47 protein-coding genes, 1 tRNA gene and 2 pseudogenes (1 of these 50 running past the window's edge) are annotated in these 57,671 nt (G+C 58.8%); 22 read left to right on the top strand and 28 right to left on the bottom strand.

Annotation, left to right across the window (positions count from 1 at the left end; genetic code table 11):
* Positions 1-76, bottom strand: the beginning of a protein-coding gene (gene rlmKL / locus ACYZT1_RS16335) for a bifunctional 23S rRNA (guanine(2069)-N(7))-methyltransferase RlmK/23S rRNA (guanine(2445)-N(2))-methyltransferase RlmL (RefSeq protein ID WP_462015731.1). Its footprint begins 2,195 nt before the window's first position; only the first 76 of its 2,271 coding nucleotides appear in the window; its start codon is at positions 74-76; the stop codon falls past the left edge of the window.
* A 527-nt stretch (positions 77-603) separates the two neighbouring features.
* Here rlmKL and rmf point away from each other — a divergent pair.
* Positions 604-819 (top strand): ribosome modulation factor, encoded by a 216-nt coding sequence (rmf, locus tag ACYZT1_RS16340; RefSeq protein WP_003223300.1) that lies wholly within the window; start codon positions 604-606, stop codon positions 817-819.
* A gap of 300 nt (positions 820-1,119) precedes the next feature.
* On the opposite strand, the gene ACYZT1_RS16345 is transcribed toward rmf, so the two are convergent.
* Complete coding sequence (locus ACYZT1_RS16345; RefSeq protein WP_462015732.1) at positions 1,120-2,139, bottom strand: quinone-dependent dihydroorotate dehydrogenase; 1,020 nt, start codon at positions 2,137-2,139, stop codon at positions 1,120-1,122.
* A gap of 229 nt (positions 2,140-2,368) precedes the next feature.
* Here ACYZT1_RS16345 and ACYZT1_RS16350 point away from each other — a divergent pair, with 229 nt between their 5' ends.
* From ACYZT1_RS16350 to cobA, 7 genes and pseudogenes are all read left to right on the top strand, one after another.
* A complete protein-coding gene (locus tag ACYZT1_RS16350) occupies positions 2,369-3,580 on the top strand; it encodes a CmpA/NrtA family ABC transporter substrate-binding protein (protein ID WP_462015733.1) in 1,212 nt (403 codons plus the stop codon).
* Positions 3,581-3,595: 15 nt separating this feature from the next.
* The gene (locus ACYZT1_RS16355) at positions 3,596-4,171 is read left to right on the top strand and encodes an ANTAR domain-containing response regulator (RefSeq protein ID WP_462015734.1); all 576 of its coding nucleotides are present in this window, start codon (positions 3,596-3,598) and stop codon (positions 4,169-4,171) included.
* A gap of 252 nt (positions 4,172-4,423) precedes the next feature.
* Positions 4,424-5,635 carry a nitrate/nitrite transporter gene (locus ACYZT1_RS16360; protein ID WP_462015735.1) on the top strand — a complete coding sequence of 404 codons (1,212 nt, stop codon included), beginning with the start codon at positions 4,424-4,426 and terminating at the stop codon, positions 5,633-5,635.
* Between the two features lie 7 nt (positions 5,636-5,642).
* The gene (locus ACYZT1_RS16365) at positions 5,643-7,313 is read left to right on the top strand and encodes a protein kinase domain-containing protein (RefSeq protein WP_462015736.1); all 1,671 of its coding nucleotides are present in this window, start codon (positions 5,643-5,645) and stop codon (positions 7,311-7,313) included.
* Positions 7,314-7,616: 303 nt separating this feature from the next.
* Positions 7,617-8,825: pseudogene (locus ACYZT1_RS16370) on the top strand (NAD(P)/FAD-dependent oxidoreductase); the annotation flags it as partial.
* 62 nt (positions 8,826-8,887) lie between these two features.
* Positions 8,888-11,605 carry a nitrate reductase gene (locus ACYZT1_RS16375; RefSeq protein ID WP_462015737.1) on the top strand — a complete coding sequence of 906 codons (2,718 nt, stop codon included), beginning with the start codon at positions 8,888-8,890 and terminating at the stop codon, positions 11,603-11,605.
* Between the two features lie 10 nt (positions 11,606-11,615).
* Positions 11,616-12,380 carry a uroporphyrinogen-III C-methyltransferase gene (cobA, locus tag ACYZT1_RS16380; RefSeq protein ID WP_462015738.1) on the top strand — a complete coding sequence of 255 codons (765 nt, stop codon included), beginning with the start codon at positions 11,616-11,618 and terminating at the stop codon, positions 12,378-12,380.
* Positions 12,381-12,466: 86 nt separating this feature from the next.
* Here the strand turns inward: cobA and ACYZT1_RS16385 are convergent, their stop codons facing one another.
* The 8 genes from ACYZT1_RS16385 to ppsA all read right to left on the bottom strand — a co-directional run bounded on the left by ACYZT1_RS16385 (position 12,467) and on the right by ppsA (position 20,581).
* The gene (locus ACYZT1_RS16385; RefSeq protein ID WP_462015739.1) at positions 12,467-13,501 is read right to left on the bottom strand and encodes an OmpA family protein; all 1,035 of its coding nucleotides are present in this window, start codon (positions 13,499-13,501) and stop codon (positions 12,467-12,469) included.
* 107 nt (positions 13,502-13,608) lie between these two features.
* Complete coding sequence (gene sigX, locus ACYZT1_RS16390; protein WP_462015740.1) at positions 13,609-14,199, bottom strand: RNA polymerase sigma factor SigX; 591 nt, start codon at positions 14,197-14,199, stop codon at positions 13,609-13,611.
* 85 nt (positions 14,200-14,284) lie between these two features.
* Entirely contained in the window at positions 14,285-15,109 is an 825-nt protein-coding gene (locus tag ACYZT1_RS16395; protein WP_462015741.1) for a mechanosensitive ion channel family protein, read from the bottom strand.
* Between the two features lie 2 nt (positions 15,110-15,111).
* Positions 15,112-15,360, bottom strand: coding sequence for a hypothetical protein (locus ACYZT1_RS16400; protein ID WP_007944521.1), 249 nt, complete (start codon positions 15,358-15,360; stop codon positions 15,112-15,114).
* Positions 15,361-15,423: 63 nt separating this feature from the next.
* Positions 15,424-16,419, bottom strand: a complete 996-nt coding sequence (locus ACYZT1_RS16405; RefSeq protein ID WP_462015742.1) for a zinc transporter ZntB — start codon at positions 16,417-16,419, stop codon at positions 15,424-15,426.
* Positions 16,420-16,444: 25 nt separating this feature from the next.
* The gene (rraA, locus tag ACYZT1_RS16410; protein WP_028621379.1) at positions 16,445-16,936 is read right to left on the bottom strand and encodes a ribonuclease E activity regulator RraA; all 492 of its coding nucleotides are present in this window, start codon (positions 16,934-16,936) and stop codon (positions 16,445-16,447) included.
* Between the two features lie 114 nt (positions 16,937-17,050).
* Complete coding sequence (locus ACYZT1_RS16415) at positions 17,051-18,046, bottom strand: alpha/beta fold hydrolase (protein WP_462015743.1); 996 nt, start codon at positions 18,044-18,046, stop codon at positions 17,051-17,053.
* A 159-nt stretch (positions 18,047-18,205) separates the two neighbouring features.
* Positions 18,206-20,581 carry a phosphoenolpyruvate synthase gene (ppsA, locus tag ACYZT1_RS16420; RefSeq protein WP_462015744.1) on the bottom strand — a complete coding sequence of 792 codons (2,376 nt, stop codon included), beginning with the start codon at positions 20,579-20,581 and terminating at the stop codon, positions 18,206-18,208.
* 174 nt (positions 20,582-20,755) lie between these two features.
* On the opposite strand from ppsA, the gene ppsR reads away from it, so the two are divergent.
* On the top strand, positions 20,756-21,574 hold the full coding sequence (ppsR, locus tag ACYZT1_RS16425) for a posphoenolpyruvate synthetase regulatory kinase/phosphorylase PpsR (RefSeq protein ID WP_462015745.1): 819 nt from the start codon (positions 20,756-20,758) through the stop codon (positions 21,572-21,574).
* Positions 21,575-21,697: 123 nt separating this feature from the next.
* Here the strand turns inward: ppsR and prpD are convergent, their stop codons facing one another.
* The 6 genes from prpD to ACYZT1_RS16455 all read right to left on the bottom strand — a co-directional run bounded on the left by prpD (position 21,698) and on the right by ACYZT1_RS16455 (position 30,267).
* Positions 21,698-23,182 carry a 2-methylcitrate dehydratase gene (gene prpD / locus ACYZT1_RS16430; protein ID WP_462015746.1) on the bottom strand — a complete coding sequence of 495 codons (1,485 nt, stop codon included), beginning with the start codon at positions 23,180-23,182 and terminating at the stop codon, positions 21,698-21,700.
* A gap of 109 nt (positions 23,183-23,291) precedes the next feature.
* Entirely contained in the window at positions 23,292-24,494 is a 1,203-nt protein-coding gene (prpF, locus tag ACYZT1_RS16435) for a 2-methylaconitate cis-trans isomerase PrpF (protein WP_462015747.1), read from the bottom strand.
* 70 nt (positions 24,495-24,564) lie between these two features.
* Positions 24,565-27,162 (bottom strand): Fe/S-dependent 2-methylisocitrate dehydratase AcnD, encoded by a 2,598-nt coding sequence (gene acnD / locus ACYZT1_RS16440; protein WP_462015748.1) that lies wholly within the window; start codon positions 27,160-27,162, stop codon positions 24,565-24,567.
* Positions 27,163-27,346: 184 nt separating this feature from the next.
* Positions 27,347-28,474, bottom strand: a complete 1,128-nt coding sequence (gene prpC, locus ACYZT1_RS16445) for a bifunctional 2-methylcitrate synthase/citrate synthase (protein ID WP_462015749.1) — start codon at positions 28,472-28,474, stop codon at positions 27,347-27,349.
* A gap of 177 nt (positions 28,475-28,651) precedes the next feature.
* A complete protein-coding gene (gene prpB, locus ACYZT1_RS16450) occupies positions 28,652-29,548 on the bottom strand; it encodes a methylisocitrate lyase (RefSeq protein WP_462015750.1) in 897 nt (298 codons plus the stop codon).
* The gene (locus tag ACYZT1_RS16455) at positions 29,545-30,267 is read right to left on the bottom strand and encodes a GntR family transcriptional regulator (protein WP_462015751.1); all 723 of its coding nucleotides are present in this window, start codon (positions 30,265-30,267) and stop codon (positions 29,545-29,547) included. Before ACYZT1_RS16455 ends, prpB begins: the two co-directional genes overlap by 4 nt.
* A 768-nt stretch (positions 30,268-31,035) precedes the next feature.
* Between ACYZT1_RS16455 and ACYZT1_RS16460 the strand changes: the two are divergent.
* From ACYZT1_RS16460 to pabB, 5 genes and pseudogenes are all read left to right on the top strand, one after another.
* Positions 31,036-31,419, top strand: a pseudogene (locus ACYZT1_RS16460) (transposase); the annotation flags it as partial.
* Positions 31,420-31,713: 294 nt separating this feature from the next.
* Positions 31,714-32,250 (top strand): retropepsin-like aspartic peptidase RloA, encoded by a 537-nt coding sequence (gene rloA / locus ACYZT1_RS16465; RefSeq protein WP_462015752.1) that lies wholly within the window; start codon positions 31,714-31,716, stop codon positions 32,248-32,250.
* A 5-nt stretch (positions 32,251-32,255) separates the two neighbouring features.
* Positions 32,256-33,791: an osmotic stress tolerance membrane protein RloB gene (gene rloB / locus ACYZT1_RS16470; protein ID WP_462015753.1), complete on the top strand. Its 1,536-nt coding sequence runs from the start codon at positions 32,256-32,258 to the stop codon at positions 33,789-33,791.
* Positions 33,791-34,777 (top strand): alpha-L-glutamate ligase-like protein, encoded by a 987-nt coding sequence (locus ACYZT1_RS16475; protein WP_462015754.1) that lies wholly within the window; start codon positions 33,791-33,793, stop codon positions 34,775-34,777. The genes rloB and ACYZT1_RS16475 overlap by 1 nt, the downstream gene beginning before the upstream one ends.
* A gap of 203 nt (positions 34,778-34,980) precedes the next feature.
* Positions 34,981-36,318 carry an aminodeoxychorismate synthase component I gene (gene pabB, locus ACYZT1_RS16480; RefSeq protein WP_462015755.1) on the top strand — a complete coding sequence of 446 codons (1,338 nt, stop codon included), beginning with the start codon at positions 34,981-34,983 and terminating at the stop codon, positions 36,316-36,318.
* Positions 36,319-36,401: 83 nt separating this feature from the next.
* On the opposite strand, the gene thrH is transcribed toward pabB, so the two are convergent.
* Positions 36,402-37,019, bottom strand: a complete 618-nt coding sequence (gene thrH / locus ACYZT1_RS16485) for a bifunctional phosphoserine phosphatase/homoserine phosphotransferase ThrH (RefSeq protein ID WP_462015756.1) — start codon at positions 37,017-37,019, stop codon at positions 36,402-36,404.
* Between the two features lie 173 nt (positions 37,020-37,192).
* Between thrH and ACYZT1_RS16490 the strand changes: the two genes are divergently transcribed.
* On the top strand, positions 37,193-37,933 hold the full coding sequence (locus tag ACYZT1_RS16490) for a phosphoadenylyl-sulfate reductase (RefSeq protein ID WP_028624235.1): 741 nt from the start codon (positions 37,193-37,195) through the stop codon (positions 37,931-37,933).
* A gap of 88 nt (positions 37,934-38,021) precedes the next feature.
* On the opposite strand, the gene ACYZT1_RS16495 is transcribed toward ACYZT1_RS16490, so the two are convergent.
* Positions 38,022-38,945, bottom strand: coding sequence for a LysR family transcriptional regulator (locus ACYZT1_RS16495; RefSeq protein WP_462015757.1), 924 nt, complete (start codon positions 38,943-38,945; stop codon positions 38,022-38,024).
* 125 nt (positions 38,946-39,070) lie between these two features.
* On the opposite strand from ACYZT1_RS16495, the gene ACYZT1_RS16500 reads away from it, so the two are divergent.
* Positions 39,071-39,817 (top strand): 3-oxoacyl-ACP reductase family protein, encoded by a 747-nt coding sequence (locus ACYZT1_RS16500; RefSeq protein WP_462015758.1) that lies wholly within the window; start codon positions 39,071-39,073, stop codon positions 39,815-39,817.
* A 72-nt stretch (positions 39,818-39,889) separates the two neighbouring features.
* Here ACYZT1_RS16500 and ACYZT1_RS16505 read toward each other — a convergent pair whose 3' ends face one another.
* A complete protein-coding gene (locus ACYZT1_RS16505; protein WP_462015759.1) occupies positions 39,890-40,585 on the bottom strand; it encodes an HAD-IA family hydrolase in 696 nt (231 codons plus the stop codon).
* Between the two features lie 320 nt (positions 40,586-40,905).
* On the opposite strand from ACYZT1_RS16505, the gene ACYZT1_RS16510 reads away from it, so the two are divergent.
* From ACYZT1_RS16510 to ACYZT1_RS16520, 3 genes are all read left to right on the top strand, one after another.
* Positions 40,906-45,717 carry an RHS repeat-associated core domain-containing protein gene (locus ACYZT1_RS16510; protein WP_462019266.1) on the top strand — a complete coding sequence of 1,604 codons (4,812 nt, stop codon included), beginning with the start codon at positions 40,906-40,908 and terminating at the stop codon, positions 45,715-45,717.
* Positions 45,714-46,124 (top strand): hypothetical protein, encoded by a 411-nt coding sequence (locus ACYZT1_RS16515; protein ID WP_462015760.1) that lies wholly within the window; start codon positions 45,714-45,716, stop codon positions 46,122-46,124. The genes ACYZT1_RS16510 and ACYZT1_RS16515 overlap by 4 nt, the downstream gene beginning before the upstream one ends.
* 582 nt (positions 46,125-46,706) lie before the next feature.
* Positions 46,707-47,045: a contact-dependent growth inhibition system immunity protein gene (locus ACYZT1_RS16520; RefSeq protein ID WP_462015761.1), complete on the top strand. Its 339-nt coding sequence runs from the start codon at positions 46,707-46,709 to the stop codon at positions 47,043-47,045.
* Between the two features lie 627 nt (positions 47,046-47,672).
* Here ACYZT1_RS16520 and ACYZT1_RS16525 read toward each other — a convergent pair.
* The 6 genes from ACYZT1_RS16525 to ACYZT1_RS16550 all read right to left on the bottom strand — a co-directional run bounded on the left by ACYZT1_RS16525 (position 47,673) and on the right by ACYZT1_RS16550 (position 50,038).
* On the bottom strand, positions 47,673-47,891 hold the full coding sequence (locus ACYZT1_RS16525) for a hypothetical protein (RefSeq protein WP_462015762.1): 219 nt from the start codon (positions 47,889-47,891) through the stop codon (positions 47,673-47,675).
* Between the two features lie 90 nt (positions 47,892-47,981).
* Positions 47,982-48,170, bottom strand: coding sequence for a hypothetical protein (locus ACYZT1_RS16530; RefSeq protein ID WP_462015763.1), 189 nt, complete (start codon positions 48,168-48,170; stop codon positions 47,982-47,984).
* A gap of 125 nt (positions 48,171-48,295) precedes the next feature.
* A complete protein-coding gene (locus ACYZT1_RS16535) occupies positions 48,296-48,730 on the bottom strand; it encodes a glycine zipper domain-containing protein (RefSeq protein ID WP_462015764.1) in 435 nt (144 codons plus the stop codon).
* Between the two features lie 125 nt (positions 48,731-48,855).
* Entirely contained in the window at positions 48,856-49,227 is a 372-nt protein-coding gene (locus ACYZT1_RS16540) for a bacteriocin (protein ID WP_462015765.1), read from the bottom strand.
* 290 nt (positions 49,228-49,517) lie between these two features.
* On the bottom strand, positions 49,518-49,706 hold the full coding sequence (locus ACYZT1_RS16545) for a hypothetical protein (RefSeq protein WP_462015766.1): 189 nt from the start codon (positions 49,704-49,706) through the stop codon (positions 49,518-49,520).
* A 242-nt stretch (positions 49,707-49,948) separates the two neighbouring features.
* Positions 49,949-50,038 (bottom strand) — tRNA-Ser (locus ACYZT1_RS16550).
* 308 nt (positions 50,039-50,346) lie between these two features.
* Between ACYZT1_RS16550 and ACYZT1_RS16555 the strand changes: the two genes are divergently transcribed.
* The 3 genes from ACYZT1_RS16555 to ACYZT1_RS16565 all read left to right on the top strand — a co-directional run bounded on the left by ACYZT1_RS16555 (position 50,347) and on the right by ACYZT1_RS16565 (position 53,076).
* Positions 50,347-51,036 carry a crotonase/enoyl-CoA hydratase family protein gene (locus ACYZT1_RS16555; protein ID WP_462015767.1) on the top strand — a complete coding sequence of 230 codons (690 nt, stop codon included), beginning with the start codon at positions 50,347-50,349 and terminating at the stop codon, positions 51,034-51,036.
* Between the two features lie 213 nt (positions 51,037-51,249).
* Complete coding sequence (locus ACYZT1_RS16560) at positions 51,250-51,972, top strand: lysophospholipid acyltransferase family protein (protein ID WP_462015768.1); 723 nt, start codon at positions 51,250-51,252, stop codon at positions 51,970-51,972.
* A 132-nt stretch (positions 51,973-52,104) separates the two neighbouring features.
* Positions 52,105-53,076: a magnesium and cobalt transport protein CorA gene (locus ACYZT1_RS16565; RefSeq protein WP_462015769.1), complete on the top strand. Its 972-nt coding sequence runs from the start codon at positions 52,105-52,107 to the stop codon at positions 53,074-53,076.
* 89 nt (positions 53,077-53,165) lie between these two features.
* On the opposite strand, the gene ACYZT1_RS16570 is transcribed toward ACYZT1_RS16565, so the two are convergent.
* The 3 genes from ACYZT1_RS16570 to ACYZT1_RS16580 form a co-directional block, all read right to left on the bottom strand.
* Complete coding sequence (locus ACYZT1_RS16570) at positions 53,166-53,897, bottom strand: amidotransferase (protein ID WP_462015770.1); 732 nt, start codon at positions 53,895-53,897, stop codon at positions 53,166-53,168.
* A 93-nt stretch (positions 53,898-53,990) separates the two neighbouring features.
* Entirely contained in the window at positions 53,991-56,135 is a 2,145-nt protein-coding gene (locus ACYZT1_RS16575; RefSeq protein WP_462015771.1) for a 3-hydroxyacyl-CoA dehydrogenase NAD-binding domain-containing protein, read from the bottom strand.
* A gap of 23 nt (positions 56,136-56,158) precedes the next feature.
* A complete protein-coding gene (locus ACYZT1_RS16580; RefSeq protein ID WP_462015772.1) occupies positions 56,159-57,364 on the bottom strand; it encodes an acetyl-CoA C-acetyltransferase in 1,206 nt (401 codons plus the stop codon).
* Positions 57,365-57,671 lie beyond the last annotated feature (307 nt).

Here is a 57,671-nt window from a genome sequence, read left to right on the forward strand (position 1 = left end):
GCCCGACGGCTTCCTCGATGAGCAGGCCTTCGAGGCCTTTGGGGCAAGTGAGGAAGAGTTCGAAACGGTCGGACATGGTGATTCCAGAGCCTTTGGCTAAGTGGACCGGCAACGCATTGCCGGCCCGGTTTTCAATCAGGCGCTTTTCTTGAAGAGCGCCCGCGTGGCACGAAGGTGTGCCGTCCCACCCGTGCTGCTCGAATTCATGAGCTTAGATGCACAGGCAGATAAAGAGGTTGTAGCAACAAACTGTAATAAGCCGACCCTTCGTCGAATAATGCCCGGTACAACAAGAGCGATTCTCGTTCAGGGTTCGGCCTGTCATTAAGCTTGGGGGCCGATCATACCGGGGTTTGGCCAATAATCCTGCACCGAACATCAAGTTACTTATGGCCATAGCACCTTAACGGTTACGTGCTTATGACAAAACGATCATTCCATCTATGTGACTCATTGGTTAGAAATCACCACAGGTTGACGCCGCAACGGCGTCGACACCTTGGCTCGCGACGCCGGCAGCGAGCCCCAACGGCAGAGATTTTCTGCCAGACCTCAGTCGAGGTCGACGCGATAAATACAGTCAACAAGTGAGGGCAACACCCTATGAGAAGACTTAAGCGTGATCCGTTGGAAAGAGCATTTTTGCGCGGATATCAATATGGCGTTGGTGGCAAATCCCGTGAGCTTTGCCCATTTACTCTACCGTCGGTACGTCAGGCCTGGATTAACGGCTGGCGAGAAGGACGCGGCGACAACTGGGACGGTATGACCGGCACTGCGGGAATCCACAGACTCAACGAACTTCACGCCGTCGGCTGACACAGGGCTTAACACTCCGACACGACAATCTGATTACGTAACGACTTACCACGCACGCCCCATCCGGGCGGCGGGCTCCGGCCCAAGGGCTCCTTTGAGGAGCCCTTTTTTATGCTTGCAGAATAGCTCTGTGGCGAGGGGGCTTGCCTGTGGTGAGGGGGCTTGCCCCCGTTGGGTCGCGAAGCAGCCCCAATGCAAAAAAAAACGGTGCGTCAGATAAATCACGGGCGCAGGATCTACGCCTGCTGCGCAGCCGAACGGGGGCAGGCCCCCTCGCCACAAAAGCTCGCTCTCACAGGATCAGCGCAGTGCTGCTATGGCATCGACAGATTCACGAATCAACGCCGGGCCTTTGTAGATGAAACCGGAATAGAGCTGCACCAGGCTCGCACCGGCCGCGATTTTTTCAGCGGCATGCCTGCCTTCGGTGATTCCGCCTACAGCAATGATCGGCAAGCGACCCGCCAGCTCCGACGCCAACACCTTAACGGTATGGGTGCTCTTCTCGCGCACCGGGGCGCCGGACAGACCGCCCGCCTCGTCACCGTGCTCCATGCCTTCAACGCCCACGCGGCTCAGGGTGGTGTTGGTGGCGATCACCGCGTCCATTCCGGTTTCGATCAGCGCTTGGGCGACCTGTGCGGTTTCCTCGTCGGTCATGTCCGGGGCAATCTTGATGGCCAGCGGTACATGTTTGCCGTAACGCAGCGCCAGTTCCGCGCGGCGGGTGGCAAGGTCGGCAAGCAACTGCTTGAGCGAATCGCCAAATTGCAGGCTGCGCAGGCCTGGGGTGTTCGGCGAGCTGACGTTGACCGTGACATAACTGGCGTGGACGTAGACCTTGTCCAGGCAGATCAGGTAATCATCGACCGCGCGCTCGACCGGTGTGTCGAAATTCTTGCCGATGTTGATGCCCAGCACGCCTTTGTATTTGGCCGCTGCCACCCGTGCCAGCAAATGATCGACGCCGAGATTGTTGAAGCCCATGCGGTTGATGATCGCCTCGGCTTCCGGCAGACGGAAAATCCGAGGTTTCGGATTACCCGGCTGCGGGCGCGGGGTGATGGTGCCGATTTCGACAAAACCAAAACCCAGCTGAGCGAAGCCGTCGATGGCCGCGCCGTTCTTGTCCAGACCGGCCGCCAGCCCTACCGGGTTGGGAAAATCCAGGCCCATGACGGTCACCGGCATTTTCGCCGGCGCCTTGCTCAGCAAGCCGTTAAGGCCCAACCGCCCGCCCGCGCCAATCAAGTCCAGGGACAGATCGTGGGAGGTTTCCGGGGAAAGTTTGAACAACAGCTGACGGGCCAGGGTGTACATGGGCGGTGTGGTCTCGAGCGCGGCGAAATGAGGCGGCGATTATAGCCGGGCATCGCAGTCGCGCGCGAGGCGCGCAGGCAAATCGTCGGTGCTGGCATATGCCTTGCACCAGTCACTGCATCAGTACTCATGCCAACGACGGCATGGGTGCCAGGACAGTGGCGTCGTCACCCGGCCTTGCTCATGCGAGGACCCGGGACGACGCTTTTTTATGCAAGGTGAAGATGCGATGAACGAACCATCAGCCGGTCCGTTGGCCTGGGTCAACGGCAGCGACGCCCCGGAAAAGACCGACATCAACCTCGGCTTCATGGCCCTCAGCGACTGCGCCTCGGTGGTCGTTGCCGCCACCCAGGGCTTCGCTCAGCCCTATGGGCTGACGTTGAACCTCAAGCGCCAGTCGTCCTGGGCCAACCTGCGCGACAAACTGGTCAATGGCGAACTCGACGCCGCGCACAGCCTGTACGGTTTGATCTACGCCGTGCATTTAGGCATCGGCGGCGTCGCGCCCACCGACATGGCGGTACTGATGGGCCTGAACCAGAATGGCCAGAGCATCAACTTGTCCCACGGCTTGCAAGCCCTGGGCGTGACCGGTCCTGAAGCACTCGACCGGCACGTGCACCAAACTCGCCCGAAACTCACTTTTGCCCAGACTTTCCCCACCGGGACCCACGCCATGTGGCTGTATTACTGGCTCGCGAGTCTGGGCATTCATCCGCTGCACGATGTCACCAGCGTGGTGGTGCCGCCTCCGCAAATGGTCGCGCACCTTCAGGCGGGGCGTATTGACGGCTTTTGCGTCGGCGAACCCTGGTCTGCCAGTGCGGTGAAACAGAACCTCGGCTTCACCATGGCGACCACGCAGACCCTCTGGCCCGATCACCCGGAAAAGGTCCTCGGGTGCACCCGCGCCTTTGTGGAGCAATATCCCAACACGGCGCGAGCGCTGGTGATGGCGATTCTGGAAGCCAGCCGTTTCATTGATCAGAACACCGAAAATCGACGCAGCACCGCGCAGCTGTTAAGTGCGGCCGAGTTTCTCGACGCGCCGCTCGACTGCATCGAACCGCGCCTGCTCGGCGATTATGACGACGGCCTCGGCAATCGCTGGCAGGACCCGCACGCACTGCGTTTCCACGGTGACGGCGAGGTCAATCTGCCGTATTTGTCCGATGGCATGTGGTTCATGACCCAGTTCCGGCGCTGGGGGTTGTTGCGCGACGATCCGGACTACCTCGCGGTGGCCCGACACGTGCAGCAACTGAACCTGTACCGGGAGGCCGCCGCCGCTGTCGGCGTGGCCGCCAACGCTCGCGACATGCGCAGCAGCCAGTTGATTGACGGCAAAGTCTGGGATGGTTCCGAACCCGTCGCCTACGCCCAGAGCTTCAAGCTGCACGCTTTGAGCGACAGCTCACCCCTTCTCGCCCGCCGCTGACAGGAGATTGCGAACATGCTGCGTATTCTGCTGATCAACGACACTGCGAAAAAAGTCGGCCGCCTGAAAGCGGCGTTGACGCTAGCCGGGTTCGAGGTGATCGACGAATCCGGCCTGACCATCGACTTGCCCGCGCGCGTCGAAACGGTGCGCCCCGACGTGATCCTGATCGATACCGAGTCACCAAGCCGTGATGTGATGGAGCAAGTGGTGCTGGTGTCGCGGGATCAGCCGCGCCCAATCGTGATGTTTACCGACGAACATGACCCCAATGTAATGCGCCAGGCGATCAAGTCCGGGGTCAGTGCCTACATCGTCGAAGGCATTCATGCACAACGTTTGCAGCCGATTCTCGACGTTGCCATGGCACGCTTTGAAAGCGACCAGGCCTTGCGCGCGCAATTGCACGCCCGCGACCAGCAACTGGCTGAGCGCAAGCGCATCGAGCTGGCCAAAGGCATGCTGATGAAGATGAAAGCGTGCAATGAAGAAGAGGCCTACACCCTGATGCGTCGCCAGGCGATGAGCCGCCAGCAGAAGCTGATTCAGGTGGCGGAACAGATCATTGCGATGAGTGAGTTGTTGGGTTGACCTCGCCACAACAATCTCTTTATCCCCATACAAACTATTGGCACAAATCTCGCTAAGTAATCACCACAGGTAACCAACGGCGGTTGCCCACCTACGACAAAGACGTCGCTCACCTCGTTTGCCTTTCGGCGAATCAGGTGGCGGCGTTTTTTTGTTTGGCCCCGCAACCCGGGGTCGGTGGTGCGGCCGTGCCGACGCCCCACTCGCTAGTTCATGACTCTTTTTCGAGACGACCAACCGCTGAGGTGCGCGATGAATTCAAGCTTCTGGAAATCCGGCCATACCCCAACCCTGTTCGCGGCCTTTCTCTATTTCGACCTGAGTTTCATGGTGTGGTACCTGCTGGGCCCGATGGCGGTGCAGATCGCCGCCGACTTGCAGTTGACCACTCAACAACGCGGCCTGATGGTGGCCACGCCGATTCTGGCCGGCGCCATACTGCGCTTCGTCATGGGCATGCTGGCCGATCGTCTGTCGCCGAAAACAGCCGGGCTGATAGGCCAGGTGATTGTCATCTGCGCCCTGTTTGTCGCCTGGATGCATGGCATTCACACTTACGAACAAGCGCTGTTGCTGGGCTTGTTCCTCGGCATGGCCGGCGCCTCGTTCGCCGTCGCCCTGCCGCTGGCCTCGCAATGGTATCCGCCGCAGCATCAGGGCAAAGCCATGGGGATTGCCGGCGCCGGCAATTCGGGCACGGTGCTCGCCGCGCTGATCGCTCCGGTACTGGCGGCCGCGTTTGGCTGGAGCAACGTGTTCGGCTTTGCGCTGATCCCGCTGATCGTGACCCTCATCGTGTTCGCCTGGCTGGCCAAAAACGCCCCCGAGCGACCGAAAGCCAAATCGGTGGCCGATTACTTCAAAGCCCTGGGCGACCGTGACAGCTGGTGGTTCATGTTCTTCTACAGCGTGACCTTCGGCGGTTTCATCGGCCTGGCCAGCGCCCTGCCTGGCTATTTCAACGACCAATACGGCCTGAGCCCGGTCACCGCCGGTTACTACACCGCCGCCTGCGTGTTTGGTGGCAGTCTGATGCGGCCGCTGGGTGGCGCGCTGGCCGATCGCTTCGGCGGCATTCGCACTCTATTGGCGATGTACACCGTGGCGGCGATCTGCATTGCCGCCGTCGGTTTCAATCTGCCCAGTTCCTACGCGGCGCTGGCACTTTTCGTCTGCACCATGCTTGGCCTGGGTGCAGGTAACGGCGCGGTGTTTCAACTGGTCCCGCAGCGTTTTCGTCGGGAGATCGGCGTGATGACCGGCTTGATCGGCATGGCCGGCGGCATTGGCGGGTTTGCACTGGCCGCGGGCATGGGCGCTATCAAGCAGAGCACCGGGAGCTATCAACTCGCCTTGTGGCTGTTCGCCAGCCTTGGCGTACTCGCCTGGTTCGGTCTGCATGGCGTGAAGCGTCGCTGGAGAACCACCTGGGGCTCGGCGGCCGTGACCGCGGCGCGGGTCTGAAGACTGAATGAGTTTGCAACTGAGTTTTGCCGAAGCCAGCGCCACCGGGCCGCGTGAGGAGAATCAGGACGCCTTGCGCCTGGTCACCCCCGCGCCGGCGCTGGCGGCAAGCAAAGGTTACCTGTTCGCCATCGCCGACGGCGTCAGCCAGTGCGCCGATGGCGGGCTGGCGGCGCGTTCGACATTGCAGGCACTGGCGCTGGATTATTACGCCACCCCGGAAACCTGGGGTGTCGCCCAGGCACTGGATCGCTTGCTGCTCGCGCAAAATCGCTGGTTGCAGGCCAACGGCAATGGGCAACCGCTGCTGACCACTGTCAGCGCTCTGGTAGTGCGCGGCAGGCGTTTTACCTTGGCGCACGTCGGTGATTGCAGGGTTTATCGCTGGCACGCCGGTCAGCTGCAACGTATCAGCGAAGATCATGTCTGGGACCAACCGGGCATGCAGCATGTGCTGAAACGCGCCCTGGGCCTCGATCAGCACCTGGTGCTGGATTTTCTCGACGGTGAATTGCGTGTCGATGAGAGTTTCGTACTGCTCAGCGATGGCATCTGGGCTGTCTTGGGCGACACTGCGATTGCAGCGATTTTGCGCGACCAACCGGACTTGTCCATGGCCGCGCAAACACTGGTCAGCGCGGCGCACCTGGCTGGCAGTCAGGACAATGCCAGCGCGCTGCTGGTGCGGGTCGATGCACTCGGTGAAACAAGCATCGGCGACGCGCTGATTCATCTCCGGCAATGGCCGCTGCCGCCAGCGCTGAAGCCCGGCCAGGTGTTCGAGGGCTGGAAAGTGCAAGGGATTCTTGCGCAGAGCCAGCAATCACTGCTGTACCGGGTATGCGACGCACAGCAGCAATCCTGGCTGTTGAAAACCTTGCCCGCGGCGCTACGCGACGATCACCTGGCCGGGCAGGCGCTGCTGTCGGAGGAATGGTTTCTCAAACGCGTGGCCGGGCGACATTTTCCCGAGGTGCATGCCGCCAGTCAGCGTCAGCATTTGTACTATGTGATGCGTGAATATTCCGGCTCCACCCTCGCGCAATTACACGCGCGCGCAGGACCATTACCACTGGCGCAATGGCAGGACCTGGCCGAGCGCCTGCTGCGGGCGGTGGGCATGCTGCACCGACGCCAGATTTTGCATCGCGACATCAAACCGGAAAATCTTCTGCTGGGTGACGATGGGGAACTGCGCCTGCTGGATTTCGGCCTCGCGTACTGCCCCGGCTTGTCCGAAGACCAGGCCTGCGCCCTGCCCGGAACCCCCAGCTACATCGCGCCAGAGGCATTTCGTGGTGACGCACCGACGCCGCAGCAAGACTTGTATGCGGTTGGCGTGACCCTGTATTTCCTGCTCACCGGGCATTATCCCTTCGGCGAAATCGAAGCCTTCCAGCGTCCGCGATTCGGCCTGCCGGTGAGTGCCAGCCGTTACCGGCCGGACCTGCCGGAGTGGTTGGCGCAAAGCCTTGAGCGTGCGGTTGCAGTGGAACCCGGTGCGCGATTCGAAACGGCGGAAGAATGGTTGCTGGTGCTGGAACAGGGCGAGCGACGCAGTTTGAGCGTGCGCCCGCGACCTTTGCTGGAGCGCGAGCCGTTGAAGGTGTGGCGAACCATGGCGCTGCTCTCGCTGGTGGTTAATCTGGTGCTGCTGGTGTTGATATTTCGTGGCTAAGGAAGCGCAGCTTCTGCCTCAAAACGGGCACTTCGCCTTAATTCAGTGCATTAAAACCGCATCTCAGCCAAGCAGTCCCCCATAGAACCGCGGGCTGCACACTTGGCACAACCACTGCATTACCTACCCCACCACACATAAAGCCCAGCCTTCAACGACGAAGGTGCGCTGCCCGAGAGAACGGGTCCAGGACAAAGGCGTCCTCGCTAGGCAACTAGCGGGACGCCTTTTTTTGTTTGCGCAAATTTGTTGAGCACAACCTGACGGCCTCTCGAGGCGGTCCCCGGCCCACCGGAGAACATGATGAAAAAATTGAAACTGGTGATGATCGGCAACGGCATGGCCGGGGTCCGCACCCTGGAAGAGCTGCTCAAGCTGAGCAACGAGCTGTACGACATCACTGTCTTCGGCGCTGAACCCCATGCCAACTACAACCGCATCCTGCTGTCACCCGTGCTGGCCGGTGAGCAAACGTTCGAAGACATCATGCTCAACGACCTCGACTGGTACCTCGGGAATAACATCAACCTGCTGCTCAATCGCCATGTGGTGGAGATCGACCGGATCAAACGCCGCGTCATCGCCGAAGACGGCACCGAGGCCGAATACGATCGCTTGCTGATCGCTACCGGCTCGACGCCTTTCATCCTGCCGATCCCCGGCAATACCCTGCAGGGCGTGATCGGTTACCGCGACATCACCGACACTCAGGCGATGATCAACACCGCGAAAACGCATAAACACGCGGTGGTCATCGGGGGCGGCTTGCTGGGGCTGGAGGCGGCCAACGGCCTGATGCTGCGCGGAATGCACGTCACCGTGGTGCACATCGGCGAATGGCTACTGGAGCGCCAACTCGACAAAATCAGCGGCCAGCTGCTGCAGTCCGCACTGGAAGCCCGCGGACTGCAGTTCCGTCTGCGTGAACAGACAGCGGCCCTGCACGATGCCGGCGATGGCCGCGTAGGCTCGATTGAGTTCAGGAACGGCGACATCCTCCCTGCCGACCTGGTGGTGATGGCCGCCGGCATCCGCCCGCGCACCGAACTTGCGGAAAAATCCGGCCTACCCTGCAATCGGGGGATTCTGGTCAACGACACGATGCAAACCTACGACCCACGGATTTACGCGATCGGCGAGTGCGCCAGTCACCGTGGTATCGCCTATGGCCTGGTCGCGCCACTGTTCGAACAGGCCAAGGTGTGCGCCAATCACTTGGCCCAATTAGGCTTCGCCACCTACAAAGGCTCGGTGACCTCGACCAAATTGAAGGTGACCGGCATTGACCTGTTCTCCGCTGGCGACTTCATGGGGGGTGAAGGCACCGAGACCATCACCCTCTGCGACCCGATCAGCGGCGTCTACAAAAAACTGGTGATCAAGGACGACGTGCTGGTCGGCGCCTGCCTGTACGGCGATGTCACCGATGGCGGTTGGTATTTCCAGCAGATCCGTGAGAACGACGACATTAGGCACATTCGCGATCACTTGATGTTTGGTGCCCCATCGCTCACCGCGCCGACCGTTGGCGAGGACGATGATCTGGCTCCAGTTGCCCTGCAGGAAGCCAGCTGATGGACCGTCAGATCACGGCCTCGACGTGCTGTTACTGCGGCGTCGGCTGCGGCGTGCTGATCGAACATGACGGCGAGCGCATCCTCGGCGTCAGCGGGGATCCGGCGCACCCGGCCAATTTCGGCAAACTGTGCAGCAAAGGCTCGACCCTGCACCTGACCGGCGACCTCGCCGCCCGCGCTTTATACCCCGAACTGCGCCTGGGCAAAGGACTCGCGCGCAGTCGCACCGACTGGGACACCGCGCTGGACCATGCTGCCAATGTCTTTGCCGATACCGTCGCCGAGCACGGTCCCGACAGCGTCGCTTTTTACATCTCCGGCCAGCTGCTCACTGAAGATTATTACGTGTTCAACAAACTGGCGCGGGCGCTGGTGGGCACCAACAATATCGACAGCAATTCGCGGCTGTGCATGTCGTCTGCAGTGGTGGGTTACAAGCGCAGCCTGGGCGCTGATGCACCGCCGTGCAGCTATGAAGATATCGAGTTGAGCGACTGCGTGATGATTGTCGGCAGCAACATGGCCTACGCCCACCCGGTATTGTTCCGACGTCTTGAGGCAGCAAAAGCCCGTCGGCCGCAGATGAAAGTCATCGTCATTGACCCGCGTCGTACCGATACCTGCGACCTGGCCGACCTGCACCTGGCCATTTTGCCAGGCACCGATGTCGCCTTGTTCCATGGGATTTTGCACCTGTTGCTGAAGGAACAATGGATTGACCGCGGTTTCATCGAAGCGCACACCGACGGGCTAGCAGAACTGGACGCTCTGGTGCGCGATTACGCCCCGCATCGAGTGTCGCAGCTTTGCGGGATCAGCCTCGCGCAGCTGCGCCAGTGCGCCGAATGGGTCGGCACTTCCCAGAGCTTTCTGTCGCTGTGGTGCATGGGGCTGAATCAATCGACGGCGGGCAGTGCAAAAAACAGCGCTTTGATCAACCTGCACCTGGCCACCGGACAAATCGGCCGCCCCGGAGCAGGACCTTTCTCGCTGACCGGTCAGCCGAACGCCATGGGCGGCCGGGAAACCGGCAGCTTATCCAACCTGCTGCCCGGCCATCGTGACGCGGCCAACCCTGAGCATTGCGCTGAAGTAGCGGCGTACTGGGGCGTCGAGCAACTGCCGGCAACCACCGGGCTGACAGCCATCGAGCTGTTCGAACAAGTACGCGGCGGCAAAATCAAGGCACTGTGGATTGCCTGCACTAACCCGGCGCAATCGCTCCCGGACCAGAACGCTGTGCGCGCGGCATTGCAAGCCTGCCCTTTCGTCGTCCTGCAGGAAGCTTTCCGCACCACTGAAACGGCCGCATTTGCCGATCTGCTGCTGCCGGCCGCCAGCTGGGGCGAGAAGGAAGGCACGGTGACCAACTCCGAGCGGCGAATTTCCCACGTGCGCCAAGCGATAGTCGCACCGGCTGAAACCCGTTCCGACTGGTCGATCACGGTGGATTTCGCACAACGTCTGGAGAAACGTCTGCGGCCGGACCAGGCCAGTCTCTTCGCCTTCGAGTCGCCCGCGCAGATTTTTGATGAGTACAAATGGCTGACCCGCGGACGAGATCTGGACCTTTGCGGTATCAGCCATGAGCTGCTCGACCGTCTCGGCCCTCAGCAATGGCCGTTTCTCGCAGGCGCAACGCACGGCACGCCGCGATTGTATGTGGACGGGGTTTTTCCCACCGCTAACGGCCGCGCGCGGTTCATCGCCGACCCGTACCACGCCGCCAGGGAACAGCGGGACGCAGAGTTTCCGCTGACCTTGCTCACCGGTCGCCTGCGCGATCAGTGGCATGGCATGAGTCGCACCGGCACGGCTGCGCAATTATTTGGTCACGTCAGCGAAGCGCAATTAAGCCTGCACCCGGATGAGCTGCGCCGGCATTCCCTGCAAACGGGCGATCTGGTCAGCCTTGAAAGCCGTCGCGGTGCGCTGATAGTTGCCGTGAGCAGCGACGACAGCGTGCGCCCCGGGCAGGCCTTTATGCCCATGCATTGGGGTGATCGCTTCCTCAAGGGCGGCGTCAATGCAATCACACAACCGGCGTTCGACCCCCTGTCGAAGCAGCCAGAGTTGAAACACAGCGGCGTGCGTCTTGAACCGGTGAATTTGCCGTGGAGGCTTTTCGCGTTGGTCGAAGGTGATGTTCAACAGCATTTTGAGACGCTACGACCGCTGTGTGAGGCGTTTTCCTACGCAAGCCTCAGCTTGGCAGGTCGTGAGCGCCCGGCGCTGGTCATACGTGCCGCCAGCTTCACCGCGCCGGAGCCCGCGGTGATGCACGCTTTCGACCAGTGCCTTGGCCTCAGTGAAGGGCCCGTACTGGCCTATGACGACCCCGCACGTTCGATTGGCAAACGGGTGCGCATCGACAATGACCGGATCACCGCGATTCGTCTGTCCGGCGAAACGCTTGCCCAACACTGGCTGCAAAACCTTTGGCTCGAGGGTCGTGCCGATCAGCAGCTGCGACGCTGGCTGCTGGCGCCGTTAAGTGCGCCGCCGGGACACACCAGCACCTCGGTGGCGGGCAGAACAATTGTGTGCAATTGCATGAACGTCAGTCAGGACACGATCTGCGCAGGCATCAGCGCCGGCCTGGATTTATCCGGTTTGAAACAAAAAATGGGCTGTGGCACGCAGTGCGGTTCCTGCGTTCCGCAAATCAAGCGTTTGCTGGCTACCACCGCGCAGCCGGTCGCTGTCATCTCGTGAGGAAAACACTATGAGCGCAAAAGTCTGGCTGGTGGGCGCAGGTCCCGGCGACCCGGAACTGTTGACCCTGAAGGCTGTTCGGGCACTGAGCGGAGCGGCTGTGGTGTTGATCGACGATCTGGTGAACGAGGCGGTACTCGAGCATTGTCCGCAGGCACGCATCATTGCGGTGGGCAAACGCGGAGGCTGCCGCTCGACGCCCCAGGCGTTCATTCATCGCCTGATGTTGCGTTATGCCCGCCAAGGCAAGTGCGTGGTGCGGCTCAAGGGCGGCGATCCGTGCATATTCGGTCGTGGCGGCGAAGAGGCGCAGTGGTTGCGTGAACACGGGATTGAGGTCGAGCTGGTCAATGGCATTACGGCCGGTCTTGCAGGCGCGACGCAGTGCGGCATTGCGCTAACCCTGCGTGGGGTGGCACGCGGCGTGACCCTGGTGACGGCGCACACGCAGGATGACAGCAGCCTGAACTGGCCAGCGCTCGCACAAAGCGGCACGACGCTGGTGATTTACATGGGCGTGGCGAAGTTGAGCGAGATCCGCGAACAGTTGCTGGCGGGAGGCCTGAATGAGGATACGCCGGTGGCGATGATTGAAAATGCATCGTTGCCACATCAGCGGGAATATCGGAGCAGCCTCACAACGATGCAGGAAGATGCCTACAGCTTTGAATTGAAGAGCCCGGCTATTCTTGTGATCGGCGCCGTGGCGGCCTATGGCGCGCAGACCGAATTTGAGCATGGCTTGAACGCGATGACGGAAGAACAATCCGCCTGAGACAGGCTGATTCACCGTCCTTCAGGTAAATCGCAGACAAAGAAAAGCCCGGCCTGAGCCGGGCTTTTCTCAAAGCTGCGAGCTAATTACTTAGCGTTAGCTTCAACCTGCGCTTCTACGCGACGGTTTACAGCGCGGCCAGCGTCAGTAGCGTTGTCGGCAACTGGGCGGGATTCGCCGTAGCCAACAGACTGAACGCGGGACGATTCAACACCGTACTGGTTGGTCAGAACTTGCTTAACGGCGTTTGCACGACGCTCGGACAGTTTCTGGTTGTAAGCGTCAGGACCGACGGAGTCAGTGTGACCTTCAACAGTAGTGCTGGTGGATGGGTACTGCTTCATGAAGTCAGCCAGGTTCTTGATGTCGCCATAGCTGTTGGTTTTAACAACAGATTTGTCGAAATCGAACTTAACGTCCAGCTCAACACGAACAACTTCAGCAACCGCTGGGCAGCCGTCAGCATCAACAGTTACGTTGGCTGGGGTGTCCGGGCACTTGTCAACGTTGTCGCAAACGCCGTCGTTGTCGCTGTCGGAGCAGACTTCAGCCGGTGCTGGAACTGGAGCAGCAGCAGGCTTGGAGCCGCCACCGAAGTTCACACCGATACCAACGCTAGGAGCCCACTCGGTGTCGCCCTGGTCGATATTGTACTGAGCTTCAACGCCGGCACGGGCGTAGAAGTTGTCAGTGAAGTACAGCTTGGCACCGCCGCCAACGTTGGCGAAGGTGGAACGGTTGCGGCCGTTGCTGCCATTCTGGTCAATGCTCTGGTCCGAGAAACCGGCCGAGACGTAAGGACGCAGCATGTCGCCTGGGTTGTTGAAGTGGTACAGAGCGTCCAAAGCGGTGTTAGCGCCTTTAACGTTCGTGCCGTCGTCAGTACGCGCGTTGTGTACTTCGTCGTAGGCCAGACGCAGTTCAACGTCGTCGGTCAGGAAGTAACCGATCGAGCCGCCGAACAGGTTGCCGTTGTTTTTGAAGTCGCGAGCGCTGTCGAACATTTCTTTCTTGGCGAAGCCTTCGATTTCAACTGCGCCTTGGCCTTGTGCCAGTGCGCCGAACGAAGTGGCTGCAATAAGAGAACCAATGGCCAAGCCCAAGGTGTTTTTCAGTTTCATCCGTTAAATCCCCATCTGGTGATTGTGAAGCAGTCCCGCAAACCGGGGGACAACTCGGCGGCAAGTCTATCAGAACTTGCCTACACGTAAGAGATATTTGCGCCGAACTAAGTTTCAGCAATGCCCGCAAATTTCTCACGCAATTTATCTAGAGCACGTTTGTAACGCATTTTTGTCGCACTCAAACCCATGTGCATGATATCCGCGATTTCCTGAAACTCCAGCTCTGCGACAAATCGTAGCACCAGAATTTCCCGGTCGATCGGATTTACATACACCAGCCAGCGATCAAGTCCGCCCTTCTCTTCAGGGTTCGGCGCCTTTTCTTCAGACGCTTCCTCAAGCGGGTCCAGACTCAACGCGTCCATCAAGCGACGCTTTCGCCGTTCCTTCCGATACTGCGTGATGCATTCGTTGTACGTGATGCTGTAGAGCCAGGTTTTGAACTTCGATTTCCCCTCGAAGTTCTTCAGGCCATACAGCACCTTCAACATCACTTCCTGACAGACATCGTCTGCGTCGCGATCGTTCCCGAGATAACGTGCACAGACGTTAAATAATGTTCTCTGGTAACGCCGCATCAATTCTTCATAGGCACGCGTCACGTGAAACAGCTCGGTATGCGAGCGCGCGACCAACTCCTCATCAGAGAGCTCGCGGGGGTCGTAGCGCGTAGAGAGCGATTGAGCTTTATTCAAAACAAGTCGGGCCGACAGTCAGGTCAATGTCCGCCGCAGCCCTGGTGGGCATTTGCGGCGGCATACATTAGCAGGGTTTGCCGGGTTAGCGGCTACTCACATGCTGCTCCAGCAGGATCCGATTGGAGAGAGAGACTAGCTCACCCTCGTCGGTCAGCAATGTGGTTTTAACCGTGCCGATCTCTTCGATCTGACCTTCGACCTCGCCAACACGCACTTGTTGCCCAACCACGTACAACTCACGCACATAGATTCCCGCAAGAATCTGACCCGCAATTTCCCGGCTTCCCAGGCCCATGGCCAGCGCAACTGCCAGACCAACGGTAATCAATACGATAACAATCACATGGTTGAGCAGGTCAGTCTTGACCTCCAACTGGCTGATCGCCACCGAAATACTGATGATGATCACCATGCCCTGGGCGATTCGCCCAAGCCCGGAAGCGTAATCCAGACCTACACCTTCTGCCGCACCGCGCACCAGCCCGTTGGCCAGTTGCGCAAGCAGCACACCCACCAGCAGGACCAGCGCGGCGCCGAATACTTTTGGCAAATAGAGCGCAAGCATGTCCAGCGTAGCCGAGACTCGCTCAAGGCCAAGAGATTCCGCTGCAGAAACCAGAAATATCAGCAGAACGAACCAATAGACGATTTTGCCGATCAGTGTCGAGATCGGCACTTGCAGGCCGGCCCGGGACAATAATTTTGTCAGACCGGTGCCACCCATCAGGCGATCAAGCCCCAGTTTGGCCAGCAGCTTGGACAGCAAGGTGTCGAGCAACTTGGCCACCACGAAGCCCAATAGCAGCACAACCAGTGCGCCAAACAGGTTCGGGATGAAATTCGCGATTTTAGTCCACAACGCAGTCATTGCAGTGACGAGGCTCTGAGTCCAGAGATCAAGTTCCATATTCAATCAGCCTTATCAGCAGTGCGAACGGTTGGTTTACGGTGACGGGAAACCGGCGAGACATGCGCCGATCCATTATTCAGGGCGATCATCAACGCGGGCAGCCAGCGGCCCAGCAGACTGAACAGGTCGCCGGCGCCGACCTGGCGGTTGGCAGTTTTCAGCACACGGCCAAGGCACGCATCATCGTCCCGGGTGGACGGTGAAGCGTTCAACATGTCGCGTAAAGACTGTTCAAACGGATCGTGCATACGCACCTCTCGTGATGTCTGTGAAAGACGCGGTCAAATTTGCCCGGGTCACATGCCGCATTGTCAGACCCAGCGCAAACGTCGGAATAACCACCACTGCCCGATAGCCACCGAGGCGATCAGAAGGCAGGCAATGAGGAAGCCATAAGGGCTTTCGGAGAAGGGAATTCCTCCAACGTTGATACCCAACAGACCGGTCAGAAAACTCATCGGCAAAAAAATCCCGGTGATGATCCCGAAGCGATACATCGTGCGGTTCATGCGCACGCTCAAGCGTCTGTCTTCGGCCTCGAGGACCAGCCCCACCCGCTCCCGGGTCAGCTCCAGCTCTTCAAGATAGCGGGTCAGGCTGTTGTTCAATTCGTTCCAGTAATCGCCATCATCTTCGACGAACCAGGGCAGTTTCAACCGCGTCAGTTGCCCGAAAATCTCCCGTTGCGGCGCCAGGAATCGCTTCAGCGCAGCAGCCCGTCGGCGGATCTGCAAAATGGCGCCGTGTTCCGGTGTATACCGTTCGTCGGCATCCAGTTTTTCTTCTTCTTCATCGACCACTTCCGAAAGGCAACTGACCAGATCCTGCACTTTGTTGGTGAGGTACTGCGCCATATAAAGGATGAGTTCAGAGGCGGTCTTCGGTCCTTTGCCTTCAGCGAGCTGCACCAGCAACTCATCAGTGGCGCGCAACGGCCGTAGCCGCAGGGAAATCACCCGCTGCGCCGCAGCGAATATGCGTACGGAGACCATGTCTTCCGGCTCGGCCCCGGGATTGAGGTTGACCCCGCGCAAAAACAGCAACAGCTCGGAGTCCGGCAGCGCGAGCAAGCGCGGCCGGGTATTTTCTTCGAGCAACAGGTCGCAACTGAATTCGCTCAGCCCGCTGGATTTACGCAGCCAGGTCTGAGTTTGCGGGTGACTGCGATCCCAGTGCAGCCACAGGCTTTCATGGGCCTGCAGCTGCAATTCGTCGAGTTCTGTCCGGGCTATCGAACGCGCACCGCCTTTACCATCCAGCACCAGGGCATGCACCAGGCCCCACTGCGCGTTTTCTTCCTCGAACATCCTCACCCCTTGATTGATTCGCGATTTATTCAGGCATTTTCAACGGACTTGGCGAGATGATCACGCCGTTGTTGTCCGCGTAAACGTAATGACCCGGATGGAAGGTCACGCCTGCAAAGGTGACGGCTACATTGAGGTCACCAATGCCGCGCTTGTCGGTCTTCATCGGATGACTGGCCAGGGCTTGCACGCCCAGGTCAGTCTGCGCGATGACGTCCACGTCGCGAATGCAGCCGTAGATCACCAGGCCTTCCCAACCGTTTTTCGCAGCTTTTTCGGCCAGCATGTCGCCCAGCAGCGCACGCCGCAACGAACCGCCACCATCGACCACCAGCACTTTTCCTTTGCCATCCAGCTCGACCTGCTCCTTGACCAGCGAGTTGTCCTCGAAGCACTTGATGGTCACGATCTCGCCGCCGAAAGAATCATGGCCGCCGAAATTGCTGAACATCGGTTCCAGCACCTGGACCAGTTCCGGATAGGCATCGCACAGGTCGGGCGTGAGGTAATGGTTCATCGAAAAACTCCTGTAGAAAAGAAGACGTCGAGGATGTCGCAATGTGACCGGAAAAGCGGAATGCGTCATAGCTTAGCCGCAAGCCGATCTGAGTGAAATGCCCTTGTTAGAGCGTCAGCCTCCAATCACTGCGGCCAGCACCGGACGTTCGCCGAGCAATGGCGTCTGCTGATCCGCCAGCCAGCGCGCTACCAACGGCCAGACTTCGACCTGCGCAGCCTTGCTGACGAGCATTTCGACGTGGCCGAAATTATCGCCAAAGCCCTGCTCGCGGCTCAGGTTGAGAAACTGCTTGTTCTGTGAACCCATCTGATCGAACAGTTTTCGGCATGCCCAGGCTGGATCCTGTTGATCGCCTGCCGCACTGACCGCAAGCACCGGCAAGTTGACCTCGGCCAATCCTGCCCACCAGTCCTTGTCAGCGTCGCCAAAACGTCCGAAGAGTCCATACCAGCGCATGCTTTCCACGGCCAACCCGATCGGTTCGTCCTCCGGGCCACGTTTGAGCCGCGAACCGGACAACTGCGCGAAACGCTTGAGAATGAAGCGACCGCCCCACTCTACCGGTGGAATCTTCAACGGCCAGTATGTGCGGCTGACCTGCGTACCGAAGAACGCGGCCGATGCCACGACAGGCTCGCCGATGTATTCGCCGCCCAACGCAGCCGCGAGGGTGATGCCGCCGAGCGAATGACCGATCCAGTGCGGGACTTGACCACTCTGCTCGCGGACGAAGGCGCCGATTGCCGGCAAGTCATAACGCGCGTAGTCGGCGACGCGGTTGTTGCGGTAGTGATGGTTGCGCTGCGACAGGCCATGACCGCGCATTTCAGGAATCCAGACATCGAATCCCAGGCGAGCCAGATAAGCGCCCAGCCCCAACCCTTTGGGCGAAAACCAGAAGCGCCGGTTGGAGAAGCTGCCGTGCAGCAAAATCACCGGTACGCCGCGCACGGCCGGCTCATCGGCCAGGCCAAGGCGCGTGACGGCCAGTTCGACGGTGCCGTCGGGGCTATTGCCGGGTTTCAAACGATAAACGTCTTCGCTCAGATCGCCACGCCGCTCGGCGCTGATCAGGGCGACAGGAAAAAGGTTGCTGCTGCTTTGCATAATGCTCTTGCACAAAAAAGGGCGGCTTCCAGAGGAGCCCGCCCTGCTTGAATCAAAAAAACGTCCCAACCTGTAGGAGCACAGCTTGCCGACGATGGCGACTTTGAACACGCCATCGCCAGCAAGCTTGCTCCTACAATTGGCGAACCGTTTACACCATCAAGCCGGCGCTTGACCTTCAGCCAGGAAGAACCAGGTTTCCAATACGGAATCGGGGTTCAGCGAAACGCTTTCGATGCCCTGCTCCATCAGCCATTTCGCCAGATCCGGGTGGTCCGAAGGACCCTGACCGCAGATGCCGATGTATTTGCCAGCCTTGTTGCACGCGGCAATGGCGTTGGCCAACAGTTTCTTGACTGCCGGATTACGCTCGTCGAACAGGTGCGCGATGATGCCGGAGTCGCGGTCCAGGCCAAGCGTCAGCTGAGTCAGGTCGTTGGAGCCGATGGAGAAACCGTCGAAGAACTCGAGGAATTCTTCCGCCAGGATCGCGTTGGACGGCAGTTCGCACATCATGATCACGCGCAGACCGTTTTCGCCACGGGCCAGACCGTTTTCCGCCAGCAGGTCGACGACCTGGCTCGCTTCACCGAGGGTACGAACGAACGGCACCATGATTTCGACGTTGGTCAGGCCCATCTCGTTGCGCACGCGCTTGAGGGCGCGACATTCGAGCTCGAAGCAGTCACGGAACGCTTCGCTGATGTAACGCGAGGCGCCACGGAAGCCCAGCATCGGGTTTTCTTCTTCCGGTTCGTAAAGCTTTCCGCCGATCAGGTTTGCGTATTCGTTGGACTTGAAGTCCGACAGACGCACGATGACTTTTTTCGGGTAGAACGCGGCGGCCAGGGTACTGATGCCTTCAACCAGTTTTTCGACGTAGAAGCCGACCGGATCGTCATAGCCCGCGATACGCTTGTCGACGCTGTCCTTGATGTCCTGCGGCAGACCGTCGTAATTCAACAGTGCCTTGGGGTGCACGCCGATCATGCGGTTGATGATGAATTCCAGACGGGCCAGGCCCACACCGGCGTTCGGCAGCTGCGCGAAGTCGAAGGCGCGGTCCGGGTTGCCGACGTTCATCATGATCTTGAACGGCAGATCCGGCATGGCATCCACGGAGTTTTTCTTGATGTCGAAGCCCAGTTCGCCTTCGAAGATGTAACCGGTGTCGCCTTCGGCGCAGGAAACGGTCACGCCCTGGCCGTCTTGCAACAGTTGAGTGGCGTTGCCGCAACCGACCACGGCCGGTATGCCCAGCTCGCGAGCGATGATCGCCGCGTGGCAGGTACGGCCACCACGGTTGGTGACGATGGCGCTGGCGCGTTTCATCACCGGTTCCCAGTCCGGGTCGGTCATGTCGGACACCAGCACGTCGCCCGGCTGGACTTTGTCCATTTCGGACACGTCCTTGATGATGCGGACCTTGCCGGCGCCGATGCGCTGGCCGATGGCGCGACCTTCAACCAGCACAGTGCCGGTTTCCTTCAGCAGGTAGCGTTCCATGACGTTGGCCTGGGTACGGCTCTTCACGGTTTCAGGGCGCGCCTGAACGATGTAGAGCTTGCCGTCGTCGCCGTCCTTGGCCCATTCGATGTCCATCGGGCACCCATAGTGCTGCTCGATGATCATCGCTTGCTTGGCCAGTTCGCTGACTTCTGCGTCGCTGAGGCAGAAACGTGCGCGATCGGCCTTGTCGACGTCGATGGTCTTGACCGATTTACCGGCCGTGGCGACTTCGCCGTAGATCATCTTGATGGCTTTGCTGCCCAGGTTGCGGCGCAGAATCGCCGGGCGGCCCGCGGCCAGCGTGCCTTTGTGTACGTAGAATTCATCCGGGTTGACCGCGCCTTGTACGACGGTCTCGCCCAGGCCGTAGGCGCCGGTGATGAACACCACGTCACGGAAACCCGATTCGGTATCGAGGGTGAACATCACGCCGGCGGTGCCGGTTTCGGAGCGGACCATGCGCTGCACGCCTGCCGACAGGGCGACCAGTCTGTGGTCGAAACCCTGGTGCACGCGGTAGGAAATGGCGCGGTCGTTGAACAGTGAAGCGAACACTTCCTTGGCAGCGCGAATGACGTTTTCGACACCCCGGATGTTCAGGAAGGTCTCCTGCTGGCCGGCGAAGGACGCGTCCGGCAAGTCTTCGGCGGTGGCGGAAGAACGCACGGCCACGGCCATGCCAGGATTACCGGCCGACAGCGTGGCAAACGCGGTACGGATTTCGGCGTTGAGCTTCTCGGGAAACTCGGCTTCCATGATCCATTGACGGATCTGCGCACCGGTCCGGGCCAAGGCATTGACATCATCGACGTCCAGGGCATCGAGCGCGGCGTGGATCTGATCGTTCAGGCCACTCAGTTCAAGAAAATCACGGTAAGCCTGAGCGGTCGTGGCAAAGCCACCGGGCACCGATACACCGGCACCGGCCAGGTTGCTGATCATCTCGCCCAGGGATGCGTTCTTGCCCCCCACATGCTCAACGTCGTGTTTGCCGAGCTTATCGAGGGAAACTACGTACTCTACCAAGGTGATCTCTCCACTAACTGTGTTGGAAAAGCTCAGAAGCCGGCGCTCGAAATGAGCATTTGCCAGCCGTATGGCCTGGACCTGGAAAATAAGTGAAAATGCTGGCCACTGGCGGCCGGCAAATCGCGCCTATCATATCCAAGAATCTACATTAGCTTAAGGCCCAAGGTGCAAATGAAACGATCTGCTTTCTTTATCTCCGATGGCACCGGCATCACTGCCGAAACCCTGGGTCAAAGCCTCCTGGCGCAGTTCGAAAATATCACCTTCAGCAAATTCACGCGGCCGTACATCGACAACGTGGATAAAGCGCGGGCCATGGTACAACAAATCAACAAAGCCGCTGAAACCGACGGCTTCCGGCCGATTATCTTCGACACCATCGTCAATCAGGACATCCGTGAGATCCTGGCAATGTCGAATGGTTTCATGATCGACATTTTCTCGACCTTCCTGGCCCCGCTCGAACAGGAATTGACCGAGCATTCTTCCTATACCGTGGGGAAATCCCACTCCATTGGCACCAATTCCAACTACATGGAACGTATCGAGGCGGTGAACTTCGCCCTCGATAACGATGACGGCGCCCGCACGCATTATTACGACAAGGCCGACCTGATCCTGGTGGGCGTGTCGCGCTGCGGCAAGACACCGACGTGTTTGTACATGGCCATGCAATTCGGCATCCGCGCAGCGAACTACCCGCTGACCGAAGACGACATGGAACGCCTGCAATTGCCGACCGCCCTGCGTGCGCACCAGCACAAGCTGTTTGGCCTGACCATCGACCCCGACCGCCTCACCGCCATTCGCAACGAGCGCAAACCCAACAGTCGCTATTCGAGCTACGCGCAATGCGAATTCGAAGTGCGTGAGGTGGAGAATCTGTTCCGCCGCGAGAACATTGCGCACATCAATTCAACGCATTTTTCGGTGGAAGAAATCTCCGCGAAAATTCTGGTGGAAAAGGGTGTGGAGCGGCGGTTCAAGTAGAATCTTCATTGCCTGTTATGGCCTCATCGCTAGCAGAGCTAGCTCCCACAGTTGATCTGCGGCGACACCACCACTATGTGGGAGCTAGCCTGCTAGCGATTGAGCGATGATTCGGTTTAACTCCTAGATCACAAACAAATCCACAAACCTGTTCACCGGCGTCGCCTCGAGCGAAACCTGATCCTTGCACAACGCAAATATCTCTGCGCAGCGCTGCGCCGCAAATCGCGTTGCCAGGTTCGCCCTGAACTTGTCCTCAAGTAACGGAATGCCTTCGGCACGGCGCCGACGGTGGCCGATCGGGTATTGCACGACGACCTTCCCTGTGCTCGCACCATCCTTGAAAAACACCTCGATTGCATTGGCAATCGAGCGCTTGTCCGGCTCCAGGTATTCGCGGGTGTACTGCGGGTCTTCAACAATGACCATTTTCTCGCGCAATACATCAATGACCGGATGGGCCGCGTGGAAATCATCTTCGTACTGCTCGGCCACCAGATTACCGAAGGCCAGCGGTACCGCGGTCATGTACTGAAGGCAGTGGTCACGGTCGGCCGCATTGGCGAGCGGCCCGACCTTGGAAATAATGCGGATCGCCGACTCATGGGTAGTGATCACGATCTTGTCGATCTGGTGCAGACGATTCCTCACCTGCGGGTGCAAGATCACCGCCGCTTCGCAGGCCGTCTGCGCATGAAACTCAGCAGGAAAACTGATTTTGAACAGTACATTTTCCATCACATAGGTGCCGTAGGGTCGGCTGAAACTGAAGGCGCGTTTGTCTGCCGATTTGAGCGCCAGATCGTTATTGGTATGGCTGAACAAAACGTCGTAGAAACCCCACTGCTTCGCGGTCAACACGCCGGGGATTCCCATCTCGCCACGCATTGCGATGTCCGCCAGGCGCACACCCCGACTGGTCGCATCGCCCGCCGCCCAGGATTTGCGCGAGCCGGCATTCGGCGCATGTCGATAGGTGCGCAGCGCCTGACCATCGGCAAAGGCATGGGACAACGCCGACAGCAACTGCTCGCGATTGGCCCCCATGAGTTTGGCGGTAACGGCGGTCGAGGCCACTTTGACCAAAATGACGTGATCAAGGCCCACACGATTGAAGGAATTTTCCAGCGCGATCACGCCTTGAATTTCATGAGCCATGATCATCGCTTCGAGCACCGCACGAATCGTCAGCGGCGCATCGCCTTTGGCGAGACGCTTCTGCGACAAGTGATCGGCGACGGCGAGGATGCCACCGAGATTGTCGGAGGGATGACCCCATTCGGCGGCGAGCCAGGTGTCGTTGTAGTCGAGCCAACGAACGATGCAGCCGATGTCCCAAGCCGCTTTGACTGGATCGAGGCGGTAGCTCGTGCCTGGCACGCGGGCGCCGTGCGGGACACTCGTGCCCTCCACTATCGGGCCGAGGTGTTTGGTGCACTCGGGGAAGCGCAGGGCCAGAAGTCCGCAGCCGAGGGTGTCGATCAGGCAGTTGCGGGCAGTGTTCAGCGCTTCACGAGACTCGACCTTATAAGTCAGGACGTAGTCGGCAATGTCCTGCAGGACCGTGTCGTAGTCGGGGCGGTTGTTCTGTTCGACGTTGGTGCTCATGTTCGATTCACTCTTGCAGGAGCCGGCTTGCTGGCAATCCGGACGACTCGTGTGTCAGGTAACCGCGTTTGAAGTTGCCTTCATCGCCAGCAAGCCGGCTCCTGCGGGGTCAGAAAGAATCGCCCGGCACGCGGACGAAACCTTCCATCAACACCCGCGCACTGCGGCTCATGATGGCTTTTTTCACTGTCCACTCGCCGTCCACCCGCGTGGCTTCAGCGCCCACCCGCAAAGTGCCGGACGGATGCCCGAAGCGTACGGCATTGCGTTCGATGCCCCCCGCTGCCAGGTTGACCAAGGTACCGGAGATTGCCGCCGCCGTGCCGATAGCCACGGCCGCCGTGCCCATCATCGCGTGGTGCAACTTGCCCATCGACAAGGCGCGCACCAATAAATCCACATCCGCCGCCGCGACCGCCTTGCCGCTGGACGCCACGTAATCTGCGGGTTTGGCAACGAACGCCACTTTTGGTGTGTGCTGTCGCTTCGCGGCTTCGTCGAGACTGGAAATCAGCCCCATGCGCAGCGCGCCGTACGCTCGAATGCTCTCGAACATCGCCAGTGCTTTCGGATCGCCGTTGATCGCACCCTGCAACTCGGTGCCGGTGTAACCGATGTCTTGTGCGTTAACGAATATCGTCGGGATCCCGGCATTGATCAGCGTCGCCTTGAACGTCCCGACGCCAGGCACTTCAAGATCGTCGACCACATTGCCGGTGGGGAACATCGAGCCGCCGCCACCCTCTTCTTCCGCCGCCGGATCCATGAATTCGACCTGCACTTCAGCAGCCGGAAAGGTCACCCCGTCGAGTTCAAAGTCGCCAGTTTCCTGGACCTCGCCGTGGGTGATCGGCACATGGGCGATAATGGTCTTGCCGATATTGGCCTGCCACACACGGACCACCGCCACGCCGTTTTGCGGGACACGGCTGGCGTCGACCAGGCCATTGCTGATGGCGAATGAACCGACGGCCGCCGACAGGTTGCCGCAGTTGCCGCTCCAGTCGACGAAGGGCTTGTCGATAGAGACCTGACCGAACAGGTAATCGACGTCGTGATCGGCCTTGGTGCTTTTCGACAGGATTACGGTTTTGCTGGTGCTGGAGGTGGCGCCACCCATGCCGTCGATCTGCTTGTCGTACGGGTCGGGGCTGCCGATCACTCGCAGTAACAGCGCATCGCGCGCCGGGCCGGGAATTTGCGCCGCTTCGGGCAGATCCGTGAGGCTGAAGAACACGCCTTTGCTGGTACCGCCGCGCATGTAGGTGGCGGCGATTTTAATTTGAGGGGCGATTTGCAGTGCGTGAGCCATGGGTGCTCCTGATCCTTACCTTAAAAGCGGGCGCGCAAGGGACTTGAAATCCCCTGCTCGCACAGATGTGTTAAACGGCAACCGCCGATTCTTCGAGGAAGTCCTGGGCGAAGCGTTGCAGCACGCCGCCCGCCTCGTAGATCGAGACTTCTTCGGCGGTGTCGAGACGGCACGTCACTGGCACCTGAAGGATTTCGCCATTCTTGCGGTTGATCACCAGCGTCAGCTGCGCACGCGGTGTGCGCTCGCCCATCACGTCATAGGTTTCACTGCCGTCAATGCCCAGCGTGTGACGATCGGTGCCCGGCAGGAACTCCAGCGGCAACACCCCCATGCCGACCAGGTTGGTGCGGTGAATGCGCTCGAAACCTTCGGCGGCAATCGCTTCCACGCCAGCCAGGCGCACACCTTTTGCTGCCCAGTCACGGGACGATCCCTGACCGTAATCGGCACCGGCAATGATGATCAGCGGCTGCTTGCGCTCCATATAGGTTTCGATGGCTTCCCACATGCGCATCACCTGACCTTCCGGTTCGACGCGGGCCAGCGAGCCCTGCTTGACCTTGCCGTTTTCCCTGACCATTTCGTTGAACAGTTTCGGGTTGGCGAACGTGGCGCGTTGCGCGGTCAGGTGGTCGCCGCGGTGGGTCGCGTAGGAGTTGAAATCCTCTTCCGGCAAGCCCATTTTTGCCAGGTATTCGCCGGCGGCGCTGTCGAGCATGATGGCGTTGGACGGCGACAGGTGATCGGTGGTGATGTTGTCCGGCAGCACCGCCAGCGGGCGCATACCCTTGAGCGGGCGTGCCCCGGCCAGCGCGCCTTCCCAGTACGGCGGACGGCGGATGTAGGTGCTCATTTCCCGCCAGTCGTACAGCGGCGTGACCTTTGGCCCCGTGTCTTCGTGGATGGCGAACATCGGAATGTAGACCTGACGGAACTGTTCCGGTTTGACCGACGCTTTAACGACCGCGTCGATCTCTTCATCGCTCGGCCAGATGTCTTTCAGGCGGATTTCATGGCCGTCAGCATCAAGGCCCAGCACGTCCTTTTCGATGTCGAAACGGATGGTCCCGGCAATGGCGTATGCGACGACCAGCGGTGGCGATGCAAGGAACGCATTTTTCGCGTACGGGTGAATTCGCCCGTCGAAGTTACGGTTGCCGGAGAGTACAGCCGTGGCGTACAGGTCGCGGTCAATGATCTCTTGCTGGATCACCGGATCGAGCGCACCGGACATGCCATTGCAGGTGGTGCAAGCGAAGGCTACCACGCCGAAACCAAGCTGCTCGAGTTCATTGGTGAGGCCCGCTTCGTCGAGGTACAGTGCGACAGTTTTCGAGCCCGGTGCCAACGACGATTTCACCCACGGTTTGCGGGTCAAGCCGAGCTTGTTGGCATTGCGCGCCAGCAGGCCGGCGGCAATCACGTTGCGCGGGTTGCTGGTGTTGGTGCAACTGGTGATGGCGGCAATGATCACCGCGCCGTCCGGCATTTGCCCGGGCACGTTGTCCCACTGGCCGCAGATACCTTGCGCGGCCAGGTCCGAGGTCGCGACGCGGGCGTGCGGGTTGCTCGGGCCGGCCATGTTGCGCACCACCGAGGACAGATCGAACGTCAGGCCGCGCTCGTATTGCGCGCCTTTCAGGCTGTCGGCCCACAGGCCGGTGGTCTTGGCATACAGCTCCACAAGCTGCACCTGCTCGTCCTCACGACCGGTGAGTTTGAGGTAGTCGATGGTTTGCTGATCGATGTAGAACATCGCCGCCGTGGCGCCGTATTCCGGAGCCATGTTGGAGATGGTTGCGCGGTCGCCGAGGGTCAGCCGTGAGGCGCCTTCGCCAAAGAATTCCAGCCATGCGCCAACGACTTTTTGCTTGCGCAGGAACTCGGTCAGCGCCAGCACCATGTCGGTGGCGGTGATGCCCGGCTGCAGCTTGCCCGTCAGTTCGACGCCGACGCTTTCCGGCAGCCGCATCCACGATGCGCGGCCGAGCATCACGCTCTCCGCTTCCAGCCCGCCGACGCCGATGGAGATTACGCCGAGCGCATCGACGTGGGGGGTGTGGCTGTCAGTGCCGACGCAGGTGTCGGGGAACGCCACGCCGTCGCGGACCTGGATCACCGGGGACATTTTCTCCAGGTTGATCTGGTGCATGATGCCGTTACCCGGCGGGATCACATCAACGTTCTTGAACGCCTTTTTGGTCCAGTTGATGAAGTGAAAACGGTCTTCGTTGCGTCGGTCTTCGATGGCGCGATTTTTCTCGAACGCCTCTGGATCAAAACCTCCGCGCTCGACAGCGAGTGAGTGGTCGACGATCAATTGCGTCGGCACCACCGGGTTCACTTGCGCGGGGTCGCCACCTTGCAAGGCGATGGCGTCGCGCAGGCCGGCGAGGTCGACCAGTGCGGTCTGGCCGAGAATGTCATGGCAGACGACGCGGGCCGGGAACCACGGAAAGTCGAGGTCGCGTTTGCGCTCGATGAATTGCTTCAGGGATTCGGTGAGCGTGGCCGGGTCGCAGCGACGCACGAGGTTTTCCGCCAGCACGCGCGAGGTGTACGGCAGGGTGTCGTAGGCGCCGGGCTGAATGGCCTCGACCGCCTCACGGACGTCGAAGTAATCCAGATGGCTGCCGGGCAGCGGTTTACGCAATTGAGTGTTCATCGTCAGGACTCGGTCACGGTGATTTCAAAAGGCGGAGTCGCGCGGGCCCCTGTGGGAGCGAGCTTGCTCGCGATGACTTAGTCACATTCAACAGAGATGTCGATTGACCCACCGCTATCGCGAGCAAGCTCGCTCCCACAGGGTTTTCGGTTCATCCAATCGCCAGCGTCAGCCCCCCCACCATTCAGCGTTGTTCGATTGGCACGAACTTGCGCTGTTCGACGCCGGTGTACTCGGCGCTCGGGCGGATAATGCGGTTGTTGGCGCGCTGTTCGAACACGTGCGCCGCCCAGCCGGTCAGGCGCGAGCAGACGAAAATCGGTGTGAACAACTTGGTCGGAATGCCCATGAAATGGTACGTCGACGCATGGTAGAAGTCGGCATTCGGAAATAGTTTTTTCTGCTCCCACATCGTCTTGTCGATGGCTTCGGAGACCGGGAACAACACCGTGTCGCCCACTTCATCGGCGAGTTTTTTCGACCAGGCCTTGATCACCTCATTGCGCGGATCGTTGTCCTTATAGATCGCATGGCCGAAGCCCATGATCTTGTCCTTGCGCTCGAGCATGCCGAGGGTGCCTTTGACGGCCTCTTCCGGCGAGGCAAACCGCTCGATCATTTCCATCGCCGCTTCGTTGGCGCCGCCGTGCAAAGGGCCGCGCAGTGAACCGATTGCAGCTGTCACGCAGGAGAACAGATCTGACAATGTCGATGCGCAGACCCGTGCAGTGAAGGTCGAAGCGTTGAATTCGTGTTCCGCGTAAAGGATCAAAGAGACGTTCATCACTTTGACGTGCAACTCGCTCGGCTTCTTGTCGTGCAGCAAGTGCAGGAAATGGCCGCCGAGTGTTTGCTCGTCGCTGACACAGCTGATGCGTTTGCCGTCGTGGCTGAAGCGATACCAGTAGCACATGATTCCCGGGAACGCGGCCAGCAAGCGGTCGGTTTTATCGTGCTGCTCGGAAAAGTCCTTTTCCGGTTCCAGGTTGCCAAGAAAAGAGCAGCCGGTGCGCATCACATCCATCGGGTGCGCGTCGGCGGGGATGCGCTCCAGCACTTCTTTGAGGGCTTGCGGCAGATCGCGCAGCTTGCCGAGCCTGGCTTGATAGTCGGCCAGTTGCGCCTTGTTCGGCAACTCGCCGTACAGCAGCAGATAGGCCACTTCTTCAAACTGCGCGTCAGCGGCGAGTTCGCGAACGTCGTAACCGCGATAAGTCAGGCCGGCGCCCGACTGGCCCACGGTGGACAGTGCGGTTTGCCCGGCAACCTGGCCCCGGAGCCCGGCGCCACTGAGTACTTTTGCTTCGGCCATTTGCTGTCTCCAATTTTTGAATTTGTCAGGGAATCGGCAATTGTTAACGCTTCACTTTCGTAGCAGCTGTCGAGCAGCGCGAGGCGGCGTCAGGCTGCGTCAGGCTGCGAAACAGTTTGCGAGTCCTTCGGCCTGGGACGCAGCCTCGCAGGCTCGGCAGCTGCTACACAGACCTGATTACTTTTTCGCGCTCGCGGCGAACAACGCATCGAGCTTCTGTTCGAAGGTGTGGTAGTCGATGCGATCGTAAAGCTCCATGCGAGTCTGCATGGTGTCGATAACGTTCTGCTGCGTGCCGTCGCGGCGGATGGCGGTGTAGACATTTTCCGCCGCTTTGTTCATTGCACGGAACGCCGACAATGGGTATAGCACCAGCGACACGTCGGCACCGGCCAGTTGCTCGGTGGTGTACAGCGGCGTCGCGCCAAATTCGGTGATATTGGCCAGGATCGGCGCTTTCACGCGGCTGGCGAACAGTGTGTACATGTCGAGTTCGGTGATGGCTTCCGGGAAGATCATGTCGGCCCCGGCTTCGACGCACGCCGCGGCGCGATCCAGCGCAGACTCGAGCCCTTCTACCGCCAAGGCATCGGTGCGGGCCATGATCACGAAGCTGTCGTCGGTGCGCGCATCGACCGCCGCTTTGATACGGTCAACCATTTCCTGCTGCGAGACGATCTCTTTATTAGGGCGATGGCCGCAGCGCTTGGCGCCGACCTGGTCTTCGATGTGAATCGCCGCCGCGCCGAACTTGATCATCGACTTGACCGTGCGCGCGACATTGAACGCCGACGAGCCGAAACCGGTGTCGACGTCCACCAGCAGCGGCAGGTCGCAGACATCCGTGATGCGGCGCACGTCGGTGAGCACGTCATCCAGGCCGGTGATGCCCAGGTCCGGCACGCCGAGGGAGCCGGCAGCCACACCGCCACCGGACAGATAAATGGCTTTGAAACCGGCGCGCTTGGCCAGCAACGCGTGGTTGGCATTGATCGCGCCGACCACTTGCAGCGGATGCTCGCCGGCGACCGCATCGCGAAAACGCTGGCCTGGAGTGCTCTTGTTGGAACTCATGACTCACCTCGTTCAGTGGCTGTCGGGTTAGCGCCGTCCTGATAATGACGGGCGATGTTGCGTTTGGAGGCGCCGATGTGGCGGCGCATCAACAATTCGGCCAGCTCACCGTCACGGTCGGCGATGGCATCGAGAATGCGGTGGTGTTCGGCGAAGGCCTGATGCGGGCGGTTGGGCGTGGTGGAAAACTGGATGCGGTACATGCGCACCAATTGATACAACTCGCCGCAAAGCATCTGGGTCAGGGTGCGGTTGCCGCTGCCCTGAATAATCCGGTAATGGAAATCGAAGTCGCCTTCCTGCTGGTAATAGCCGACGCCAGCCTGGAATGCCTCGTCGCGCTCGTGGGTTTCGAGGACGCGGCGCAGCTCGTCGATTTCTTCGACGGTCATGCGTTCGGCCGCCAGACGGCAGGCCATGCCTTCAAGGGATTCGCGGATTTCGTAGAGTTCGATCAGTTCGGCGTGGCTCAGGGAAACGACGCGCGCGCCGACGTGCGGTATGCGCACCAGCAGGCGCTGCCCTTCGAGCCGGTGGATGGCTTCGCGCAACGGACCGCGGCTGATGCCGTAGGTGCGAGCGAGTTCTGGCTCGGAAATTTTACTGCCCGGGGCGATCTCGCCTTTGACGATGGCCGCCTGAATGCGCCTGAAGACGTTTTCGGACAGGGTCTCCGTATCGTCTGGGGTAATGAGCGAGGGATCGAGTTGGTCCAGCATATTGTCGACACCTTTTGAGCTGATGTCGGGAAAACTAGCTAATACCGATCATTTAGTCAAAGGATAAATAGTGATTGTCGACAATTGTCTAATAACGCTTTCGTAGGGTATGCGCAATTCCTGTTTCTGCAGGAGCCGGGCTTGCGCGCGATGGCTTTGTTTTGGGCGACGTCGGTTTTGAGGGTGTACATATCCGTTGCCGCGGTTTGGGCCTGCGTACGCAAAACTGTAGGAGCCGAGCTTGCTCGCGATGGCGGTGTGTTGGGCGACGTTGTTTTGGGGTGTACATATCCGATATTTAGGTGATGGCTGCTATTGGTTTCGCCCTGACGGCGAGTCACTTTGGAAAAGCCCCAAAGTAACCAAAAGGCTCTTGCCCCTCCATTCGGTGCCTCGCTGTGGCTCGGCATGCCCTCACTCCGGCATTGCTCCGGGGGCCCGTCGCCATCGGCCATCCATGGCCGGGGGCGACTACCGCGGCATCCTTGCCGCGGTGCCCCCTGCGCAACGCCTGCGTTCGGCCTCTGGGAAAGGGGCCGGTGGATCAAGATCTAAAGCAAAGCAAAGCAAAGCAAAGCAAAGCAAAGCAGCTCACAGATTCGTCTGTTAGGCCCATTCAGCCCGACGCGCCACAAATCGTGTAATTGGATGGACTCGCCCAAACCGAGGCGTCAATGCGCCACGGTGGCAGTCTAAACAGCCAACGACAGCGAGGGCGAGTCCATGAAAAAGCATACTTCGATTGATCAATCCCTGTCTTCTTCCGATTTGTCGGCCTGCACAACCGTGGCGGTCGATCTGGCCAAGCAGGTTTTTCAGGTCGCCGGTGAAGATGTCCTCGGCCAGGTGCGCTACGAGCAGCGGATCAAGTCGCGCGAGGCGTTTTATGAGTTTCTCCAACAGTTGCCGCCTCATGTCGTGGTTTTGATGGAGACCGGTCCGGGTGCTCAAGCCTGGGCCCGGCAGCTGCAAGACAAAGGCAATCTGGCGCGCATTCTTCCAGCCAATTTGGTGGCCACACACCGCAGCGGGCCTAAAAACGATCGCAACGATGCGCTGGCAATTCTGCGGGCTGGACGCGATGAAAAAATCTGCGCAGTACCGGTCAAAAGCGTTGCGGCGCTGGCAATGCAGGCGTTGCATCGCGCCAGGGGCAAGAGCCCTTGGTTACTTGGGGCTTTTCCAAGTGACTCGCTGTAAAAGCGAAACCATTAGCCGCCATCACCCGAAAAACGGATATTCCCTAATAAAGCACCAACCCCCAACCACTCATAGCCGCTGGCCAGCGCTGGCGCCATAAAACCACCGTGCTAGAATGCCGCCCGCATTTGTCTATGACATCTGCCCTGCCTGTCACAATAAAATGGCCAGGCACACGCGGGAGCTTGCGCATTCATTATTGCCAGGGCCTAGAATCGACACCCGGACCGCTGCGCCCCAGGATCTATGAGACTCAAGCCTTTCCCGACATTGCTTTACCTGCTCTGCCTGCCCGGCGTCGCCGCGGCGGGGGAGAAAACCGTGTACGGTCTCAACGAGTACGCCTCGCTGGACGGGATCAAACTGGAAGTCGCCGCCAAACTCGACACCGGCGCGAAAACCGCATCCCTGAGTGCCCGCGACATCAAACGCTTCAAACGCAATGGTGAATCCTGGGTACGCTTCTACCTGGCCATCGACGCCGCGCATTCGCACCCGATCGAAAGACCACTGGCCCGCGTCAGCAAGATCAAACGTCGCGCCGGTGACTACGATCCGGACGAAGGGAAGAAATATACTGCCCGTCCGGTCATCGAACTGGACATCTGCATGGGTTCGGCCTTACGCAGTATCGAAGTGAACCTGACCGACCGCAGCGCCTTCCAATACCCGTTACTGATCGGCTCCGAAGCGCTTAAACGCTTCGACGCACTGGTCGACCCCAGTCTTAAATACGCTGCTGGCAAACCTGCCTGCGCCACCGACGCACATACCGCAGAGTAATTACCATGCGCTCTCTTACCCTTCATCTGAAACTGCTGATCGCCATCCTGGTGGTGCTGGGCATTTCGATTACGGCCTATCAGATTTTCGTGCTCGGCATCCCGGTTACCGAAGACGCCACCGACGACCTGTGGAACATCGACGCCAAGGTCGAGTTCGTCGCCAGTGCCAAAGACCCGGTCAAGATCCAGATGTTCGTGCCGCCGTTGAGCCGCGATTACGTGAGCCTCAACGAAAGCTTCATTTCCAATAATTACGGCGTCGCCGTGAACCGCGTCGACGGCAACCGCAAGGTCACCTGGTCGGCGCGTCGGGCCAAGGGCAATCAGACCCTTTATTACCGTCTGGTACTGACCAAGCGCTACACCGGCGAAAAGTCCAAGGTCAAAGGTCCGACATTCCGTGACAGCATCGCTGTCGAAGGCGCAGAAAAGGTGGCTGTCGAAGCCTTGCTCGCACCGATCCGCCAGCACTCGGCCGACGTCGAGACGTTTATCGGCGAAGCCATCAAGCGCGTGAACAACGTCAATGATGACAATGTGAAGCTGCTGCTGGGCGGCGATCCGTCGGTCGGGCACAAGGCGAAAATCGTCGAACTGCTGCTGTCGATCGCTCACGTGCCGGTTGAGAAGGTCCACACCATTCGTCTGGTCGCCGATCAGCCGCAAACACCTGAACTCTGGCTGCGCAGCTTCAACGGTGCCGACTGGCTGTACTTCAATCCCGAGACCGGCGAACAGGGCCTGCCGACCGACCGACTGCTGTGGTGGGCCGGCGATGAAAACCTGATCACCGTCGATGGTGGCAAGAAAGCCACTGTCACGTTCAGCATGAACAACAGCGAAATGAACGCGATTCGTCTGGCGAAACTGACCGACGAAAATACCGATGCCAATTTCCTCGAATATTCGCTGTACGGCTTGCCGCTGCAAACCCAGCAGACGTTCATGATCATGGTCATGATCCCGATCGGCGTGCTGGTCATCCTGATTCTGCGAAACCTGATCGGGTTGCAGACGCTCGGCACGTTTACCCCGGTGCTGATCGCCCTCGCCTTCCGCGAAACCCAGCTTGGCTTCGGCATCATCCTGTTCACGGTGATCACTGCGCTGGGTCTGTCGCTGCGCTCCTACCTCGAACACCTGAAATTGCAGATGTTGCCTCGCTTGTCGGTGGTGCTGACCTTCGTTGTGGTGCTGATTGCGGCGATCAGCCTGTTTAGCCACAAACTCGGCCTGGAACGCGGACTGTCGGTCGCGCTGTTCCCGATGGTGATTCTGACCATGACCATCGAGCGTCTGTCGATCACCTGGGAAGAGCGCGGTGCCAGTCACGCAATGAAAGTGGCGATCGGCACGTTGTTCGCCGCTGCGCTGGCGCACTTGATCATGAGTGTGCCGGAACTGGTGTACTTCGTGTTCACCTTCCCGGCGATCCTGTTGATTCTTGTCGGCTTCATGCTGGCCATGGGTCGCTATCGCGGCTACCGTCTGACGGAACTGGTGCGCTTCAAGGCTTTCCTGAAGAAGGCTGACGCCTGATGTTCGGTTTCTGGAAAACCTGGAAGGCCCTGGAAGCCCGGGGCATCATGGGCATCAATCGGCGCAACGCAGACTACGTGCTCAAGTACAACAAGCGCAGCCTGTACCCGATCGTCGATGACAAGATCATCACCAAGGAGCGCGCCATCGCCGCCGGCATTCATGTGCCGCAATTGTATGGCGTGATTTCCACCGAAAAGGAAATCGACAACCTCACCGACATCATCGGCGGGCGCAATGATTTCGTGATCAAACCGGCGCAGGGCGCGGGCGGCGACGGCATCATCGTCATCGCCGACCGTTTCGAGGGGCGTTATCGAACGGTTTCCGGCAAGATCATCAGCCACGAGGAAATCGAGCACCATGTCTCGAGCATCCTCACCGGCTTGTATTCGCTGGGTGGCCACCGTGATCGGGCGCTGATTGAATACCGGGTGATTCCCGACCAGATCTTCAAAAGCATCAGCTACGAAGGCGTGCCTGACATTCGCATTATCGTGTTGATGGGGTATCCGGTGATGGCGATGCTGCGCCTGCCGACCCGACAATCGGGCGGCAAGGCCAACCTGCACCAGGGCGCTATCGGCGTGGGTGTCGACCTTGCGACCGGCCTGACGCTGCGCGGCACCTGGCTGAACAACATCATCACCAAACACCCGGACACCACCAACGCGGTGGATGGCGTGCAACTGCCCTACTGGGACGGTTTCATGAAACTTGCCGCGGGCTGTTATGAGCTGTGCGGTTTGGGTTACATCGGTGTCGACATGGTGCTCGATCAGGAAAAAGGCCCGCTCATTCTCGAGCTGAACGCCCGACCGGGGTTGAACATTCAGATTGCCAATGATTGTGGCCTGACGTTACGAACGCATGCGGTCGAAGCGCGGCTTGAAGACCTGAAAGCTCGCGGCGTGGTCGAGACGGTTGAAGAGCGGATGGCGTTTGTACAGGAAATGTTCGGGCACATTCCCGCAGTCGAGGGCTAACCCGGTCCTGCGTCGCGGCCATCGCGGCCAAGCTTTGCTCCTACGGCATTCGTGGCAAGCGGCCCACTTCGGCACGACACAAATCCTGTAGGAGCCTCGCTTGCCAGCGATGATGGCCGGTCATCGCCGACGTCCCCTCTAGGAGCAATCCCCCGGGCAGATTACAATCGCCACCCCGCCTCAATGGCTGATCTGCCCCGCCCATGCCGACCTGCTCCGTACACCCGCTGCCCTACCGCGCCAATCCCGCAGACTATTTCGCGGCCGTGCGCCATGCCCCCGGCGCCGTTCTTCTCGACAGCGGCCGACCGATTGCCGATCGCGGCCGCTATGACCTGCTAAGCGCCTGGCCAGTGACTCAACTCGCGGTGTCGCCGGACGAGAGCGGCAGGGATTTCCTGCAACGCCTGCGGGAAAATCTGACACAACTTGGCAAAGCCAGCGTCCCCCTCGACCTGCCCTTCGCCGGAGGCTTGATTGGCTACCTGAGCTATGACTTCGGCCGCCATCTGGAAAACCTGCCAACCCAGGCGAAGGATGATCTGCAGTTACCGGATGCGCGATTTGGCTTGTACGACTGGGCATTGATCAGCGATCACCATCGAGCGACCACGCAACTGGTGTTTCACCCCACGGTGCGCAACAGCGAACGTCAGCGACTGATCGCTTTGTTCAGCCAGCCCGCCGCTGAATCAATCGCGCCATTCAAACTGAAAGCGCCGATGACCGCCGACCTGGGCCAGGATGAATACCGCCAGGCGCTGGCACGCATTCAGCAATACATCCAGGCTGGCGACTGTTATCAAGTCAACTTCGCCCAGCGTTTCCGCGCGGATTGCAAAGGCGATCCATGGGCAGCTTACTGCGCGCTGCGTGCCGCCTGCCCGACGCCGTTTTCCGGTTTCCAGAGTCTGCCCGACGGCGGCGCAGTGCTGAGCCTGTCGCCGGAGCGTTTCGTTAAAATCAGCCAGCGACACGTTGAAACCCGACCGATCAAAGGCACCCGCCCCCGGGGCCTGACTACTGCCGAAGATGCCGCCAACGCCGCCGAACTGCTGGCCAGTCCCAAGGATCGCGCGGAAAACCTGATGATCGTCGATCTGCTGCGCAATGACCTGGGCCGTACCTGTCGAATTGGTTCGGTGCGCGTCCCGGAGTTGTTCAGTCTGGAGAGTTACCCGAACGTGCATCATCTGGTGAGCAGCGTGACCGGCGAGTTGGCCGATGACCGTGATGGGCTGGACCTGATAGCCGGCAGCTTTCCCGGTGGCTCGATTACCGGCGCGCCGAAGATTCGCGCGATGCAGATCATCGATGAGCTGGAACCGACCCGCCGCGGATTGTATTGCGGATCGTTGCTGTACCTCGATGTACGCGGGGAGATGGACAGCTCCATCGCAATCCGCAGCTTGCTGGTCAAGGATGGGCAGGTGTGCTGCTGGGGCGGTGGCGGAATTGTTGCGGATTCCGAATGGCAGGCTGAGTATCAGGAGTCGATTACCAAAGTGAAGGTGTTGCTCGATACCCTGCAAAACCTGTAGCTGCCGAAGGCTGCGATCTTTTGATCTTGAAAAATCAAAAGAGCGCAGCCTCGTTTCACTCGACAGCCCCTACGGGGTCGGGCTTACAAACTCAACGCCCGATTCGAAGCCTTGATGAACTCCTGCTTCAACGCCTCAAAACTGTGCACTGCCGGGAACTGCGGGAACTCGCGAATCACATTGTCCGGCGCATGAAACAGGATCCCTGCATCCGCTTCGCCCAGCATCGTCGTGTCATTGTAGGAATCCCCCGCCGCAATCACCCGGTAATACAGACTCTTGAAGGCCAGAACCGACTGACGTTTCGGATCTTTCTGACGCAACTGGTAGCTGGTCACCCGCCCCGCACCGTCGGTGATCAGGCGATGGCACAGCAACGTTGGAAAACCCAGCTGACGCATCAGGGGCTGGGAAAACTCGTAGAACGTGTCCGACAAAATCACCACCTGAAAGCGCTCGCGCAGCCAGTTGACGAATTCGACAGCGCCATCCAGCGGCTTCAGGGTCGCGATCACTTCCTGGATGTCGGCAAGTTTCAGCCCGTGTTCATCGAGAATACGCAGGCGCTGCTGCATCAACACGTCGTAGTCGGGAATATCCCGGGTGGTCGCCCTGAGGGATTCGATCCCGGTTTTTTCGGCGAAGGCGATCCAGATTTCCGGGACCAAAACACCTTCAAGATCCAGACAGGCAATTTCCACAAGACACTCCGATTTGTAGTGATTATTGAGTCGAGCGAGTCAAAAGACTGCCGAACTCTAGCGATTCGAAGGGGCGCGCGCAACGCACAGGGCACGCCAGCGGCCGCAGGATTTTGTTACCATCAGCCCCATATAGAGCGCCCAGCGCCACCGACCTGTAGGAAGCCGCCCTGATGAGCCCATCGTTCGACGTCGTGGAACTCGCCACGACCTATGCCAACAAATCTGCCCAGGACATCCTGAAGCTCGCGTTTGCCGAGTTTGGTGATGAGCTGTGGATATCGTTCAGCGGTGCCGAAGACGTGGTGTTGGTGGACATGGCGTGGAAGCTGAACAAAAACGTCAAAGTTTTTAGCCTCGACACTGGCCGCCTGCACCCGGAAACCTATCGCTTCATCGATCAGGTACGCGAGCACTACAAAATCGACATCGAACTGGTTTCGCCGGACTACAGCAAACTTGAACCGTTCGTGAAGGAAAAAGGCCTGTTCAGTTTTTATCGGGACGGCCATGGCGAGTGCTGCGGTATTCGCAAGATCGAGCCGTTGCGTCGCAAACTCTCGGGAGTTAAAGCCTGGGCCACCGGCCAACGCCGGGACCAGAGCCCTGGCACCCGAAGCGCGGTGGCGGTGATGGAAATCGACACGGCGTTCTCCACGCCGGAGCGCACCTTGTACAAATTCAACCCGTTGGCGCAGATGACCAGCGAAGAAATCTGGGGTTACATCCGCATGCTGGAGCTGCCGTACAACAGCTTGCACGAGCGTGGATTCATCAGCATTGGCTGCGAACCGTGCACCCGCCCGGTGCTGCCAAACCAGCATGAACGTGAAGGTCGCTGGTGGTGGGAAGAAGCCACGCAAAAGGAATGCGGGCTGCATGCGGGCAATATCATCAGTAAATCCAAGGCGTAATACACGGCACTTCAATTTGAAGATGTGGGAGCAGTGGTGCGGCATTCCGACTTGCCCGCGATGGCCGCGCCTCGCTCCAACACCAGGCTCACACCGCGCTAAACCGCGTGCTCAACTGCTGCGCGGCAAATTGTTCAATGATGAAATCCACAAATGCCCGGGTCTTGCCCGGCAACAATTTGTGCTCGGCGTAATAAATCGAAATGTGCCCGTCGTCGACATACCAGTCCGGCAACACCCGCTGCAACGTCCCCGCCTGCAGATAACCCACGGCAAACGGCATGCTCACCAATGCGATCCCCAGCCCCTGAGTCGCCACCGCGCACGCCGCTTCGGAATCGCTCATGGTCATTCGCGCGCCCAGCACCAGCGGGCTGTGTTGTTGCTTGCGGTCGGTCAGATGCCAGGACCGCACGCGCCCGGTCTGCGGCGAGCGGATCAGGATGCCGTCATGGTGGTGAAGATCCCTCGGCTCAAGGATCGGCTCGCGCTGTGACAGATAACCTGAGGACGCAACCAACACCCGATGCGCCGGGGTCAATTTGCGCGCTACGACCCCTTGGGGTAGCTCAAAACCGCCGCCGATGGCCGCATCGAAACCCTGAGCGATCAGGTCGACCTGGCGATTATCGAAATGCCAATCGGGGTTGATCGCCGGAAAACGCTGCAGGAACTCCCCGAGCAACGGCACGATGTACAAGCGCCCAAATACTGTCCCCATGCTGACTTTCAAAGTACCCGCTGGCCGCCCTTCTGCGCTGGCAAGGTTCGCCACTGCGTTCTGGATCGTCAGCAAACTCCCGCTGACTTCGCCCAGAAACAGCTGCCCGGCCTCGGTTAATCGCAGGCTTCGGGTGCTGCGCTGGAACAGGCGCACACCCAGCCGCGCCTCCAGTTTTGCGACACTTTTGCCTACCGCTGCCGGCGTGAGGCTCAAGCGCCGTGCCGCTTCGGCAAAACTCCCCACCTCGGCGCTGCGAACAAAGCATTCAATGCTGCTGAAAGTTTCCATAATGGCCACTATAAACTTCCGGTTTACACAGACTATAGCGATTGCGGTCTACACAGAGGGTAATCCGGCAAAGATACTGAGCGCCATCAACCGCGGCCTCTCGCCCCGGCATTTCGGAGATCGACATGACTAACCAGAACCTCAGCGGCAAAGTGGCTTTCATTCAAGGCGGATCCCGCGGAATCGGTGCCGCCATCGTCAAACGTCTGGCCGCTGAAGGCGCGACGGTCGCCTTCACTTACGTCAGTTCCACGGCCAAGGCCGAAGAACTGCAAAACAGCATTATCGCCGATGGCGGAAAAGCGCTGGCGATCAAGGCTGACAGCGCCGACGCCGACGCCATCCGCAGCGCGGTGAGCGCGACTGTCGAGACTTTCGGCGGGCTGGACATTCTGGTCAACAATGCCGGCGTGCTGGCTGTCGCGCCACTGGAAGATTTCAAACTGGAAGACTTCGATCGAACCCTGGCCATCAACGTTCGCAGCGTTTTCGTCGCCACCCAGGCTGCCGCCAGCCACATGCCGCATGGCGGTCGCATCATCAACATCGGCAGCACCAACGCCGACCGCATGCCCTTCGCTGGCGGTGCCACCTATGCCATGAGCAAATCGGCGCTCGTCGGTTTGACCAAGGGTCTCGCCCGCGACCTGGGCCCACGCGGGATTACCGTCAACAATGTGCAACCGGGCCCCGTCGACACCGACATGAACCCGGCCAGCAGTGACTTCGCCGACAGCCTGATGCCGCTCATGGCCGTCGGCCGCTACGGCACAGTGGAAGAAATTGCCAGCTTCGTGGCCTATCTGGCAGGGCCGGAAGCTGGCTACATTACCGGTGCCAGCCTGACCATCGACGGTGGCTTCGGCGCCTGATTCACTGCCGGTCAGACACGCAAAACGTCGACAACCCTGATCAGGTTGCCGGCGTTTTTTCGTCCGCAGGCATCACGTCCACTCAAGCGCCGGCAGACCGCAGGCGCTGGGCGTAAAGGCCTTGAGCGTGCGAAGGATGCCGTCGGCATGCGCGTATTTTTCATCGGCCATTGCCGCATCGGGAATTGCGATAGCCGTCATCCCCGCCGCTTTCGCAGCCGTCACGCCAAAAGGCGAATCTTCGAACACCAGACAGTCCTCGGGGGCCACGCCCAATCGCCGCGCTGCCGTGAGGAAAATATCCGGCGCCGGTTTCGCCGCGCCAACTTCCGGATCATCCGCCGTAACGATGAAATCGAACAACGCAAACCAGTCACGGTGCAGGGTGGTTTTTTGCGCGAACGACTGGCGCGAAGAACTGGTACCGACTGCGATAGGGATGTCGTTCGCCTTCAAGTGCCGAACCAGCTGCTCAGCACCCGGCATCGCCAATGCAGCCGGAAAACGCTCGCGCATCAGTGGCTCGCGGATCTGCAGAAACTCTTCGGCGCTGATGGGCAGATCCAGCGCCTCGACGACATAACGTGCCAGGTCGGCAGCGCCTCGGCCAATGATGTTTTGTTTGACGCTCCAATCGAAAGTGCGTCCGTAGCGCTGGGCAATGATCGACGTGACCTCGGTGTAAATGCCCTCAGTGTCGAGCAGCAAGCCGTCCATGTCGAAGATGACGGCTTTGATCGGGCGGAGCTCTTTCAGCGGTGCATTCATCGCATCTGATCCGTTTTGAACGACACCCCGGTCAACTCGAATACGTTCAACCAGGATTGATTAAAGGGTTCAGCAGCATAACGAGCGCGGACCGCTCAGAGCAACGGGCAATCCTTCGCCGGAGGAAAAACCTGTGTCCTTTGAGCAAATGTCGATTTAGCGATTTGCCCTACATCAAACGCCTCCTTTCCCGACTTCTTTATTCGTGGATCCCCCGCAAAGTCGCGCTCCTACGATCCGCGCAAGGGGCTGCGAATGTTTCCAAACCTGACAAGGTCCTGGCCTTGAAGTACGCCATCGGTCTGCTGGTGGTCGCCGCGATGAACCCCGATCAGCCAGACGTCGAGGCGCTGCTCGACGATTTTCGGCTCAGCCTCAATGACTACGAAGCCTGGGCTGAAGACTTCTGGACCGGTTGGGCGCTGGGTGTGGAGCAGGTGTTCAAAGTCGGCAACGAGGTCCGCCTGAGTGCGCCGAAGAATCTCACCTCGCCCGTCAGTTCGACACTCGCCTCCTGCCCGGCCGAAGGCCCGCTGACCCTGGTACATATGTTTGAAGCCGCCCGATTTGTGCCCATCGGCGATACACCGGTGATGCTCGAACGGGTCATTGAAGGGCCGGGTGGTGAAGTCAGTTTCGATCAGCCGATTCATCACACCATCGGACCCAGCGGCATCCTCGAGGTTGCCGAATGCTGGCGCGGTCACCGTTATCGCATCACCTTTTTTCCCAATGTTTCGGCGGATCACGTCAAAGCGCTGTATGCCTCTTATCAGAGCGTTATCGGCGACCTGGAAGGCTGGCTGCGTGCCGAGTGGACGACCGAATTCGAGTCGCTATGGCAGTCGTTTTCCGAGGCCGGTTTCATTGGACGCTACGGCATCCTGCAACAGGCTGACTGGCACGGTTTCGAAAAGTCGCTGCTGGGTTTGTGGGGTGACGTAAAACAGGTTTTCGCACTGATGGCGGACCTGCAGGCCAATAGCGAAAAACTGCTTGAGTATCTGACCGAGCAGGAGCTCGAAGCGCTTCTGAATGTCCCCGCCGATGTCATTGCCAAAGTGTTGCTGATGTTGAGCGACGAGCCTTTGATGTTCATCCATTTGGCGGCGTTCACCAGTTGGTTGCGGATGCTGCCCCCGCAATACATCGCTGAAGTCGTGGCGGAAATTCGCACAGAGCTGCTGGTGAGTTTCCTGCTGGTGCGGCTCACGGGTCCTACAGGCCTAAAGCTGGCTATAAGTGCCAAAGTGCTGAACCGGGTTAAATCTGCGCGAGCGCGAAATTGGCTGGCGGCCGCGGGTTTGCGCCTGGCGGAGCTCACGGCGCAGTCGGATCTCGCCCCGCACGCGAGCATGCTCAAACCGCTGATGGTAAATGCACGCAATGCACCGATCAGGCCTTCCCCGGTGGTTCCGCTGCAGATCAGCGCTCGCGCTAACCCGACGGTTGAAGTCAGCAATCCGGTCGCCATTGCTCGCGACAAGACCGAAATGCAAACGCGCCTTGGCCGAGTGGAAAATCGGGATGACGCGCCGGATCAGGCGAAAAATCCTAACGGTGACAGTGCCACTTGTGTGCCCTCGACTTGCAAGGACGGCTGCCCGGTATCGATGGTGACCGGCGAGGAATTGCTGACGCTGGTCGATGGGACTTTGCATGGCGTGTTGCCGTTCGATTTCACCCGGCTCTACCGCACCAGCGCCGTGGAGATCGATGGCGGGTTGGGGTTTGGCTGGAGCCATTCGCTGTCGCATCGGCTGGAGATCGTCGGCGAATCGGTGGTCTGGGTCGACCATGAAAACCGGCGTACGACGTTTCCGTTGCCCAGCGCTGAACGTCCGGCGATTCATAACAGTTTGTCGCGCGCGGCGATTTATCTGGGGGATTCAAGCGACGAGCTGATCCTCGCGCAGGCCGGCGAACTGACGCGGTTTTATCACTTTCACGATGGCCGATTGACGGCGATCAGCGATGCGTACGGTAACCGGTTGCGTATTACGCGCGATCGCCAGGACCGTATTCAACAGCTGGATAACGGTGCTGGCCGGGCCTTGCTGCTGCGTTATGACCGCAGCCATTTGATCGCAGTTGATTACCAGGTGTTCGTGTCGGCGCCCAGTCTGGAGGAAGCCTGGCAGACCGAGCAGACGCTGGTGTCCTACCGCTACGACGCCTGTCATCGGCTGATCGAAGCGACCAACGCGGCCGGTGAGAGCGAGCGTTACGACTACGACGACCAGCACGTCATCCTGCAGCGGCAACTGGCCGGTGGGGCGAGTTTCTTCTGGGAGTGGGAAAAGTCCGGCAAGGCGGCGCGATGTATTCGGCATTGGGCGTCGTTCGCGCAGATGGAAGCGCGTTATGTCTGGGATGACGCCGGCAGTGTCACTGTTTTCAATGGTGACGGCAGCGAGGAGGTTTATCAGCACGATGATCGGGCGCGGCTGGTGCGCCGGGTCGGGCTGGATGGCGGTGAACAGCTCAAGGCGTATGACGATCAGGGACAGCTGATCGCCGAACAGGATGCGCTCGGCGCCATCACCGAATACCGCTACGACAACGTCGGACGCTTGGTGGCGCTGATTCCACCGGACGAGGAGCCGACGTCCTACGAATACCGCAACGGTTTCCTGCACGCACGCTATCGCGGCAAAGCGGTGTGGACCTATCAGCGTAACGCCCAGGGCGATGTCACTGAAGCGACTGACCCGGACGGTCAGGTCACCCGCTATTTCTACGACGACAAAGGGCAACTGCAAACAATTCGTTACCCCGACACCAGCGGGCATCTGCTGGTGTGGAACGCTCTGGGCCAATTGGTCGAAGAAACGCTGCCGGATGGCGGTGTGCGGCGGTTTTCCTACGATGTTCTGGGACGCCAGACTACCCGGCAGGACGAACACGGTGCCGTCACCCGGTACCACTGGGACGCCATTGGCCGACTGCTGCAGACGACTTTGCCTACAGAGGCGACGCGCGCTTACAGCTACAACGCCTACGGCCAGATCACCGCCGAGCGCGACGAACTGGGGCGCATCACCCGTTATGAATATGCCGACGACTTGCACCTGGTCAGCCGGCGAATCAATCCCGACGGCACGCAGCTCAAGTATCGCTACGACAACGCGCAGCTCTTGCTGACGGAGATCGAGAACGAATCCGGGGAAAAATATCAGCTGGACTACACGCCCGGTGGATTGATCCGACAGGAAACAGGCTTCGACGGGCGGCGTACGGCCTATGCCTACGACCTGAACGGGCAGTTGCTGGAAAAGACCGAGTTGGGTGACGACGGTTCGGTTTTGCTTACCGCGTATGAGCGGGACCCGGCCGGGCGTTTGCTGGTTAAAACCTTGCCCGACGGGGTCAAGGTCACCTATCGCTATGACACGCTTGGTCGACTGATCGGCGTCGACGACGGCCACGATCATCCGCTGGAATTCGAGTACGACCTTCAGGACCGGCTGATCACCGAGCATCAGGGCTGGGGCACGCTGCGTTACGGTTACGACGCCTGTGGCCAGCTCAAGCGGATGCGTCTGCCGGATGGCAGCAAACTGGATTATCAGCGTGCCAAGGGTGGCGCGCTGACGGGCATCGATCTCAACGGGGCACACCTTAGTTCACACACGTTCGTTGCCGGTCGCGAAAAAAATCGCCAACAAGGCTGGCTGCTCAGCGAATACGCCTACGACGATCAGGGCCGTTTGCAGGCTCACGCCCTCAGCCAAAACCAGCGATCGCTGTATCGCCGCGATTATGCCTACAGCGCCAACGGCAATCTCGAGCACATCGCCGACACCCGCCACGGCCAGCGCGATTACACCTACGACCCGCTCAACCGCCTGATCCGCGTCCGTCACACCCGCGATCAAAAACCCGAAAGCTTCGCCCACGACCCGGCCGGCAACCTGCTGATGCAGGACCGCCCCGGCCCAACCACCTTCAAAGGCAACCGCCTGCTGATGCAGGGCGACCGCCATTACGACTACGACGCCTTCGGCAACCTCATCCGCGAGCGCCGCGGCACCGCGAAAAAACTCGTCACCGAATACCGTTACGACAGCCAGCACCGCCTGATCGGCGTCACCACCCCCGACGGTCGCAGCGCAAGCTACCGCTACGACGCCTTCGGCCGCCGCATCAGCAAAACCTTCGACGGGCAGACCACAGAGTTTTTCTGGCAAGGCGACAACCTCGTCGCCGAAAGCGGTAAAAGCCACTACCGCAGCTACGTTTACGAGCCCGGCAGCTTCCGTCCGCTGGCCATGCTCGACGGCAAAGGCCCGAAGAAAGCGTGCCCGTTTTATTACCAGCTCGACCATCTCGGCACGCCGCAGGAGCTGACGGATTACAGCGGCGAAATCGTCTGGGCCGCCCAATACACCGCCTACGGCCGCCTCACCCGCCTAAACCGCGATACCCACCAGATCCTAGACCAGCCGTTACGTTTCCAAGGCCAATACTTCGACGCTGAGAGCGGCCTGCATTACAACCGGCACCGATACTATGATCCGAATGTTGGCCGGTTTCTGACGCCGGATCCAACTCGGTTGGCGGGTGGGCTGAATCAGTATCAGTACACAAGGAATCCGACGGGGTGGGTTGATCCGCTGGGGTTGACTGAGTGCCCTGGGACGGGAAAGTGTAAGCGGACTGAGGGAGTTGAAGATCCGGCGGGGAAGGCTAAGGTTGATGAGGGGGAACCTGTTCAACCTAAGCCTAAAGGCGAAGAGGATTATTTATATCGGGGAGATCAGATTGACCCCAGCGATGTATTTGAAAACGGCTTTAAGAGCAAAGGTAAAAGCGACGACTTACTGTTGCACTCTCTTGACAGTGATGATCCGCCAAGCAATTTCATCAGTACATCTCCCTTAAGAGAAGTAGGAAAGGACTTTGCAACAAGCTATAGCACCAGAACAGGATGGCTATACACGCTTCACAAAATACCAGGACACGACTTACATGCTGAGCTAGGCCCCCTGTACGAGTTTGGAAGAGAGAGAGAAATTGCTATAAAAAACAGGATAAATAACGAAGACGTGCTAGGAGCTACCCTCATCCTCGACAACCGTAAAGAACTCGGATACTCATTGATCAATCCAAATAGGAAAATCAGCAAATGATAACGCTTGTTCCATTGACGATCAGTATTGAGGGACGGCAAGAAACGGCACAATTGGTTTGTGACAGCTCTACAGTATCTATCATGTTCACTAGACAAAACGGGTACAACAAGACCTACAGCGACCGTAATTTTTATAAATGCTTCGGACGTGTACGCGAGGACCATCCTGACATCCTGTTCCTTTGCAAAGGATCTAAAATAAATGTCCATCCGTCTAGTATGTCCGCACAAATGACACTTGGGCTTAAAGCTTATGAACTTGTTTTGGGCAAGCCGGCAGAACGAGAAGATTTGGTTTATATATTCGACTATGAAGAACAGAATTTGACTAACAAGCCCAACGAGCAGAAAGAGTTTTTTATGCAGTGGATTAGATCGGACAAATCCTCGAGCAAGTCTCAATGATCAAGTGCGAAATTTCCGTCTGCATCAACGGTGCTAACCAACAAGCTGTGATAGAGGTGCAACGAACCCGCTCCGAGCTGAGACTGATTATAGGCGATACAAAAAGTAAAACTTATAAATCATACGACTGCTTCGAATGCTTCGGATTAATGAGAGCCGACTATCCCAATATAAAATTCCTGTGCAAAGGCGCAAAGCTAAACGTTTACCCGTCGACAATGTCCTCCCAAATGTCCGTTGGGCTGGTGGCATACGAGGTCAAAATGGGTGAGCGAACGGGCACGAAAAATATCATAAGAATCTTCGACTACGAAGATACGGACATTACGAATGATATAAATCAACAGAGAGAGTTTTATTATGAGTGGTACGAATCTGTTACGGGGATATCAAGATCATCTTACATAGACAAGTGAATGAGCAATAGCGCTAACAAACTACTTATTTCTCGGACAACACCAATGCCAATCGGAGCCGAGGGGATTTCGTGAAAGGGCATCTAGAACCGTTGTCAGCAGTGAAATTGATACTTAAGAAAAACCATGCGATCCACTTGGCCATTTCATTTTGGCGGGTTGCGCAATGACACACGAAACCCTCAATAATCCTCACCAATTTCTGGGTGCTTATTTCAACGAAGAATGGATGACGGAACACAAGAAGGCGGATGACGTTATACATGCATTCGCGACCGAATCTACGTCAAAAGCGATTCTAGGAGTTCAAAAAGATATCACATTATTATTAATAATTAATCTAAATGAGGACTCGCTCCGGAAATTTCTTATGAAAAACATGAGTTGCTCATATTGCTACTGGCATGAGTGGGAATCGGGAAAAATTTGGCTGAACCATATTTTTAAATTCCTCAACGAAGGAAGCATTTCAGGCATTTTACCAAACGATAAAATAGCCATCTAGCTTCCACCCATGCGGGGGGAGCAAACGGCCGCCATAAGGAAATCCTGGCAATATGTCTGACTACTCCTCCATACATCAGAGGTAGGTTAATGCGCCACCACCTGGATCAACTAAACGCAGTCATAAAAACGCCCAGCATTTAGCTGGGCGAATCGGTAATCGGTAAAAAACTACTAGCCCCCAGCCCCATCCTTACTCCCAGCTGGCGTACCCGAACTCCCCTTCTTGCCACTGCTCATCCCAGACTTACCGGTGTCGCCAGACCCACCGCCAGAACCGCTCCCCATCGAGCTTCCACCGCTCATGGAGCCGCTTCCAGCCCCCGGGCTTGTGGTTCTCCCGCTGGCGTCTCCGCTGTTCCCGCTGTCAATGCTGCCAGGTGGCAACGCATTGCCACTGTCGGAACCCGTATTCATTTCGGTGGATGGTGGTGCTCCGCCCTTATCGACGGGTGCGCCTGTAGACTGAGCGAACACTGCTGCGGAGCTAAGGGATAACAAGCCAGCGACAGTGATGGCCGTAAGGGTTGATCTGATCATGGTGCGTCTCCTTGATAGAGTTGCTTACCTGAATGTACGGCAGCGATCGTGTGTCGATGGTGCCGTTCAACCGACAAATGGCAGCCGCTCAACTGGGCTCGTCGGAACCGTCATTGCCTGCGTTATCCGGATCACCGGGGTCGGCTTCGACATCACTGTCCGTACGTCTGACGTCCTCGTTCGGCACTTGCTCGACACCGGGCTCGTCATCTGGCGGACGCTGGTCGCGGCTCAGCGAATCGGTTGGAGACGGCAGCGGGTACTCTGGCGTGTCGTCAACGTCTGCTTCTTCAGGATCAGCGTTCATATGCACCTCTTAAAGGTTTGAGAACCGAAATCTGCAGCTTGATGACGCGGTGATCATGGCTGTACGGACCGACTCGCCCGCAGGGGCGAATCACTGTTCATCGTCGTCCAGATCTTCCTCTTCGTATTCGGTATTGCCCACGTCGCCCGCATCATCGGAATCATTGAGTGGCACGGTGGCGTCATCCATCAACGACCCGGGATCTTCATTCCCGGGATCATTGATGAACGGTACTCCGCTTGGACCTTTTTCTTCTTTGCCTTCGGTTTCAGGAGTCATGACGGGCCTCAATCAATACCGGGATGTATTAAGTTCGAGGCGCCCTGCGGGCAATCGTTCCTGCACGCTATCGATAGAGACAGAAAACCCGGCGCTGGGCCGGGTTTCGGTGATTCGGGATCAAATCAATGGTGTTTGTTTTTGTGCTTGTTCTTCTTGTACTTGTTGTTGTGGCCATTGCCGGAATGCGAACTGCGATCGTCGTCGGTGCCCAGGTTATTACCGACTGCGCCGCCCGCTGCACCACCAAGGCCTGCGCCAATAGTGGAACCGGTCGAGCCGCCGATGCTGTTGCCGATTACCGAACCACCCGCTGAACCCAAGCCGCCGCCAACGGCCGCTGCAGTGCGACTGCCTTTGGGCGCGCCAACCGCGCTACCTGCCGCGCCGCCCAGACCTGCGCCGATCGCTGCACCCGTGCTGCCGCCCATCTGCTGGCCGACCACGTTACCCAATGCACCGCCGATACCACCGCCTACTGCAGCCGTGCCATCACCGGCCGCCATTGCACCTTGAGCGACCAAAAGTCCCAGAAACAACGTGGACAATGTTAAACGCATGATATGAACCTCTAATTCCGCGTCGGGGGGAAAAACGCACTACGGATGGGCGGAGTCTAGCACCTGTCCGCTCAAATCCTGTCATCATTGATTCACTAAATTGTGGCAGCTGGCCATCAATCGGATCAGTGGCGTTTGTGACCCTTGGACAGGTTGCTCCCTACCCCGCCACCCAAAGCCCCGCCCAAGCCTGCACCGATGGTGGAGCCGGTCTTGCCGCCCAGACTGTTGCCAATGATTGAACCGCCCGCCGCGCCAACTCCGCCGCCGATTGCCGCCTTCGTGCGGCTGCCTTTGCGTGCTGCAACCGCACTGCCCGCCGCACCGGCCACGCCCGCACCCATTGCCGCGCCCGTACTGCCGCCCATGTTGTGACCGACGACATTGCCCAACGCGCCACCCAGACCACCACCCAACGCGGCCGTGCCGTCGCCAGCAGCCAATGCACCTTGAGCAACCAACAGGCCAAAAACCAGAGCAGGCAGAGTTAAACGCATGACAAGAACCTCAAAAAATTGGGAAAATCAAACAAAGATCGAGGTTGAAGCTCACAGACACGCGGACTCAACCATCAGCGACGGTTGGACAGCAATCACGGGAAAGGTTTTATGACAGGCAAAAAAAAGCCCGCTGGGGAGACGGGCCAGGTATTGCTTTCTAACGGATGAGCTGAGATTACGGCTCACCCTGTGAAAACTTTGTGAAAGTTTCTGCAAAATCCCGTGTGGTTAAAATAAACCGGCAGATAAAAAAACCCCGTTCCATGACGGGGCCTGCAGTGGATCCATCACTTTCTAACCGGTGTTGATACCTTCGGCATGAATTTCGACTTCGGCCCACGACTGACAGTGGATTTCATCTTGCCGACTTTGATCTGGTCTTCACCAAAACTTGCCACATATTCGGTTTGCCCACACTGCACGCAGTTGTTGATCGGAAACTCTGCCCCGTCGTCTTCGTTATACGGATGAACCATATCCACACCCTCAAAAGCTGGACCGGCACCGGCAAGCCCTGTTTGCCCGAAAAATGCTGATCACCAAGAATTTTGAGACTAGCCGGTCACTACTGGACTTGCGGTTCATGGAAACCGCCTGCCGACGAATGGAGACCGTAGCCACCGGTGCCAATCAAACCTGCCCGCAAGATTTTCCAGACCCCGGAAATCACAAAACCCCTGATTTCTTTCGAAATCAGGGGTTTTGGTTACATCAAATTTGGCGGTGAAGGAGAGATTCGAACTCTCGATACAATTTCTTGTATACACACTTTCCAGGCGTGCTCCTTAAGCCACTCGGACACTTCACCGTATCTCGTCAAACATATTCAGTCTGTCGAGGCGCGCTAATGTAGTCGAAAGCTTTTCTGATGGCAAACTTTTTTTGCAGAATTTTCATGCGGTTAGGGATTCAGGTGATCTTGTCAGCTGCGCGTCATGGCAAACCTGCCAATCTTCGGCTTCGCGTCATCTTCTATATAGAAGGCGATGCGCTGCCAGCATGGCTGGCAGCACGCGGCGTGTGGGAAAAGGATGACTGGCTAGTCAGTCTCGGCGCTTTACCTGGCCTGCTGCGGTGGGTAACGTCTGCCTCAACTTTCATACAAGGAATAGCGTCATGAGTGAGTTGATTTCCTACCATCTCGAAGACGGTATCGCGACCCTGACCTTGAGCAATGGCAAGGTCAATGCAATCTCGCCGGACGTGATTGCTGCGTTCAACAGTGCGCTGGATCAGGCTGTGACTGATCGCGCCGTTGTGATAATTACCGGTCAGCCGGGAATCCTGTCTGGCGGATATGACCTGAAGGTGATGACGGCAGGCCCTACAGAAGCGGTATCGCTGGTGACGGCCGGCTCGACACTGGCCCGTCGCCTGTTGTCGCACCCCTTCCCGGTCATCGTCGCCTGCCCGGGTCACGCGGTGGCCAAGGGTGCATTTCTGCTTCTGTCGGCGGATTACCGCATTGGCGTCGACGGTCCGTTCAGCATTGGCCTGAATGAAGTGCAGATCGGCATGACCATGCACCACGCAGGTATCGAGATTGCAAGGGATCGTTTGCGCAAGTCGGCCTTTCACCGTTCAGTGATCAATGGCGAAATGTTCAATCCGCAAAGCGCGGTCGATGCAGGTTTCCTCGACGCCGTGGTATCGGCCGAGGAGCTGCAAGGTGCGGCACTGGCAGCGGCGCGTCAGTTGAAGAAAATCAACATGACGGCTCACAAGAACACCAAACTGAAAGTGCGCAAGGGCCTGCTCGATACCCTGGATAACGCGATTATCCTGGACCAGCAATACACGGGTTGAATCTTACCCGCATCGCCGAAAAGCCCGACGTTCGCGTCGGGCTTTTTCGTACGTGCTTGGTGTAAAAAAACGACAACGGCTCTAGGACGGCTCTGACAATCAATTCAGAAACATGTGGTCAAACATCGGCCATCTCCTACTTATCGGGCAACAATTGCCGAAAACAGTGCACATCCGTACACTGCGCCACCTTTTGTGCCGGTGGGCCTGCAGATGCTGTTTGTGTTACGTATGTTATTGATGAGCCTGCACTTTGTACTGGCGGGCGTGCTCGGCGTGCTGCTCGGCCTGTGTCGACCGTTCAATCCGGATAACAGCCGTCTGTGCGCGCGCCTGTATGCCTGGCCGGCCATGTGCATTTTGCGCTTGCGGGTGAAGACCGACGTAGCACCGCTGATGGACAAACCCGACAGTTGCGTGATCGTCGCCAACCATCAATCCAACTACGATCTGTTTGTGTTCGGCAACGTGGTGCCCCGCCGCACCGTGTGCATTGGCAAGAAGAGCCTGAAATGGGTGCCGCTGTTCGGGCAGTTGTTCTGGCTGGCCGGTAACGTGTTGATCGACCGGGGAAACGCGCAAAAGGCGCGGCAGTCGATGTTGACTACCACCCACACCTTGCAGCATGAAGACACTTCAATCTGGGTGTTCCCCGAGGGCACACGCAATCTTGGCGAAGAGCTGCTGCCGTTCAAGAAAGGTGCATTTCAGATGGCTATCGCCGCAGGTGTACCAATCGTGCCGGTGTGTGTCAGCAGTTACGTCAAACACATGCGATTGAACCGCTGGCGCAGTGGGAAAATTCTTATCCGCTCGCTGCCGCCGATTCCCACCGCAGGATTAAGCATGGATGACATGCCCATGTTGATCGCCCAATGCCGCGAGCAGATGCGTGAGTGCATCGCTTCGATGGACCGGCAACTGCAAGTCGCCTGATAAAAACCCGCCAAGTGCGGGTTTACTTTTATCAGCGAACTCTGCCGGTTTTGCCGACTCTCAAACAGCAGACAAGGCTAAGCTCATACCTGCCTGCCACTTCCACTTGCACATAAGAAGCGAATCAGAACCATGGGTAGAGTTGTTGCTGCTGCGGTTTACAGCGCCGGTAAGAAAGTCACCGACATCACCCTCGACGAAGGTGCGGCCTGGGCCGCGAAGCCTGGGCACTTTGTCTGGATCGGTCTTGAAGAGCCGAATGAGCAAGAGCTGAACAACCTCCAGCGTCAGTTCAACCTGCACGAACTCGCCATCGAAGATGCCCTGGAAAAACACAGCCGACCGAAGCTGGAAACCTTCGGGGATGCGCTGTTCATTGTTACGTACTCGCCCATCCGTGAAAATGGCAAACTGGAATTCATCGAGACGCATATTTTCGCCGGCAAGGGCTACATCATTACCGCGCGCAACGGCCACTCGGCTTCCTACGCCCATGTGCGACAACGGTGTGAGGCGCGTCCTCTGTTGCTTGAACATGGCGAAGACTTCGTTCTGTATGCCCTCCTCGACTTCGTGATTGAAAACTATCAGCCAGTGGGCGAAGCGATTCATGCCGAAATTGATGAACTGGAGCACAACGTCCTGTGCAGTTCGTTGAATGAGCACGACATTCAAAAACTTCACAGCCTGCGCCGCGACGTAGTGCGTTTACGGCGATACGCGGCGCCGATGGTGGAGATCGGAGAGGAACTGCAAAAGCTGAACTTCCCGTTTATCGACAAGAACATGCGCCCTTACTTTCGCGATGTGCAAATTCATGTAACGCGGCAGATGGAGGACTTGACGACGCTGGCCGACATTGCCAGCCAGACCATCGAAGTCGGCGTGTTACTGGAAGCCTCCCGTCAGAGCGTAGTGCAGCGCAAGTTCGCTGCCTGGGCGGCAATTCTGGCCTTTCCAACGGCAGTGGCAGGGATTTACGGGATGAATTTCGAGAACATGCCGGAGTTGACCTGGCATTACGGTTATTTTGGAGTGCTGGGGTTTATCACGGTGGGCTGTGTCAGTTTGTGGGCGAGCTTCAAGCGGTCGGGGTGGTTGTAGGACTGTGCACTGCAGGTTAAACAGAGTCGCTGCCGATCGCGAGCAGGCTCGCTCCCACAGGTGGCGGGAGCGCGCATGCTGCATCAGCTTTAAACAGGTTTGGCAGCCTCGGGCTTGTGCGCCACAAACCGCATCATCCATTCCGCGACTGTCGTGCCATGATGCTCGTGTTCAAGGCTGGCCATGCCTTTGGAATAAACCTGCTCGCCCAACGCTTCCTGACGAATATCCAGCAACGCGCGGGAATAATCGTGGATGAATTCCGGGTGTCCCTGGAAGCACAGCACCTGGTCGTTGATGTGGTAAGCGGCGAACGGGCAAAAATCGCTTGAAGCGATGACCGTGGCATTTTCCGGCAATGACGTCACCTGGTCCTGGTGGCTGATCAACAACGTCAGCTCTTCCTTGACCGGGCTCATCCACGGCGCTTTTGCCGCGAGTTTGTAGTTGTGCGTGCCGACGCCCCAGCCCTGGGTCGCGCGCTCGCTTTTGCCGCCCAGCAACAGCGCCAACAGTTGATGACCAAAACACACGCCCAGCAACTTGTCGCCGCGCTCGTAACGGTTCAACAGGTAGGTTCTGAGGGTTTCGATCCAAGGGTCGGTACCGAAGGAATCGGCCTTGCTGCCGGTGACGAGGTACGCATCGAAGGTCAGGTCATCGTCAGGATATTCACCGCGCACCACGTTATAGACGGTGAATTCCGCCGCGATGGGCTGCTGCGAAAACAGACGCTGGAACATTTGCCCGTAACCCTGGTATTGATCGATCAGCTCCGGACGCAGAATGTCGGTTTCCAGAATGCAGATGCGTAACGACATAAAAAATACCTGACACGTGAAGGGAATAATGCACACCCCAGAGCCTGCCTTGAAACACGGTGGCAGGCAAGCCCCGGAATGCATCGCCGTCCCTTAAAATGCCTCCCCTTTCGCGGCTTTTTCCAGCAGCAATGCGGGCGGCGCGAACCGTTCGCCGTAGGCTTCAGCCAGATACTGCGCGCGGGCGACGAAATCCTGCAGGCCGTATTGATTGATGAACTGCAGGGCGCCACCGGTCCAGGCAGCGAATCCAATACCGAAAATCGAACCGACGTTGGCGTCCGCCGTCGAGGTCAGCACGCCCTCCTCCACGCAACGCACGGTTTCGATGGCTTGCACGAACAGCAGCCGATCACGCACGTCCTTCGGCGAAATCTGCCCGTCGGCGGTTTCAAAACGGGTTTTCAACTCTGGCCACAACTGTTTCTGGCCACCCGCCGGATAGTCATAGAAGCCACCACCCGCGGCCTTGCCGGGACGTTTGTATTCGTTGAGCAGCAGATCAATTACGGCAAAAGCCGGGTGCTCTGTCAGCGGTTTCCCTTCCGCTTGCAGGTCTTTGGCCGTTTGCTGGCGAATATGGCTCATCAGGCTGAGGGACACTTCGTCGGAGATCGCCAGCGGCCCGACCGGCATGCCGGCCTTGCGCGCTTCGGTCTCGATCATCGGCGCACTCACGCCTTCACCCAGCATGGCGATGCCTTCGTTGGTGAACGTGCCAAATACCCGCGAAGTGAAGAAGCCGCGACTGTCATTGACCACTATCGGCGTTTTCTTTATTTGCAGGACGAAATCGAAACCACGGGCCAGGGTTTCATCGCTGGTGTGGCTGCCTTTGATGATTTCCACCAGCGGCATTTTCTCCACGGGACTGAAGAAATGCAGACCGATGAATTTGCCTGGATCGGGCACGGCAGTCGCCAGGCCGCTGATGGGCAGGGTCGAGGTGTTCGAGGCGATCAACGCCTTGGGGCCGACGACTTTTTGCGCGGCGGCCGATACCTTGCCTTTGAGTTCCCGGTCTTCGAATACCGCTTCGATGATCAGGTCGCAACCGGCCAGGTCCTCATCGTTTTCGGCAGGACGGATCCGCGCCAGGATCGCCTCACGTTGCTCGACACTCAGCTGGCCGCGCGCGACTTTCTTGTCCAGCAGCGCTGCCGAGTGAGCCTTGCCCTTTTCGGCGGCAGCCAGGTTGACGTCCTTGAGCACCACCTCGATGCCGGCCGAAGCACTGACAAACGCGATGCCCGCGCCCATCATGCCGGCGCCAAGCACGCCGACTTTTTGCGTCATATACGGCGGGAAACCTTGAGGCCGCGAGCCGCCAGCGTTGATCTCATTGAGCTGAAACCAGAAAGTACCAATGAGGTTTTTTGCGACTTGGCCCGTGGTCAATTCTGTGAAGTAGCGCGTTTCGATCAGGTGCGCGGTGTCAAAATCGACCTGAGCGCCTTCCACTGCGGCACAGAGAATCTTTTCCGGCGCGGGCAGGCAACCCTGGGTTTTGCTGCGCAGGATCGACGGCGCGATCGCCAGCATCTGCGCGACTTTCGGATTCGACGGCGTACCACCCGGAATCTGATAGCCCTTCACATCCCAACGCTGCACCGCCGCCGGGTTGGCAACGATCCATGCGCGCGCCTTGGCCAACAGGTCATCAACGCTGGTCGCCAGTTCATCGATCAACCCTGCCTGCAAAGCCTCTCGCGGGCGGACTTTTTTACCTTCCAGCAAATACGGCAAGGCCTTTTCAAGACCGAGCAGGCGCACCGTGCGCACCACCCCGCCGCCACCCGGCAACAGGCCGAGCGTCACCTCGGGCAATCCAAGCTGGACGGCGGGATTATCCAGCGCGATCCGGTGATGACAGGCCAGGCAGATTTCCCAGCCACCGCCCAGCGCCGCGCCGTTGATCGCGGCGACCACCGGTTTGCCGAGGGTTTCGAGGGTGCGCAACTGAGCTTTCAACGTCAGCACCATGTCGTAGAACGCTTTGGCTTGCGGCTTGCCGATTTTGATCAATTCATTCAGGTCACCGCCGGCGAAGAAAGTCTTCTTGGCCGAGGTGATGATGACGCCGGCAATGCTGTCTTTTTCCACGAGCAACCGGGCAACGCACGTCGCCATGGCTTCGCGGTACACGGCATTCATGGTGTTGGCGCTCTGGCCCGGCATGTCGATGGTCAGGACGACAATTGCGTCCTGGCCCTTTTCGTAACGAATGGCTTCGGTCATGGGAGTTTCCTTGAAGTCGGGGCTCAGAGGCGTTCGATGATGGTGGCAATGCCCATGCCGCCGCCGACACACAAGGTCGCAAGGCCGTAGCGCAGGCGCCGGGTTTCCAGTTCATCGAGCAGCGTGCCGAGAATGGCGCAACCGGTGGCGCCCAACGGGTGGCCCATGGCGATGGAGCCGCCATTGACGTTGACCTTGTCCGGATCGATGGCCATGTCTTTGATGAATTTCAGCACCACCGAAGCGAAGGCTTCATTGACCTCGAACAGGTCGATGTCTTCGACGCGCAGGCCGGCCTTGGCCAAGGCTTTGCGAGTCGCCGGCGCGGGGCCGGTGAGCATGATCGTCGGGTCGGTGCTGGTGACCGCGGTGGCGACAATGCGCGCCCGGGGCTGCAAACCCAATGCCCGGCCCTTGGCTTCGGAACCGATCAGCATCAGCGCGGCGCCATCGACAATCCCGGAACTGTTGCCCGGTGTGTGCACGTGGTTAATGCGTTCGACATGGCTATAGACGCGTAACGCCGTGGCGTCGAAACCCATCTGACCCATCATCTCGAAACTCGGCTTGAGCTTGCCGAGCCCCTCCAGCGTGCTCTCGGCCCGAATGAACTCATCGTGATCGAGCAGGACGATGCCGTTCTGGTCCTGCACCGGCACCAAGGATTTGCTGAACGAACCGTCGGCCCGTGCGCGCGCCGCTTTCTGCTGGGAATGCAGCGCATAGGCGTCGACGTCGTGACGGCTGAAGCCCTCAAGGGTAGCGATCAGGTCAGCGCCCACGCCTTGCGGGGTGAAATGGCTGTGCAGGTTGGTTTGCGGGTCCAGCGCCCAGGCACCGCCGTCGCTGCCCATCGGCACCCGCGACATCGATTCGACACCGCCGACCACCACCAGGTCTTCGAACCCGGAGCGTACTTTCATGGCGCCGAGATTGACGGCTTCAAGGCCTGAGGCGCAGAAACGGTTGATCTGCACCCCGGCGACGCTGACGTCCCAATCAGCCACTTGCGTTGCGGTCTTGGCGATGTCCGACCCCTGATCGCCGATGGGCGTCACACAACCCAGGACCACATCGTCGACCTGACTGGTGTCCAGATCGCTGCGCTGCTGCAGCGCGGTGAGCAATCCGGCGACCAGATTCACCGGTTTGACGCTGTGCAAGGCGCCATCTGCCTTGCCTTTGCCGCGGGGCGTACGTAATGCGTCGAAAATCAAAGCTTGGGTCATGACGTCCTCGAACCGCTGTGCAGGATTGATTGCAGACTTTCACCTTATGCCGAGCCGCGGCGAATTCAATGACCGCAACGCTCAGCGAGATTGACGGTCACGCTCAGACGGACGGTAGTGTGCTATCGAGTTGGCCGGTTGAGAGACGCAAGCTGTCTAGCAAACGGGCGACAAAGAAGCTGGCAATAGGCCTCATACCTTTTTAATGGTTTAACGCCGGAAAACCATACGAAATGGATCTAAGCCAAGTGTGACGCGGGCTCTAACGGGCTCTAAGGTGAACAGAACGAAGTTGCCGTCGGGTTTT

This window comes from Pseudomonas sp. PB3P13 (genome assembly GCF_054897735.1).

Coding starts and splice junctions, on each gene's coding strand:
- rmf (WP_003223300.1), top strand. CDS start 604: ATGAGAAGACTTAAGCGTGATCCGTTGGAAAGAGCATTTTTGCGCGGA.
- ACYZT1_RS16345 (WP_462015732.1), bottom strand. CDS start 2,139: ATGTACACCCTGGCCCGTCAGCTGTTGTTCAAACTTTCCCCGGAAACC.
- ACYZT1_RS16350 (WP_462015733.1), top strand. CDS start 2,369: ATGAACGAACCATCAGCCGGTCCGTTGGCCTGGGTCAACGGCAGCGAC.
- ACYZT1_RS16355 (WP_462015734.1), top strand. CDS start 3,596: ATGCTGCGTATTCTGCTGATCAACGACACTGCGAAAAAAGTCGGCCGC.
- ACYZT1_RS16360 (WP_462015735.1), top strand. CDS start 4,424: ATGAATTCAAGCTTCTGGAAATCCGGCCATACCCCAACCCTGTTCGCG.
- ACYZT1_RS16365 (WP_462015736.1), top strand. CDS start 5,643: ATGAGTTTGCAACTGAGTTTTGCCGAAGCCAGCGCCACCGGGCCGCGT.
- ACYZT1_RS16375 (WP_462015737.1), top strand. CDS start 8,888: ATGGACCGTCAGATCACGGCCTCGACGTGCTGTTACTGCGGCGTCGGC.
- cobA (WP_462015738.1), top strand. CDS start 11,616: ATGAGCGCAAAAGTCTGGCTGGTGGGCGCAGGTCCCGGCGACCCGGAA.
- ACYZT1_RS16385 (WP_462015739.1), bottom strand. CDS start 13,501: ATGAAACTGAAAAACACCTTGGGCTTGGCCATTGGTTCTCTTATTGCA.
- ACYZT1_RS16395 (WP_462015741.1), bottom strand. CDS start 15,109: ATGGAACTTGATCTCTGGACTCAGAGCCTCGTCACTGCAATGACTGCG.
- ACYZT1_RS16400 (WP_007944521.1), bottom strand. CDS start 15,360: ATGCACGATCCGTTTGAACAGTCTTTACGCGACATGTTGAACGCTTCA.
- ACYZT1_RS16405 (WP_462015742.1), bottom strand. CDS start 16,419: ATGTTCGAGGAAGAAAACGCGCAGTGGGGCCTGGTGCATGCCCTGGTG.
- rraA (WP_028621379.1), bottom strand. CDS start 16,936: ATGAACCATTACCTCACGCCCGACCTGTGCGATGCCTATCCGGAACTG.
- ACYZT1_RS16415 (WP_462015743.1), bottom strand. CDS start 18,046: ATGCAAAGCAGCAGCAACCTTTTTCCTGTCGCCCTGATCAGCGCCGAG.
- ppsR (WP_462015745.1), top strand. CDS start 20,756: ATGAAACGATCTGCTTTCTTTATCTCCGATGGCACCGGCATCACTGCC.
- prpD (WP_462015746.1), bottom strand. CDS start 23,182: ATGAGCACCAACGTCGAACAGAACAACCGCCCCGACTACGACACGGTC.
- prpF (WP_462015747.1), bottom strand. CDS start 24,494: ATGGCTCACGCACTGCAAATCGCCCCTCAAATTAAAATCGCCGCCACC.
- acnD (WP_462015748.1), bottom strand. CDS start 27,162: ATGAACACTCAATTGCGTAAACCGCTGCCCGGCAGCCATCTGGATTAC.
- prpC (WP_462015749.1), bottom strand. CDS start 28,474: ATGGCCGAAGCAAAAGTACTCAGTGGCGCCGGGCTCCGGGGCCAGGTT.
- prpB (WP_462015750.1), bottom strand. CDS start 29,548: ATGAGTTCCAACAAGAGCACTCCAGGCCAGCGTTTTCGCGATGCGGTC.
- ACYZT1_RS16455 (WP_462015751.1), bottom strand. CDS start 30,267: ATGCTGGACCAACTCGATCCCTCGCTCATTACCCCAGACGATACGGAG.
- rloA (WP_462015752.1), top strand. CDS start 31,714: ATGAGACTCAAGCCTTTCCCGACATTGCTTTACCTGCTCTGCCTGCCC.
- rloB (WP_462015753.1), top strand. CDS start 32,256: ATGCGCTCTCTTACCCTTCATCTGAAACTGCTGATCGCCATCCTGGTG.
- ACYZT1_RS16475 (WP_462015754.1), top strand. CDS start 33,791: ATGTTCGGTTTCTGGAAAACCTGGAAGGCCCTGGAAGCCCGGGGCATC.
- pabB (WP_462015755.1), top strand. CDS start 34,981: ATGCCGACCTGCTCCGTACACCCGCTGCCCTACCGCGCCAATCCCGCA.
- ACYZT1_RS16490 (WP_028624235.1), top strand. CDS start 37,193: ATGAGCCCATCGTTCGACGTCGTGGAACTCGCCACGACCTATGCCAAC.
- ACYZT1_RS16495 (WP_462015757.1), bottom strand. CDS start 38,945: ATGGAAACTTTCAGCAGCATTGAATGCTTTGTTCGCAGCGCCGAGGTG.
- ACYZT1_RS16500 (WP_462015758.1), top strand. CDS start 39,071: ATGACTAACCAGAACCTCAGCGGCAAAGTGGCTTTCATTCAAGGCGGA.
- ACYZT1_RS16505 (WP_462015759.1), bottom strand. CDS start 40,585: ATGAATGCACCGCTGAAAGAGCTCCGCCCGATCAAAGCCGTCATCTTC.
- ACYZT1_RS16510 (WP_462019266.1), top strand. CDS start 40,906: ATGAACCCCGATCAGCCAGACGTCGAGGCGCTGCTCGACGATTTTCGG.
- ACYZT1_RS16515 (WP_462015760.1), top strand. CDS start 45,714: ATGATAACGCTTGTTCCATTGACGATCAGTATTGAGGGACGGCAAGAA.
- ACYZT1_RS16520 (WP_462015761.1), top strand. CDS start 46,707: ATGACACACGAAACCCTCAATAATCCTCACCAATTTCTGGGTGCTTAT.
- ACYZT1_RS16525 (WP_462015762.1), bottom strand. CDS start 47,891: ATGAACGCTGATCCTGAAGAAGCAGACGTTGACGACACGCCAGAGTAC.
- ACYZT1_RS16530 (WP_462015763.1), bottom strand. CDS start 48,170: ATGACTCCTGAAACCGAAGGCAAAGAAGAAAAAGGTCCAAGCGGAGTA.
- ACYZT1_RS16535 (WP_462015764.1), bottom strand. CDS start 48,730: ATGCGTTTAACATTGTCCACGTTGTTTCTGGGACTTTTGGTCGCTCAA.
- ACYZT1_RS16540 (WP_462015765.1), bottom strand. CDS start 49,227: ATGCGTTTAACTCTGCCTGCTCTGGTTTTTGGCCTGTTGGTTGCTCAA.
- ACYZT1_RS16545 (WP_462015766.1), bottom strand. CDS start 49,706: ATGGTTCATCCGTATAACGAAGACGACGGGGCAGAGTTTCCGATCAAC.
- ACYZT1_RS16555 (WP_462015767.1), top strand. CDS start 50,347: ATGAGTGAGTTGATTTCCTACCATCTCGAAGACGGTATCGCGACCCTG.
- ACYZT1_RS16560 (WP_462015768.1), top strand. CDS start 51,250: ATGCTGTTTGTGTTACGTATGTTATTGATGAGCCTGCACTTTGTACTG.
- ACYZT1_RS16565 (WP_462015769.1), top strand. CDS start 52,105: ATGGGTAGAGTTGTTGCTGCTGCGGTTTACAGCGCCGGTAAGAAAGTC.
- ACYZT1_RS16570 (WP_462015770.1), bottom strand. CDS start 53,897: ATGTCGTTACGCATCTGCATTCTGGAAACCGACATTCTGCGTCCGGAG.
- ACYZT1_RS16575 (WP_462015771.1), bottom strand. CDS start 56,135: ATGACCGAAGCCATTCGTTACGAAAAGGGCCAGGACGCAATTGTCGTC.
- ACYZT1_RS16580 (WP_462015772.1), bottom strand. CDS start 57,364: ATGACCCAAGCTTTGATTTTCGACGCATTACGTACGCCCCGCGGCAAA.